General features: G+C 72.8%; 56 protein-coding genes (2 of these 56 running past the window's edge). 28 read left to right on the top strand and 28 right to left on the bottom strand.

The annotated features are described in order from the left end of the window. Together K4G22_RS04330 and K4G22_RS04325 are read left to right on the top strand one after the other, a co-directional pair. Positions 1-159, top strand: partial view of an aldehyde dehydrogenase (NADP(+)) gene (locus K4G22_RS04330; protein WP_228078329.1) — the end only. The gene continues 1371 nt to the left of window position 1, outside the view; only the last 159 of its 1530 coding nucleotides appear in the window; its start codon lies beyond the left edge, outside the window; it ends in the stop codon at positions 157-159. 168 nt (positions 160-327) lie between these two features. Continuing rightward, entirely contained in the window at positions 328-2280 is a 1953-nt protein-coding gene (locus tag K4G22_RS04325; protein WP_228078328.1) for a PhoX family protein, read from the top strand. A 104-nt stretch (positions 2281-2384) separates the two neighbouring features. Here the strand turns inward: K4G22_RS04325 and K4G22_RS04320 are convergent, their stop codons facing one another. The 4 genes from K4G22_RS04320 to K4G22_RS04305 all read right to left on the bottom strand — a co-directional run bounded on the left by K4G22_RS04320 (position 2385) and on the right by K4G22_RS04305 (position 5651). After that, entirely contained in the window at positions 2385-3380 is a 996-nt protein-coding gene (locus tag K4G22_RS04320; RefSeq protein ID WP_228078327.1) for a zinc-binding dehydrogenase, read from the bottom strand. A gap of 35 nt (positions 3381-3415) precedes the next feature. Continuing rightward, positions 3416-3760, bottom strand: a complete 345-nt coding sequence (locus K4G22_RS04315) for a MerR family transcriptional regulator (RefSeq protein ID WP_228078326.1) — start codon at positions 3758-3760, stop codon at positions 3416-3418. A gap of 6 nt (positions 3761-3766) precedes the next feature. Continuing rightward, positions 3767-4981: a hypothetical protein gene (locus tag K4G22_RS04310; protein WP_425336600.1), complete on the bottom strand. Its 1215-nt coding sequence runs from the start codon at positions 4979-4981 to the stop codon at positions 3767-3769. A gap of 331 nt (positions 4982-5312) precedes the next feature. After that, on the bottom strand, positions 5313-5651 hold the full coding sequence (locus K4G22_RS04305; protein WP_228078325.1) for an HAD family hydrolase: 339 nt from the start codon (positions 5649-5651) through the stop codon (positions 5313-5315). Positions 5652-5744: 93 nt separating this feature from the next. On the opposite strand from K4G22_RS04305, the gene K4G22_RS04300 reads away from it, so the two are divergent. Continuing rightward, on the top strand, positions 5745-6347 hold the full coding sequence (locus K4G22_RS04300) for a TetR/AcrR family transcriptional regulator (RefSeq protein WP_228078324.1): 603 nt from the start codon (positions 5745-5747) through the stop codon (positions 6345-6347). Next, entirely contained in the window at positions 6344-7213 is an 870-nt protein-coding gene (locus K4G22_RS04295) for an SDR family oxidoreductase (protein ID WP_228078323.1), read from the top strand. The genes K4G22_RS04300 and K4G22_RS04295 overlap by 4 nt, the downstream gene beginning before the upstream one ends. Here the strand turns inward: K4G22_RS04295 and K4G22_RS04290 are convergent. From K4G22_RS04290 to K4G22_RS04265, 6 genes are all read right to left on the bottom strand, one after another. Then, positions 7170-9884, bottom strand: coding sequence for a hypothetical protein (locus tag K4G22_RS04290; RefSeq protein ID WP_228078322.1), 2715 nt, complete (start codon positions 9882-9884; stop codon positions 7170-7172). The genes K4G22_RS04295 and K4G22_RS04290 overlap by 44 nt on opposite strands. A gap of 166 nt (positions 9885-10050) precedes the next feature. Beyond that, on the bottom strand, positions 10051-10500 hold the full coding sequence (locus tag K4G22_RS04285) for a PPOX class F420-dependent oxidoreductase (protein ID WP_228078321.1): 450 nt from the start codon (positions 10498-10500) through the stop codon (positions 10051-10053). A gap of 45 nt (positions 10501-10545) precedes the next feature. Continuing rightward, on the bottom strand, positions 10546-11577 hold the full coding sequence (locus tag K4G22_RS04280; RefSeq protein ID WP_228078320.1) for a LacI family DNA-binding transcriptional regulator: 1032 nt from the start codon (positions 11575-11577) through the stop codon (positions 10546-10548). 51 nt (positions 11578-11628) lie between these two features. Next, on the bottom strand, positions 11629-12534 hold the full coding sequence (locus K4G22_RS04275; protein ID WP_228078319.1) for a carbohydrate ABC transporter permease: 906 nt from the start codon (positions 12532-12534) through the stop codon (positions 11629-11631). Further along, entirely contained in the window at positions 12531-13478 is a 948-nt protein-coding gene (locus tag K4G22_RS04270) for a carbohydrate ABC transporter permease (protein ID WP_228078318.1), read from the bottom strand. Before K4G22_RS04270 ends, K4G22_RS04275 begins: the two co-directional genes overlap by 4 nt. After that, complete coding sequence (locus K4G22_RS04265; RefSeq protein WP_228078317.1) at positions 13475-14755, bottom strand: extracellular solute-binding protein; 1281 nt, start codon at positions 14753-14755, stop codon at positions 13475-13477. Before K4G22_RS04265 ends, K4G22_RS04270 begins: the two co-directional genes overlap by 4 nt. A 140-nt stretch (positions 14756-14895) precedes the next feature. Here K4G22_RS04265 and K4G22_RS04260 point away from each other — a divergent pair, with 140 nt between their 5' ends. Both K4G22_RS04260 and K4G22_RS04255 read left to right on the top strand, forming a co-directional pair. Next, the gene (locus K4G22_RS04260; RefSeq protein ID WP_228078316.1) at positions 14896-16935 is read left to right on the top strand and encodes a beta-galactosidase; all 2040 of its coding nucleotides are present in this window, start codon (positions 14896-14898) and stop codon (positions 16933-16935) included. Between the two features lie 204 nt (positions 16936-17139). Beyond that, positions 17140-18264: a glycoside hydrolase family 53 protein gene (locus tag K4G22_RS04255; RefSeq protein ID WP_228078315.1), complete on the top strand. Its 1125-nt coding sequence runs from the start codon at positions 17140-17142 to the stop codon at positions 18262-18264. Positions 18265-18337: 73 nt separating this feature from the next. Here the strand turns inward: K4G22_RS04255 and K4G22_RS04250 are convergent, their stop codons facing one another. Next, complete coding sequence (locus tag K4G22_RS04250) at positions 18338-19414, bottom strand: DUF6745 domain-containing protein (RefSeq protein ID WP_228078314.1); 1077 nt, start codon at positions 19412-19414, stop codon at positions 18338-18340. A 149-nt stretch (positions 19415-19563) separates the two neighbouring features. Next, positions 19564-19890 (bottom strand): hypothetical protein, encoded by a 327-nt coding sequence (locus K4G22_RS04245; RefSeq protein ID WP_228078313.1) that lies wholly within the window; start codon positions 19888-19890, stop codon positions 19564-19566. A gap of 169 nt (positions 19891-20059) precedes the next feature. Here K4G22_RS04245 and K4G22_RS04240 point away from each other — a divergent pair, with 169 nt between their 5' ends. The 7 genes from K4G22_RS04240 to K4G22_RS31605 all read left to right on the top strand — a co-directional run bounded on the left by K4G22_RS04240 (position 20060) and on the right by K4G22_RS31605 (position 26509). Further along, positions 20060-21037: an STM4015 family protein gene (locus K4G22_RS04240; RefSeq protein ID WP_228078312.1), complete on the top strand. Its 978-nt coding sequence runs from the start codon at positions 20060-20062 to the stop codon at positions 21035-21037. Further along, on the top strand, positions 20994-22163 hold the full coding sequence (locus tag K4G22_RS04235) for an STM4014 family protein (protein WP_228078311.1): 1170 nt from the start codon (positions 20994-20996) through the stop codon (positions 22161-22163). Before K4G22_RS04240 ends, K4G22_RS04235 begins: the two co-directional genes overlap by 44 nt. 64 nt (positions 22164-22227) lie before the next feature. Beyond that, the gene (locus tag K4G22_RS04230; protein ID WP_228078310.1) at positions 22228-23034 is read left to right on the top strand and encodes an STM4013/SEN3800 family hydrolase; all 807 of its coding nucleotides are present in this window, start codon (positions 22228-22230) and stop codon (positions 23032-23034) included. Next, on the top strand, positions 23031-24389 hold the full coding sequence (locus K4G22_RS04225; protein WP_228078309.1) for an STM4012 family radical SAM protein: 1359 nt from the start codon (positions 23031-23033) through the stop codon (positions 24387-24389). Before K4G22_RS04230 ends, K4G22_RS04225 begins: the two co-directional genes overlap by 4 nt. Positions 24390-24393: 4 nt before the next feature. After that, positions 24394-25293, top strand: a complete 900-nt coding sequence (locus K4G22_RS04220) for an STM4011 family radical SAM protein (RefSeq protein WP_228078308.1) — start codon at positions 24394-24396, stop codon at positions 25291-25293. 5 nt (positions 25294-25298) lie between these two features. Beyond that, positions 25299-26018 carry a RibD family protein gene (locus K4G22_RS31610; protein WP_265590212.1) on the top strand — a complete coding sequence of 240 codons (720 nt, stop codon included), beginning with the start codon at positions 25299-25301 and terminating at the stop codon, positions 26016-26018. A gap of 2 nt (positions 26019-26020) precedes the next feature. Then, positions 26021-26509 carry a deaminase gene (locus tag K4G22_RS31605; RefSeq protein WP_265590211.1) on the top strand — a complete coding sequence of 163 codons (489 nt, stop codon included), beginning with the start codon at positions 26021-26023 and terminating at the stop codon, positions 26507-26509. Positions 26510-26629: 120 nt separating this feature from the next. Here the strand turns inward: K4G22_RS31605 and thpD are convergent, their stop codons facing one another. From thpD to K4G22_RS04185, 6 genes are all read right to left on the bottom strand, one after another. Further along, positions 26630-27529: an ectoine hydroxylase gene (thpD, locus tag K4G22_RS04210; RefSeq protein WP_228078307.1), complete on the bottom strand. Its 900-nt coding sequence runs from the start codon at positions 27527-27529 to the stop codon at positions 26630-26632. 19 nt (positions 27530-27548) lie between these two features. Then, positions 27549-27944 (bottom strand): ectoine synthase, encoded by a 396-nt coding sequence (locus K4G22_RS04205; RefSeq protein WP_228083942.1) that lies wholly within the window; start codon positions 27942-27944, stop codon positions 27549-27551. A 105-nt stretch (positions 27945-28049) separates the two neighbouring features. Then, complete coding sequence (ectB, locus tag K4G22_RS04200) at positions 28050-29318, bottom strand: diaminobutyrate--2-oxoglutarate transaminase (RefSeq protein ID WP_228078306.1); 1269 nt, start codon at positions 29316-29318, stop codon at positions 28050-28052. A 37-nt stretch (positions 29319-29355) separates the two neighbouring features. After that, positions 29356-29952: a diaminobutyrate acetyltransferase gene (gene ectA, locus K4G22_RS04195; RefSeq protein ID WP_228078305.1), complete on the bottom strand. Its 597-nt coding sequence runs from the start codon at positions 29950-29952 to the stop codon at positions 29356-29358. Between the two features lie 419 nt (positions 29953-30371). Beyond that, on the bottom strand, positions 30372-31010 hold the full coding sequence (locus K4G22_RS04190; protein ID WP_228078304.1) for a hypothetical protein: 639 nt from the start codon (positions 31008-31010) through the stop codon (positions 30372-30374). Between the two features lie 79 nt (positions 31011-31089). Further along, positions 31090-31668: a SigE family RNA polymerase sigma factor gene (locus K4G22_RS04185; RefSeq protein ID WP_228078303.1), complete on the bottom strand. Its 579-nt coding sequence runs from the start codon at positions 31666-31668 to the stop codon at positions 31090-31092. 204 nt (positions 31669-31872) lie between these two features. On the opposite strand from K4G22_RS04185, the gene K4G22_RS04180 reads away from it, so the two are divergent. Together K4G22_RS04180 and K4G22_RS04175 are read left to right on the top strand one after the other, a co-directional pair. Continuing rightward, positions 31873-32982, top strand: coding sequence for an amidohydrolase family protein (locus K4G22_RS04180; RefSeq protein WP_228078302.1), 1110 nt, complete (start codon positions 31873-31875; stop codon positions 32980-32982). Between the two features lie 193 nt (positions 32983-33175). Then, positions 33176-34111, top strand: a complete 936-nt coding sequence (locus tag K4G22_RS04175; protein WP_228078301.1) for an SCO1860 family LAETG-anchored protein — start codon at positions 33176-33178, stop codon at positions 34109-34111. A 112-nt stretch (positions 34112-34223) separates the two neighbouring features. Here the strand turns inward: K4G22_RS04175 and K4G22_RS04170 are convergent, their stop codons facing one another. Together K4G22_RS04170 and K4G22_RS04165 are read right to left on the bottom strand one after the other, a co-directional pair. Beyond that, positions 34224-34418, bottom strand: a complete 195-nt coding sequence (locus K4G22_RS04170) for a hypothetical protein (protein WP_228078300.1) — start codon at positions 34416-34418, stop codon at positions 34224-34226. Positions 34419-34466: 48 nt separating this feature from the next. Then, positions 34467-35804 carry an inorganic phosphate transporter gene (locus K4G22_RS04165; protein ID WP_228078299.1) on the bottom strand — a complete coding sequence of 446 codons (1338 nt, stop codon included), beginning with the start codon at positions 35802-35804 and terminating at the stop codon, positions 34467-34469. Between the two features lie 69 nt (positions 35805-35873). Between K4G22_RS04165 and K4G22_RS04160 the strand changes: the two genes are divergently transcribed. The 6 genes from K4G22_RS04160 to K4G22_RS04135 all read left to right on the top strand — a co-directional run bounded on the left by K4G22_RS04160 (position 35874) and on the right by K4G22_RS04135 (position 42514). Next, positions 35874-36647, top strand: coding sequence for a class II aldolase/adducin family protein (locus K4G22_RS04160; protein ID WP_425336598.1), 774 nt, complete (start codon positions 35874-35876; stop codon positions 36645-36647). A 74-nt stretch (positions 36648-36721) separates the two neighbouring features. Continuing rightward, positions 36722-37855 (top strand): alpha/beta hydrolase, encoded by a 1134-nt coding sequence (locus tag K4G22_RS04155; RefSeq protein WP_228078297.1) that lies wholly within the window; start codon positions 36722-36724, stop codon positions 37853-37855. 100 nt (positions 37856-37955) lie between these two features. Beyond that, the gene (locus tag K4G22_RS04150) at positions 37956-39356 is read left to right on the top strand and encodes a hypothetical protein (protein ID WP_228078296.1); all 1401 of its coding nucleotides are present in this window, start codon (positions 37956-37958) and stop codon (positions 39354-39356) included. Positions 39357-39516: 160 nt separating this feature from the next. Next, entirely contained in the window at positions 39517-41115 is a 1599-nt protein-coding gene (locus tag K4G22_RS04145; protein ID WP_228078295.1) for an ABC-F family ATP-binding cassette domain-containing protein, read from the top strand. Between the two features lie 312 nt (positions 41116-41427). Continuing rightward, positions 41428-41649, top strand: coding sequence for a helix-turn-helix domain-containing protein (locus K4G22_RS04140; protein ID WP_062211015.1), 222 nt, complete (start codon positions 41428-41430; stop codon positions 41647-41649). An 88-nt stretch (positions 41650-41737) separates the two neighbouring features. Continuing rightward, the gene (locus tag K4G22_RS04135; RefSeq protein ID WP_228078294.1) at positions 41738-42514 is read left to right on the top strand and encodes an enoyl-CoA hydratase/isomerase family protein; all 777 of its coding nucleotides are present in this window, start codon (positions 41738-41740) and stop codon (positions 42512-42514) included. Between the two features lie 9 nt (positions 42515-42523). Here the strand turns inward: K4G22_RS04135 and K4G22_RS04130 are convergent, their stop codons facing one another. After that, a complete protein-coding gene (locus K4G22_RS04130) occupies positions 42524-43288 on the bottom strand; it encodes a nucleopolyhedrovirus P10 family protein (RefSeq protein ID WP_228078293.1) in 765 nt (254 codons plus the stop codon). Positions 43289-43484: 196 nt separating this feature from the next. On the opposite strand from K4G22_RS04130, the gene K4G22_RS04125 reads away from it, so the two are divergent. From K4G22_RS04125 to amaP, 5 genes are all read left to right on the top strand, one after another. Continuing rightward, on the top strand, positions 43485-43961 hold the full coding sequence (locus K4G22_RS04125; RefSeq protein ID WP_228078292.1) for an Asp23/Gls24 family envelope stress response protein: 477 nt from the start codon (positions 43485-43487) through the stop codon (positions 43959-43961). 48 nt (positions 43962-44009) lie between these two features. After that, positions 44010-44204 carry a hypothetical protein gene (locus K4G22_RS04120; RefSeq protein ID WP_228078291.1) on the top strand — a complete coding sequence of 65 codons (195 nt, stop codon included), beginning with the start codon at positions 44010-44012 and terminating at the stop codon, positions 44202-44204. Then, positions 44201-44593 carry an Asp23/Gls24 family envelope stress response protein gene (locus K4G22_RS04115; RefSeq protein WP_228078290.1) on the top strand — a complete coding sequence of 131 codons (393 nt, stop codon included), beginning with the start codon at positions 44201-44203 and terminating at the stop codon, positions 44591-44593. The genes K4G22_RS04120 and K4G22_RS04115 overlap by 4 nt, the downstream gene beginning before the upstream one ends. Positions 44594-44757: 164 nt before the next feature. Beyond that, the gene (locus K4G22_RS04110) at positions 44758-45351 is read left to right on the top strand and encodes a DUF6286 domain-containing protein (RefSeq protein ID WP_228083941.1); all 594 of its coding nucleotides are present in this window, start codon (positions 44758-44760) and stop codon (positions 45349-45351) included. Positions 45352-45363: 12 nt separating this feature from the next. Further along, entirely contained in the window at positions 45364-45960 is a 597-nt protein-coding gene (gene amaP / locus K4G22_RS04105; RefSeq protein ID WP_228078289.1) for an alkaline shock response membrane anchor protein AmaP, read from the top strand. 23 nt (positions 45961-45983) lie between these two features. On the opposite strand, the gene K4G22_RS04100 is transcribed toward amaP, so the two are convergent. Next, positions 45984-46877, bottom strand: coding sequence for an SURF1 family cytochrome oxidase biogenesis protein (locus tag K4G22_RS04100; protein ID WP_228078288.1), 894 nt, complete (start codon positions 46875-46877; stop codon positions 45984-45986). Positions 46878-46902: 25 nt separating this feature from the next. Beyond that, positions 46903-47892, bottom strand: coding sequence for a DEDDh family exonuclease (locus K4G22_RS04095; RefSeq protein WP_228083940.1), 990 nt, complete (start codon positions 47890-47892; stop codon positions 46903-46905). Between the two features lie 181 nt (positions 47893-48073). On the opposite strand from K4G22_RS04095, the gene moaA reads away from it, so the two are divergent. Then, a complete protein-coding gene (gene moaA / locus K4G22_RS04090; protein WP_228078287.1) occupies positions 48074-49060 on the top strand; it encodes a GTP 3',8-cyclase MoaA in 987 nt (328 codons plus the stop codon). Positions 49061-49471: 411 nt separating this feature from the next. Here the strand turns inward: moaA and K4G22_RS04085 are convergent, their stop codons facing one another. The 5 genes from K4G22_RS04085 to K4G22_RS04065 all read right to left on the bottom strand — a co-directional run bounded on the left by K4G22_RS04085 (position 49472) and on the right by K4G22_RS04065 (position 54711). Next, entirely contained in the window at positions 49472-49696 is a 225-nt protein-coding gene (locus K4G22_RS04085; protein ID WP_228083939.1) for a hypothetical protein, read from the bottom strand. A 244-nt stretch (positions 49697-49940) separates the two neighbouring features. Continuing rightward, positions 49941-50276, bottom strand: a complete 336-nt coding sequence (locus tag K4G22_RS04080; protein WP_228078286.1) for a DUF3099 domain-containing protein — start codon at positions 50274-50276, stop codon at positions 49941-49943. A 49-nt stretch (positions 50277-50325) separates the two neighbouring features. Beyond that, positions 50326-51735, bottom strand: a complete 1410-nt coding sequence (gene tyrS / locus K4G22_RS04075) for a tyrosine--tRNA ligase (protein WP_228078285.1) — start codon at positions 51733-51735, stop codon at positions 50326-50328. 55 nt (positions 51736-51790) lie between these two features. Continuing rightward, positions 51791-53191, bottom strand: coding sequence for a metallopeptidase TldD-related protein (locus K4G22_RS04070; RefSeq protein ID WP_228078284.1), 1401 nt, complete (start codon positions 53189-53191; stop codon positions 51791-51793). After that, positions 53188-54711 (bottom strand): TldD/PmbA family protein, encoded by a 1524-nt coding sequence (locus K4G22_RS04065; RefSeq protein WP_228078283.1) that lies wholly within the window; start codon positions 54709-54711, stop codon positions 53188-53190. Before K4G22_RS04065 ends, K4G22_RS04070 begins: the two co-directional genes overlap by 4 nt. Before the next feature lie 318 nt (positions 54712-55029). Between K4G22_RS04065 and fabG the strand changes: the two genes are divergently transcribed. Beyond that, positions 55030-55265, top strand: the 5' portion of a protein-coding gene (gene fabG / locus K4G22_RS04060; RefSeq protein WP_228078282.1) for a 3-oxoacyl-[acyl-carrier-protein] reductase. The gene runs 484 nt beyond the window's last position; only the first 236 of its 720 coding nucleotides appear in the window; its start codon is at positions 55030-55032; its stop codon lies off the right edge, out of view.

The raw sequence follows: 55265 nt of genomic DNA, 5'->3' as shown, positions 1-55265 counted from the left end.
TCCACCTCAAGCTCCACCTCGGTCGGCGCCACCGCCATCGAGCGCTGGCTGCGTCCGGTCAGTTACCAGAGCGCCCCACCCGCGCTGCTCCCCCCGGAGCTGCGCGACGACAACCCGCTGGGAGTCCCCCGCCGGGTGAACGGCACCCGGGAGGTCTGAACGCGTCCCCGGACGACCGGGCGCGCGCGGTTGAGTGAACCGGCACGGTGAATCAGCCGTATGTGCGGCGGTGGCCGCGCGTTCACCTTGGTGGTCAGTTTGCGCCATTGTTGACTCCTAGCCTCACCGGAACATCTGTTCCGCCACATCAGCACGTGAGGACTCGCGATGTCAGCACAGCACCCGGTCTTCCCGGAGATCGATCCGGATGACGTCAGCTCGAACCGTTCCGACAACCCGTCCTTCGGCGAGGTGGTCCAGCGCCGGGTGTCCCGCCGGGACACGCTGCTGGGCGGCACGGCTGCGGCTGCCGCCTTCCTGATCGGGCCAGGATCAGGCAGCGGCGCGGCGGCCACCGGGGCCCACCCCGCCGGCGGCGGACGGGGCCGGCCGGGGAGCCGGCCGCTGCTGGGCTTCACCCCGGTCCCCACCAGCGACGCCGACGACTTCGTGGTGCCGGAGGGCTACCGGGCGCAGGTGCTGATCCCCTGGGGCACCCCCGTCCGCCCGGACGGGCCCGCCTGGCACAAGGACGCCAGCAACACGGCCCAGGAACAGGCCCAGCAGGTCGGCATGAACCACGACGGGATGCACTTCTTCCCGCTCGGGCACGGCCGGGAGGGCAACCGCCGTGGCCTGCTGGTGCTCAACCACGAGTACATCGACCAGGAGTTGCTCTTCCCCGACGGGCCGGCCGAGATGACCCAGGAGAAGGTGGCCAAGGCGCTGGCCGCGCACGGGGTCTCCGTCGTGGAGATCGAACGGCGCTCGGACGGCAGCTGGGAGACGGTCAACTCGCGCCGCGCCCGCCGGGTCACCGGCGACACCCCCGTGGCGTTCTCCGGGCCGGTCCGCGCCGACCACCCCGAGCTGCGCGCCGAAGGCCGCCCGCGCGGCACCCTCAACAACTGCTCGCACGGGGTGACCCCCTGGGGCACCTATCTGGCCTGCGAGGAGAACTGGAACAACTACTTCGGCACCGAGGACGAGAGCTGGGAGCCGACGCCGGCGCAGGCCCGTTACGGCGTCTCCGCCGCCGGCGGCGGCTTCGACTGGCATCTGGCCGACCCGCGCTTCGACCTGGCCGCCAACCCGGGCGAGATCAACCGCTTCGGCTGGATCGTGGAGATCGACCCCAACCGGCCCGACGCCACGCCGGTCAAGCGCACCGCGCTCGGCCGCTTCAAGCACGAGGGCTGCACCGTCACCGAGTCCTGGGGCCGCGTCGTCGCCTACAGCGGCGACGACCAGGACGGCGACTACATCTACAAGTTCGTCGGCACGGGCAACTGGCGCCTCCAGCGGGCCCTGGGCCGCAGCCCGCTGGACCACGGCACCCTCTATGTCGCCAGCTTCAAGGACGACGGCAAGGGGGAGTGGCTGCCGCTGACCCACGGCCGGGGCCCGCTGACCCGCGCCAACGGCTGGCAGGACCAGGCCGATGTGCTGCTGCGCACCCGCGAGGCCGCCGACGCGGTCGGCGCCACCAAGATGGACCGCCCCGAGTGGATCACCATCAACCCCAAGAACAACGACGTCTACTGCACGTTGACCAACGGCAGCGGCTGGGACGCGGCGGTCAACCCGCGCAACCCCAACCCCTACGGTCATATCGTCCGGTGGACGGAGAAGCGCCGCGACCACACCTCGACCACGTTCACCTGGGACATCTTCGTCCTGGCCGGCGACCCGGCCTACGACGACCAGGTCGACCTGGACGAGACCAACATCTTCGGCTCGCCCGACGGCGTATGGTTCGACGACGACGGCCGGCTGTGGATCCAGACCGACATCTCCAACAGCTCCCAGCACCTGGCCGAAAAGGGCTACGACAACATCGGCAACAACCAGATGCTCGCCGCCGATCCGGAGACCGGCGAGATCCGTCGCTTCCTGACGGGCCCCCGGGGTTCCGAGATCACCGGCGCCACGGCCAGCCCCGACCAGCGCACCCTCTTTGTCAACGTCCAACACCCGGGCGAGGCCACGGTCGCCTGGGGTGAGCCGAGCCCCGAGAACCCCCGCGCCGTCAGCAACTGGCCGGACTTCGACCCCGAGGGCCGCCCCCGCTCCGCCACCGTCGCCATCACCCGCCTCGACGGCGGCGTGATCGGCGCGTAGCGCCCGCCGCGCGGGCCCCGGGGGCCGGACGGCCCCCGGGGCCCGCGCCGTGGCGGCCTCCCGGTCAGCGGACGCCTTCCCCGGAAGGGCACCGCGTGGCCCGTTCAGAGCCAGGGGGCGAGGGCGTGCTTGCCCCGGGTGCGGCCGGCTTCCAACTCCCCCAGGACGGCCGGGCCTTCGGCGAGGGGGTGCAGGGTGGGGGTGCCGGGCGGATAGACGCCCTGGGCGATGAGGGACTGGAGTTCGGTCAGCAGGGACAGGTAGAGCGCCGGCGCGGACCGGGCGAGGGTGCCGATATGGAGGCCCTTGATCTGGATCGGGTGGCGGAAGACCAGGTCGTGGGTGGTCAGTCCGGCGTCGCCCGAGGCGGCGCCGAAGACGACGACGCGGCCGAGCAAGGGCTTGGCGACGGAGAGACTCGCCGCGAACGTGGTCCGTCCCACGGACTCCAGGACCAGATCGACGCCGCCCGTCAGCCGGACGATCGTCTCGGCCAGATCGGGGCGGGCGCCGTCGAGGACCTCCTCGACGCCGAGGGCGCGAACCGTCTCGTGCTTGCCCGGCGAGGCCGTGGCGATCACCCGCGCACCGTAGTGCCGGGCGAGGCGGACCGCGGCCTGCCCGACTCCGCCCGCGGCGGCGTGCACGAGCACCGTCTCGCCCGGCGCGAGGGCGCCCAACGGCCGGAGCGCGGCCAGGGCCGTCGCCCAGTTCAGCACCAGGCCGAGGGCCTGGGCGTCCGTCCACCCGTCCGGGACGGGCAGCGCCCCGGCCGCCGGCATCGTCATGTACTGCCCGAAGGCGCCGGCGCCGGCCCCGACGACCAACGTGCCGGCCGGCAACGGGGAGGCGATGTCCGTCCCCGCGCCCACGATCTCGCCCGCGGCCTCGAAGCCCGCGACATAGGGCGCTCGCGGCCCGCCGCCGTACGTTCCCCTGGTCTGCATCACATCGGCGAAGTTGACGCCGGCCGCGCCGACGCGGATCAGGTACTCGGCCGGGCCCGGCGCGGGCCGGGGGTGGTCGGGGACGAGGGCGAGGTCCTTCGGCCCTCCGGTGGACCGTTGGACCAGGGCCCGCATCCGTGTGTCGTTCTCCATGGGCGCACTGTAGAAGCCTCACGCAGGCGTCAGGGTCAACTCCCGTTCTGGCGGAGGAAGGCGTCGAGCGCGGCCTGCCTGGCCTGGAGTTCGGTGATCCTGGCGGCGAGCCGATCGCGGTAGCCCGCCACCTCCGCCAGGAACTCGGCCTCCAGCGCGGCCTGCCCGTCGTCGACGACGGGCAGCGCCTCCCTGATCAGCCGCACCGGCAGCCCGGACTCCAACAGCGCGCGGACGGCGAGGACCCGGTCGATGGTCGGCCGGCAGTAGTCGCGGTACCCGTTGTCGCGGCGCCCCGGGACGATCAGTCCCTCGTCCTCGTAGTACCGCAACGCCCGTACGCTCACGCCGCTGACCCGAGCGGCCTCGCCGATCCGCATGGTCCGCTAGCCGGCCTCGCCCGAGCCGGCGACCGGGGTGAACGGGTTCGGCGGCTGGCCGCTCCAGCGGTAGAGGTGGACCTCGCCCTCCTGGTCGCCGCCCGGGACGGCGCGGCCCTCAGCTCCGTAGTAGTAGCCGTCGCCCAGCGACTCCAGGCCGTAGGAGGCGTCGAAGTCCCAACCCCAGGTGTCGGTGGCCTCGTCGTGCAGCCCGCGCGGCAGGAGGCTCAGCAACTGGCCCTCCTCATACTCCGGTTGGCCGACGATCTCACCCCGCTCCGGCTGCCTGGCGCCCTCCACCATGAAGAGCGGGTAGTTGGGGAACTCCTCCTTGACGCCCGGGTAGACGGCCAGCAGCCAGTTCCCCGTGTGCTGGTCGTATTCGAGGTTCTGCACGCCGTAGGTGGTGTTGCCGGTGTGGAGGAAGTACTTCTCGTCCACGGCGTCGGGCCCGCTGCGGTGCGGGTCAGCCTGGGAGAGCGGGCGCTCGTACGCGTGCCAGTCGTCGATGTCGTACTCCAGGACGACCTGGTGGTCGTTGTCGGTGCGCTCCACGTTGGAGTAGACGCCGTAGGCCACCATCAGGTTCTGTTCCGCCCCCCAACGGGCCCCGAACGAGGGGCCGAACGAGACGCCGTCGATGCCGCTGCACCCGTAACGGTGGTCGGCCGTGTCGCCGGTGTCGCCGTCGAAGACGCCGTCACCGTCCATGTCGGCGGTGAAGTCCTCGACGACCTCCTCCAGATGGACGGCGGTGAGCACGCCGTCCGTCTCCGCGTCCATGCCGATCCGGTCAATGGCGTCCACGTCGAAGATGGCGATGTAGAACGCCTCCTCGGCCTTGTACTCCAGCGAGCCGTAGACCCGCCCGTCCTCGCGGTTGAGGTCGATATCGCCGAGGTGACCGGTGAGGCCCTCGACGGTGCCGATGACGTTCCCTTCGAGATCGGTCTTGACCAACATCTGGGTGAACGACCAGTAGACGAGGTCGTTCTCGGTGTCCACCACGACGCCCTGGACGTGACTCGTCGGCCATGAACCGCCGTTGACGTACTCCGGCCAGCGGGGCTGGGGCGGCGGATCGACGGCGACCGACGTTTCCGCCCCCACCGGCGGCGCGCTGGGGGCGGGGTTCGGGGCGGCCTGTGCGATGGGCACCGCCGCGACGGCCACCCCGGCGGCGGCGAGGGCGGCGACAAGGATCAACCTGGCCTGAGACACGCGCTTCTCCCAAGGTGTGACGGCATAACGAGCCACGGGAACGGTAGGAAGCACGCGTTATCGGCTCCCCCGACCCGGGCGACCACCGGATAACGACGTCGTGAACTCGCGAACAGCGAAGCGGCCCCCGGCCGGCCCGTCTCGCCGAACTGCGCCTTATCGTAACCGATTCGTTGTACAACTGGAACCGTCGAGGCGTCAGGTGTCTCGGGAGTAGGCACCGGACGGCTGTGGTCGCTGGGGCGAGGGGCCGATCGCGGCGCGGGGCGTCGGGATCTCAGGCGTTGGGGCGGACGTCGGCACCCCCGCCCCCACGGAGGGGCCGTGACGCCTACGTGAGGAGCGTGGGGAGTTGGCTCATGTCGTCGAAGACCGTGGTGTCCGGCCCTTCGAGCCAGTGCGCCGGGGTGAGTTCGGCTTCGACGGCCGCGCGATGACGTTCCGCGAACCGTTCCAGCCAGAGTGCGGCCCGCCTCCGGCCTATTCGGTCGGCGATCTGCTCGCCGTTGGAGACGATCGATCGGCCGATGAACTTCTCGATCACCTCGGCCTCGGTCAACGGCCAGCCCATTTCGGCGCCCAAGGCGGCGTGGAGGCGCACGGCCAGGCGCTCGCTGTCGATGAGCACGCCGTCGCAGTCGAAGATGACGAGTTCCACCGGACTGACCATGCGGACAGGGTACGGGCGAGAGAACGGGGCACCGGTGCCCCAGAACGGGTAGCTGGTTGCCGGGTGACGGGTGTTGCCGCCTAGGGTGCGGCCATGACCGAGACCCCGCCCGTGGTCGGCGTCCGGGGGCGCACCCGACGGGCCATCCTGGATGCCGCCGTCACCGAACTCTCCCGCCGCCACGACGCCACGCTGGCCGTGATCGCGGCGGCGGCCGGCGTCGGGCGCAGCACGCTCCAGCGGTACTTCCCCGACCGGGAGTTGCTGATCTCGGCCGTCGTCCAGGACTCGCTGCGGCGCCTCGACGTGGCGTTGACCGAGGCGCGGATCGAGGAGGACCCGCCGCTGGCCGCGCTGCGCCGGCTGGTGAGCGCCATGGTGGACGTCGGCGACGCGGTGCTGTTCCTCTACGGCGATCCGAGGGTCACCGACGCGATCACGGTGCCGGAGGGCCCCGACCCGGCGGCCGACCGGATCGGTGCCCTGATCCGGCGGGGCCAGGAGGCGGGAGTGCTGGATCGCGAGGTGAGCGCCGAGTGGATCGAACATGTGCTGTGGGCGGGGATCTCCGCCGGCTGCACGGCGGTGGGCAGTGGGCTGCTGCCGCGTCCTGGCGCCTCGGCGTCGGTGATCCGGACCCTGGAGAACGGCGTCGGGACCGCCCCGCGCCCCAGCCGAGAGGACGACCGCGGATGACCGTTCTGGTGACCGGTGCGACCGGCAACGTGGGGCGGGGTGTCGTCCGTCGGCTTCTCGAAGCGGGGCGGGACGTCCGGGCGTTGAGCCGCAGGCCGGCCCCGGGGCTGCCGGCCGGGGTGGCGGTGTACGAGGGGGACCTCGGCAGTCCCGAGACGCTGCGGCCGGCGCTGGCCGGGGTCTCCGAGGTGTTTCTCTTTCCCGTTCCGCACACCGCGGGGGCGGTGGCCGAGCTGGCGCGGCGGGCGGGGGTGCGGCGGGTGGTGGTGCTGTCGTCGGGCGCGGTGACCGACGGCTATGACACGGACTACCATCTGCCGGTCGAACGCGCGGTGGAGGCGGCCGGGTTGGCGTGGACGCATGTCCGCCCCGGGGAGTTCGCGATGAACAAGCTGGCCCTCTGGGGCCCGCCGATCCGCGCCGAGCGGGTGGTGCGCGAGCCGCTGCCGGACGCCGCCTGGTATCCGGTGCACGAGGAGGACATCGCGGAGGTTGCCGCGCTGGCCCTGACCGAACCGGGCCACGAGGGGCGCGCCTACACGCTCAACGGGCCGGAACTCCTCACCCACCGCCGACAGGTGGAGCTGATCGCCGAGGCGATGGGCGAGGAGATCCGGCTGGAGACGGTGACCCTGGAGGAGGCCAGGGAGATCTACCGGGCGCAGGGCGGGTTCGCCGCCGAGAACGCCGATTTCCTGCTGGGGTTCGAGGACTACGGCGGCGCGGAGGCCGACCCCGCCGAGGCGGCGGACTTCGCCCCCGCGCCGGGCGCCGTGCCGCCCCCGACGGCGAGCGACGTCACGGGCCGGCCGGCCCGCACGTTCAGGCGCTGGGCCAGGGACCACGCGGAAGCGTTCCGCGCCTGATGAGGAGCGCCGTCCCGCCACCGAGGACGAGCAGCGCGGCGAGGGCGGCGACCACGAGGATCGTCCCGGCGCCGGTCCCGGCGAGGTCGCCGTCGCCGCCCGCTGCCTCGCTCTCCTGGTCGTCGGTCCCGGCGGCGTTCTCGTCGTCGTCCGGCCGGTTGTCGTCGCCCGGGCCTTCGGGGCCGCCGGGGCGCGGCGACTCCTCGGCCGGCTCGCCGGGGAAGGCGCCGCCGAAGTCGAGGCGGTACTCCAGGGTCAGGAACTTCCGCAGTTCGGCGGCCGGCAGGTCCTCGCCCGGGGTGCCGTCGCCGTAGATGTCGACATTGCCGGCGTCCTGCACCAGGCGCACCGTCGTGCCGTCGGCCAGACCCGAGGTGTCCAGGAGCGCCTCGAAGGAGCCGCCCTCCCAACCGGCGGGCGGGGTCGGCGAGGTGGCGGACCGGACGGGGGCGTCCTCCGGCCGGCCCGTCCAGCCGTAGAGGTCGAAGTCCCCGCCGTCGTCGGTGGATCCGCCGATGATCAGATAGCCGCCGTCGTCGGTCTCCTGGAGGTCGCGGATGGCGTGGCCGTCGAGGTCCAGCCGCACCACGTCGCCGAAGCGGGGCTCGGTGGTGCCCGCGACCACACCGGCGATGTCGGGGATGCCGACCACCAGCGCTTTGTCGCCGTCGCTGTCCCCGTCGCCGTCCCCGCCGCTGTTCAGGGCGACAAGTGGTGAACGGAAGCCCAGCCAGAGGGTGGTGCCGTCGGGCGCGATGGTCGCGCCCTCCACGTTCAGGGAGTTCGGTCCCCGCGCTGACACCCCGTCCTGGGTCGCGGCCCGGAAGCCGAAGTGGTCGGCGCCCAGGCCGTGGACGTCGGCCATGTCGCCGTCGACGAGCGCCTGCCGCAGGCCACGGGCGTGGCCGACGTACTCCAGGGTGGTGTCCGCGCCGCTGCCGTGCACGGCGGTGGCGATGACGAGATCCCGGTCCAGGCGGATGTTGCCGCTGTTGGTGTTGCCGAGGGAACCCACCCAGTAGATGGTGTTCCCCGCCCGGGCGGCGCCCTCGATGTCCCAGGTGTCGCCCGAGCGGACGGCCGGTACCCGCTCGGTGAGGTCGAACGTGGCGATCGGCTCGGCGAAGCCCCCGCCATAGAGCCGGAACTGGTTCGAGTCGTCGTCGGCGACCACGAAGTGGCCGTCCCCGACGGCGTAGGACGCCGAGGCGTCCGACATCCCCGGGTGGGCGCGGACACCGGCGTCGGGCAACGCCGCCGACACCCGGTAGTCAAGCCGCGCCGTGCCCTGCCGGCCGTCCGCCGCCGTCGCCGTGACGGTGATGACGGACGCGCCGGCGGAGCGCGGGGTGGCGGAGAGGGCGAACGTGCCGTCCTCTTCGACCCGGACGGTGAGGCCGTCGTCGGCGACGACCGAGGGGTCGGCCGAGGTGGCGGTCACGGTCAGCTCCGCGCCGGCCGGGTCGGCGACCCGGCCGCGGGCGACGGGGTTGCCGGCGGCGTCGAGCACCGCGGACAGGGCGTTGCCCGTGCCGCCGGCGACGCGCGGCGTCCAACCGACGGCGGGCGTGGGCCCCTCCGACTCGATCGGGTCGGTGCCGGGCGCGAAACCCGCGGCGAACGCGATGCCACGGAAGGCGGTGCCGGCGTCGGCGGTGGCCAACGTCCGCTCCTCTACCACCTCCCACGTGTCGGCGCCTTCGTCCAGGAGCCGGACCACCTCGTTGCCCTGGCCGCCGCCGCGCACCGCGTAGAGGACGGTCCGCTCGCCGGCCACCCGCCCGGTGAGGCCCCAGAACACGCCGGGGTGGCTGCCGACATACGCCCAGGAGCCGTCCCGCCGCACGTACTTCGCCAGCCCGGGCGCGCTGCCCTCGGTGTAGCCGACATAGAGGGTGTCGCCGACGAAGACGAAGTCGTGCGGCACGCTCGCCCCGTCGGGCGCCGAAGCGACCGGGGTGAGGTCGGCGGCCGTGGTCGGCAGGCCGGAGCCGACCTGGTTGACGCCGTGGAACCCGGTGCGGTCGCTGGAGACGTACAACTGGCCGTCGTGGATCAGCGGCACCCGCGCGTTGTTCAGCTCCGAGGAGCCAGCGACGACCGGCGTCGGCGCCGCACCGCCGTGTTCGACGCTCAGCACGCCGGCGCGGGTGGCCGGCGCGTCGTGGCCGTGCCCGCCGGTCCAGTGGCGTGTGCCGTCGTCGCTGGCCACGCCACGGAGATGGCGCAGCGAGTAGCCGTCCGCCAGGGATGTCGACGTGTCGACGGCGCCGGCCGCGTCGATCCGCGCCACCACCCGGAGGGTGTCGGGAGCCGCCGTGTCGTTGAGCGCCAGATCGCCCGGCTCGGCGTCGTAGCCGCCGATCGTCAGGAACCGGTGGTCGGCCGACTGCCGCAGCGCGCCCTGCTGGTCGCGGTCGGCGCCCAGGGTGAACGCGTGCTGGTCGCCGTCGGCGGCCGTGGGCAGGGTGCGGACATCGCCCCTGGTCCCGTCGCCGCCGAGGGAGAGGATCGAGACGGGGACGGCGCGGTTCCCGCCCGTCTCCCCGTCGCCGACCACGGAGACGGCGAGTCGGTCGACGGCCGGCGCCGCGCCGGCGGGAGAGGCGCCGAGGCCACTGCCCAGGGCGGCGAGTGACACGGCGAGCAGGGCGACGACACGCTGACGCATCGACATAGGGGTGCGAACTCCTAGGTTGGGGCAAACAGGTTCCTTACCTGACATCGGCCCCGGGAACGGAACCTCCCCACCGGGTGAACGTCATGGCGCGCCACCCTGGCCGCGACGTGAACTCACCGGCCGGCGGCGCCCGGTGTCACCCGCCCCGCCGCGCCCCTCACCCAGCGTCGCCGGCCGCCGGGGAGTCGGAGCCGGCGTCGGAGTCGGTGTCGGGGGCGGTGAAGGTGACCGCCACGGCGACGCCGCGACGGGTGATCCTCGGCACCACCCGGGCGAGCAGGTCGGTGAGACGCATCAGCCGGTACCGGCGGGACAACACGGCGCGCGCCGCCCTGCCCTCATCGGCGTCCAGGACCCGCGCGGTGGCGGCGTGTTCGGGGGTGCCGGGGCGGACCCGTCCCCTGAGATCGCAGACGGTCACGGTGACCCGCGCGGTGTGCCGCAGGCGTTTCACCTTGCCGCTGTCGTCGTTGGTCCAGATCACCACCCGCTCGCCGTCCGGGGCGTGCCACACGGGGGTGGCGACCGGGACGCCGGTGCGGCGGAAGGTGGTGAGGTTGACGTAGCGAGCCGCGGCCACGTCGTCGGGAATGCGCACAGTGCTCACGGTGGACTCCGTCCATGGAAGGCCACGGCATCCTACGCGGGAGCGCTACGCGGAGTCCCGAATCACCAGCTCGGTGGGGAGGATCACCGCCGAGGTGTCCTCGCCGGCGATCCGCGCCAGCAGGACCCGCACCATCTCCTGGCTGATCCGGTCCCACGGCTGACGGATGGTGGTCAGCGCGGGCCTGGCGGCCAGAGCGGCGGACGAGTCGTCGAAGCCGCCGACCGCCACATCCCCCGGCACACTGCGCCCGGCGCGCTCCAGGGCCTCCAAAGCGCCCCGAGCCATCAGATCGGAGGCGACGAACAGGGCGTCCAGATCCGGGTGTTCGGCCAGCAGCCGCTCGGCGGCGACCGCGCCGCTCTCCCGGCCGTAGTCCCCCGTGGCCACCAGCGTCTCCTCGAACGGGAGGCCGGCCTCGGCCAGCACCTCGCGGTAGCCCTCCAACCGCTGCACACCGCCGGAGGTGTCCTGCGGGCCCGTGACCGTGCCGATCCGGCGCCGGCCGCCGGCCACCAGATGCCGCACCATCGACCGGGCGCCGTCCCGGTCGTCGGCCGCCACATGCGCGAGGCGGCCGGCGCGCGGATCCATCGGCTTGCCGGAGGCGACCACCGGGATGCCGGCGCGGGTGAGCTGGGCGGCCACCGGATCGCCCGTGTGGCTGGAGACCAGCAGCACGCCGTCCACATGGCCGGCCGTGACATAGCGGGTGATCCGCCGCTGCTCGTCCCGCGAGCCGGCGATCATCAGCAGCAGCGGGATGTCGTGCGCGGCCAGCGCCTGGGTGCAGCCGCGCAGCAGCACATTGAAGTTGGGGTCCTCGAAGAACCGCTCCTGCGGCTCGGTGAGCAGAAAGGCCACCGACCCCGACCGGCCGGTGATCAGGCTGCGGGCATGCCGGTTGACCACATAGCCCGTCCTGCGGATCGCCGCGTTGACCGCCTCGGTGGCCGCCGGGCTGACGTGGTGGCCGCCGTTGAGCACCCGCGAGACCGTGCCACGCGAGACGCCCGCCTCACGCGCCACATCGTGGATCGTCGGCCGCTGACGTCTCACCGGATTGCCCATGGTCACGACCTTACGGTGACACGCTGACAATCGTCGTCCCAGGTCCGGCGGGGGCCGTCAGGACTTCACCGCGCCGGAGAGGAGATCGAGGCTCCAGAACCGCTGGATGACGAGGAAGAGCAGGATCAGCGGGAGCACCGCCAGCAGGGCGCCGGTGATCACCAGGGTGTAGAGGGCCGGCGTGGTCGAGCCCTGGTTGAGGAGGGTGAACAGACCGAGGGTGATGGGGAACTTCTCGTCGTCGCTGAGCATGATGTACGGCAGCAGGAAGTTGTTCCAGATGGCGACGAACTGGAACAGGAAGACCGTCACCAGACCCGGCAGCATCATCGGCAGGGCGATCGCCCGGAAGATCCGCCACTCGCCCGTCCCGTCCATCCGGGCGGCTTCGACGACGTCCTGGGGGACCGCCGCCGCCGTGTAGATCCGCGCCAGATAGATGCCGAAGGGGGAGAGCAGCACCGGCAGCAGCACGGCCGCGTGGCTGTCGGTCAGATGGACCTCGGCCAGCAGCAGGTACTGCGGAACCGCCAGGATCACCGGCGGCATCAGCACGCCGGCGAGCAGCACGTTGAAGATGGTCTCCCGGCCGGGGAAGCGGTAGAGCGCCAGCGCGTAGCCGCCCAGCGCGGAGACCGCGCAGGACAGCAGCGCGCCGATGCCCGCGTAGAGCGCGGAGTTGGCCATCCAGCGCCAGTAGATCCCGTCCCGGTAGCCGTTCAGGTCCGAGACGTTGTCCAGCAGCCCGCCGCCGGGCGCGAAGGTGAACGTCGAGAACAGCTCGTTGCCCGCCTTGGTGGCGGCGATCGCGACCCAGGCCACCGGCAGCAGGCAGTAGACCGCGCCCAACAGCAGCGCGGCGGTGGGCAGCAGCGCGATCCGGCGCGGGCGGCGGGCGTCCGCCGTGGCGTTGGCGGCGTTGGCGGTGTTGGCAGTGTTGGCCGAGGTGGTCGGGGCGCTCATCGGGCGTTCTCCTCGCGGCGGTTACGGGCGGTGGCCAGCCGCAGGAAGCCGAACGACAGGGTCAGCGTGACCAGCGCGATCACCACGGCGGTCGCCGCGGCGGCATGGATGTCACCGCCGGTGAACGCGTCCTGGTAGACCTTCATCAGCGGGGACCAGGTGGTGGAGAGGTTGTTGGTCAGCGGGCGCAGGGTCGTCGGCTCGTTGAAGACCTGGAGCGTGGCGATGATCGAGAAGAAGAAGGTGAGCACCAGCGAGGGCAGCACCATCGGGATCTTGATCCGCAGCGCGGTCTGGAACGGGGTGCAGCCGTCCAGCCGCGCCGCCTCGTGGACCTCGGCCGGGATGGCGCGCAGCGCGGTGTAGATCACGATCATGTTGAAGCCGGTGCCGCCCCAGATCGCGATGTTGGCCAACGCGCCGTAGAGCGAAGCCCCCTGGAGCAGGTCGGGGGCGGGCAGCCCGACCGCCTCCAGCGCGTCGGTGAGCGGGCTGACCGAGGGGAGGTAGAGAAAGCCCCACAGCAGCGCGGCGATCACCCCGGGCACGGCGTACGGCAGGAAGATCGCCAGCCGGCCGAAGCGGCGCCCGCGCACCCGTTCGTCGTCCAGCAGCAGGGCGAAGAACAGCGCCAGGCCCATCATCACCGGCACCACGATCGCGCCGTAGCCCAGCACCCGCAGCGCGCCGTCCAACAGCTCGGAGTCGGTCAGCGCCCGGCGGTAGTTGTCCAGCCCGGCCCACACCTCGGCGCGCCCGTCCGGGCCGAGGCCCAGGCCCCTGATCTCGACCTTGCGCACACTGAGATAGAGCGCGTAGCCGATCGGCAGCGCGAAGAACAGGACGAACAGCACGGCCGTCGGGGCGAGGAAGCCGTAGGGGGCGGCCCTGGCCGAGGTGCTCCGCCGGCGCCGGGCACTCGACGAACCGCGCGGGGCGCTCACTGGACGACCTCGAAGCCGAGCCGGTCCATGTCCTCGAACGTGGTCTCTTGCATGACGGCCAGGGCCTCCTCGAACCCGGCGCGGCGGCCGGCCGCCGCGCCGAAGGCGTTGTTGAACGCGCTGTAGGCGACGGTGACGTTGGGGCCCCAGGCGGCGGGGGCCGCGCCCTCGGCCACCTCGGCGACCGTGTCGTAGAAGTCGGGCTGGTTGGCGAAGAACGGGGGCGGCTCCGCCAGGGCGCCGCCGGACTGGGCGTCGCTGGCGGCCGGGTAGATCCCGCAGATCTGCACGAGGGCGGTCAGCGCCTCGGGGTCGGTGTTGAGCCAGACCGCGAACTCGGCCGCCTCGGCTCGGTGGTCGGAGTCCGTGGTCACCGCCGTGGTGGAACCGCCCCAGCTGCCGGTGACGTTCGCCCCGGCCTCCCACTGGGGCAGCGGTGCCGCAGCCCAGGAGCCCTCGGTGTCGGGGGCGGCCGTGGCCAGCGTGCCGGGCGCCCACACGCCGCTGATCCAGGCGATCTGGTCGCCCTCGTTGAGCGCCTGGTTCCACGCGGGCGTGTACATGGGCTGGTTGTCGACCAGTTCCTCGGCGACAAGACCCTCCCAGAACGCGCTGACCCGGCGGCCGGCGTCGTCGTCGATCCCCACCCGCCAGCGGTCCGTCTCTGTGGTCCACCACTGGGCGCCGGCCTGCTGGGTCAACCCGGCGAAGAGGCCGGCGTCGTTGGCGGAGAACGTGGTCAGCCGGCGGTCGGGGTCGATCTCGCGCAGGTCTCGGGCGGTCCGCTCGAACTCGTCCCAGGTCTCGGGGACGGTCAGGCCGAACTCCTCGAATAGGTCGGCCCGGTAGAAGAACAGCAGCGGGCCCGAGTCCTGGGGGAGCGCGTACACCGCGTCGGTGCCGAGGGTGACCTGCTGCCACACGGCGGGGGTGAACGCGGCCTCGGCGTCGGCCACCTCCTCGGAGATGTCGGCGGTGACATTGTTGCTGGCCAGGGTCGGCAGCGCCTGGTACTCGGCCTGGACGAGGTCGGGCGCGGTGCCGGCCTGGGCGGCGGTCACCGTCTTGGTGACCAACTCGTCGCCGCTGGCCTGCTTCTTGACCGTGACCTGGATGTCCGGGTTGGCCTCGTTCCAGAGTTCGACGACCTCCTCCATGCCGGGCGCCCACGCCCAGTAGTCCAGGCGGACGGTGCCGTCGTCGGACGCGCCGCAGCCGGCGAGCGCCGTGGCCGCCAACAGCGTCGCGGTGACGGCGGCGATCGCGCGGTGACGCATGTTCCCTCCCGGGATATGACTGTGAACGTGCACAGTGAAGAAATGTTTCAGCCACTTGTCAACCGTTGGGTCTCTGTTGTTTCGTGGTTGAGCACGGTCATGGATGCTGTGCACGTTCACATGGATCTGGAGAGAAGCCCATGCCGCACGGCACCCCCAGGGGTCTGCGCCGACTCGCCTTCGGCGGCGACTACAACCCGGAGCAATGGCCGGAGGAGGTGTGGGCCGAGGACGTCGCGCTGATGCGCGAGGCGGGGGTGAACCTGGTCAGCCTCGGCATCTTCAGCTGGGCCCGGCTGGAGCCGCGCGAGGGCGAGTACGACTTCGGCTGGCTGGACCGCGTCATCGAGCTGCTGCACGAAGGCGGCATCCGCGTCGACCTGGCCACCCCGACCGTCGTCCCGCCGGCCTGGTTCTACCGGGCGCACCCGGAGGCACTGCCCGTCAGCCGCGACGGCACCCGCTGGGCCTTCGGCTCACGCGGCGCCATCTGCCACAGCTCGCCCGCCTATCAGGAGGCGGCCCTCCGCATCACCCGCGCGCTGGCCGAACGCTATGGCGCGCACCCGGCGGTGGTCATGTGGCACGTGCACAACGAGTACGGGGTGCCGGTCCTGGAGTGCTACTGCGACATCTCCGCCGCCGACTTCCGCCGCTGGCTGGCCGAGCGCTACGGCACCGTCGACGCGCTCAACACCGCCTGGGGAACGGCCTTCTGGGGCCAGCTCTACGGCGACTGGGAGGAGATCCAACCGCCCAGGCTCACCCCGACCGTGGCCAACCCGGCGCAGCGTCTCGACTTCGCCAGATTCGCCAGCGACAGCGCGCTGGCCAACTTCAGGCGCGAGCGCGACCTGCTGTGGGAGCTGTCCCCTGACGCGCCCGTGACCACCAACTTCATGGTGTCGCCGACCCAGTGCGACACCATCGACTACTGGGCCTGGGGCCGCGAGGTGGACCTGGTCACCAACGACCACTACCTGGTGGCCGAGGAGCCGCGCAACCACGTCAACCTCTCGATGGCGGCCGACCTCAGCCGCTCCGTCGGCGACGGGCGGCCCTGGCTGCTGCTGGAGCACTCCACCAGTGGCCTCAACTGGCAGCCGCGCGGCATCGCGAAGCGGCCGGGCGAGATGGCCCGCAACACCCTGGCGCACGTGGCGCGCGGCTCCGAGGGCGGGATGTTCTTCCAGTGGCGCGCCTCCCGGGCGGGCGCGGAGAAGTTCCACTCGGCGATGCTGCCGCACGCCGGGACCGACAGCCGGATCTGGCGCGAGGTGGTGCGCCTGGGCGCCGACCTCGACCGGCTGGCCGAGGTGTGGGGCAGCCGCACGGTGGCGGACGCGGCCGTGGTCTGGGACTGGCAGTCCTGGTGGGCGCAGGGCCTCGAATGGCGTCCCAGCGAGGAGCTGGACACCAGGGAGCGCGCCGAGGCGTACTACGCCGCGCTCTTCGACCGACACCTCACCGTCGACTTCGTCAGGCCGGAGGGGGAGCTGGCCCCGTACCCGCTGGTCGTGGTGCCCGCGCTCTACCTCGCGACCGCCGGGGCCGGCGAGAACCTGCGCCGGTATGTGGCGGGCGGCGGCACCCTGGTGGTGTCCTACTTCTCCGGCATCGTGGACGAGCACGACGCCGTGCACCCCGGGCCGCACCCGGGCGCGCTGCGCGATGTGCTGGGGCTGACCGTGGAGGAGTTCCAGCCGCTGCACGCCGGCCGCGCCGTGCGGCTCACCGGGCGGGACCGCGCCGAACTCACCGCCGAGCGCTGGGCGGAGACCGTGGTGTGCGACGGCGCCGAGGCGGTGTGGCGCTACGCGGACGGGCCGGCCGCCGGCGGGCCCGCCGTCACCCGGCACCGGCTGGGCGAGGGCAGCGCCTGGTATGTCTCGGCCCACCTCGGGCGGGACGATCTGGACGCGGTGCTCGCCGCCGCCTCGGCCGACGCGGGGCTGCCGGAGCACGACCCGCTGCCGCGCGACCTTGAGGTGGTGCGCCGCCGGGGCGAGCGGGACGACTACCTGTTCGCCATCAACCATGCCGACGCTGAGGCGCTGCTGCCGTTGACGAAGGCCGGCGGGGAGCGGCTCACGGGCGAGGAACTGCTCACGGGCGAGCGCGTCACCGACAAGCTCACCATCCCGGCGGGGGAGGTACGCGTGCTGCGCGTCCAGCGCTGACGGCGACCGCCGGGGCGCCGGCCGGGTGCCGGGGCGACTGCCCGCCGGGCGACCGGGCGGTTCGCCGGGCGGGAGACAGATCGACAGAACCGGCGGCCCCGGCAGCCGCCATGACGCCCGCGGGGCCCGCGGGCCCGGCACGTTCGGCATGTTCGGCAACTCAGTCAACTCAGGTACATCCGGTATCGGACAGAGGAGTTCGAGATGAGCACCAGCAGGCGAACCGTCCTTCGCGCATCGGGCGCCGCCCTCGCAGCACCGCTGGCCTGGCCGCTGCTCCAGGGCGGGGCCGCGCACGCGGCACCGGCCGCCGACGGCCCGATCAGGGGCGTGGACGTCTCCTCGCTGCCCAAGGGCGAGGAGTTGGGCGCGGTCTTCCGGCACGCGGACGGAACGGCGGACGACGCGCTGCGCATCCTCCAGGGGAACGGCGCCAACTGGGTGCGGCTGAAGGTGTGGGTGAACTCCCCGGACGGCTACCACGACACCGCGCGGGTCGCGGGCCTCGCCGCCCGGGCCCACGCCCTGGGGATGCGGACGCTGGTGGACTTCCACTACTCCGACAGCTGGGCCGACCCCGGGCAGCAGCACAAGCCCGCGGCCTGGGCCGGTCTGGACGCGGCCGGGCTCGACCAGGCCGTCCGCGACCACACCCGCGCCGTGCTGGGCGCGCTCGTCGACCAGGGCACCCCGGCCGACATGGCCCAGATCGGCAACGAGATCAACGCCGGGATGCTCTGGCCCGACGGCTCCAGCGAGAACTTCGACCGGCTCGCCGAACTGCTCACCGTCGGCGCCGAGGCCGCCAGGGAGGTGTCCCCGAGCACCACCCTGGCGCTGCACCTGGCGGAGGGCGGCGACAACGGCGGCACCCGCTGGTGGTTCGACAACGCGGTGGCCAGGAACGTGCCGTTCGACGTGGTCGCGCTCTCCTTCTACGGGTACTGGCACGGCACCCTGGCCGAGCTGGACCACAACCTCCGCGACGTGGTGGCCCGCTACGACCGGGATGTGCTGGTGGCCGAGACCGCCTACCCGTTCCGGCTGGGCAGCCACGACGACCACGCGGACATCATCGGCGAGGAGTCCCAACTGGTCGCCGGCTACCCCGCCACCCCCGAAGGACAGCAACGCTGGCTGCGCGACATCAGCGCCGTGGTCGCCGGGGTGCCCGGCGGAAGGGGCCTGGGCGTCTTCTACTGGGAGCCGGCCTGGACCGCCGTGGCCGGCAACGGCTGGGACCCGGCCGACCCGTCCTCCGGCAACGCCTGGGAGAACCAGGCCGTCTTCGACTACGACGGCCGGGTGCTGCCGGCGGCCGGCTGGTAGCAGGACGCGGCACAGGCGGCGGAGCCACCCCAGGACCGGGCCCCCGGGCGGCCCGCCGCCCCCGCGCCCCCGATCAGGTCTGCCGCAGCGGCGCATAGGTATCCGCCTCCAGGCCGAACGTCCAGGCCACGCCCTCGCGCGCGGTCCTCGTGCGCGGGGGCACCCGCAGCCAGTAGGTGCGGTTGGTGCCGTCGGGCTCCGGCGTGGAGTTGACCACCTCGACCATCGCCACGTCCTCGTCGCCCGGCAGCGCTATGCGCCAGAGGACCCCCGTCTCGTCGCGGTGGACCGGCTCGGCGCCCGACTCCGTCAAATAGCGGTCGTAGCCGTAGTGTTCGAGCATCACACGGCGCAGCTCCGCGTTCTCCTCCTCCCGGATCAGCGCGGGAGTCAACGTGTCCAGCCGCTTGAGGAACTCGCCCGGCACCGGCAGCCCGCGCCAGGCGTGCAGCGCGAAGCCGTCCGGGTACGCCAGCGCCGGCCCGTCCGAGCGGTCCAGCCGGCCGGCCTCGTCCCGCCACAGCTCGACGGGCCGCTCGCTGAGCACCACCACGTTCTCGTAGGGCCACCACCAGCCCGCCGAGTTGGCCACCACCGCGAGACCGTCGAGCCCGGAGCCCGGGCCCGGGTCCAACGCGCTCAGCCAGGCCGCCTCGTGCTGGCCGAGCACCGCGTCCAACAGCAGGACGCGGATCGCCGCCTCGTCCCTGGGCCGGGGCGCCGACGCCGCGATCACCGCCGACCTGATCCGCTCCACCAGCGGGGCCGTCGTCTCCCACAGATCGGCGCCCGTGGCCCGCCAGTGCGTGCTCCAGCCCGTCGGGCCCAACCGGTCGTGCATCAGCTCACGTTGGGCCGCAAGGGGCTCGTCGCGGAGGGCGCGCCGCACGCTGGCGCCGGTGCGCCCGGCCTCCTCCCGCAGCAGCCGGACCGCCGCCAGCGGCGAATCCACCCACCGCAGCCGCTCGGGCTCCGCCAGCCCCGCCCGCCGATACGCGAGCCTGACCCCCGCCTCGGCGGCGTCCCGCGCCCCGGGCCCGGTGGCCGCCGCCACCGAGCGCCAGCCCGTCGGCTCGCCCCCGGCCTCGGCGCCTGGCCGTCCCCGCGACGCGTCCCCGCCCAGCAGGTCGCCGTGATCCCCGTGTCGCATGACCGCGTGTCCCATGTGCCCCGTGCCTCCGTGTTCCCGAAATCCCGTGCCGATGTGCCGATGTGCTGTGCTGCTGGGTTGCCGTGCTGCGGTGTCGCGCGGTGTCTTCTGGCGTTGCCCGGTGTCCGTCCTGACGCCGGATCGTCCGGTCAGTCCGCGACCACGCGGACCGAGCCCGGCACGTACTCGCGCTGCCGCACCACCCGGTACCAGCCCCGGGGCAGCGGGATGACCGCGTGCTCCTCGTGCACCACCCGGGCGCCGTCCGGCACATGGAGCAGCGCCGGCCCGAAGGCGCCGCCCTCCCGGATCAACCGCCCGGGGCCCACCACCGCGTGCGCGTGGCCCGTCACCTCGCCGAGGGCCAACACCAGCCGGCCGCGCCCGTCCCTCGGCTCCGACTCCGCCTCCAGCGCGTCGGCCGGCACCGCCTCCGCCGCCAACGGCACGATCAGCACATCTCCCTGTCGATACATGGATCTCCCTCCCCGCGGCACCCGATGTGCCACGCCACGGACAGTAGGCGGAGGCACTGACAATCGACCGTCCCCGGCCGCCGGACACGGGGTCACCGACGGCGCTGTCAGTGGCACTTGGTAGAACTCCCGTACTGTCCGACGACCGACGACGAGGAACGGGCGCAGCATGACCATCGGGAACCACTTGCAGGACTTTCACGGCCTGCCCGCCTTCGACTTCCCGGCCGAACCCCGGGAGCCGAAGGACGTGGCCCAACTGCCCGCCGCCGACGCGGTGGCCTGGCGGATCGCGGTCGAGCCGTACGGCGACGACGACGAGGAGTGGACGGCCAGGTTCGCCAGGTTCGCGGACACCGTCGACCTCAGCCAGGTGCGGGCGCTGATCGTCGGCGTCTGGGGCGAGGCGTACGAGAACGGCCCTGAACGCGTGATCGAGGCCCTGGTCGGGGTGCGCGACCGACTCACCGCGCTGCGCGCCGTGTTCCTCGGCGACATCGTGATGGAGGAGGCCGAGATCTCCTGGATCTACCAGGGCCGGGTCACGGATGTGCTGGAGGCGTTCCCCGCGCTGGAGGAGTTCGGCGTGCGCGGCGGTACGGACCTGTCGTTCTCCCCGATCCGGCACGAGGCGCTCCGCCGGCTCGTCATCGAGACGGGCGGGATGCCGGCCGCGGCGGTGCGCGGCGTCGCCGCCAGCGACCTGCCCGCCCTGGTCCACCTCGATCTGTGGCTCGGCACCCCGGAGTACGGCGGCGACGCCGACATCGACGATCTCGCGCCGATCTTCTCCGGCGTCCGGCTTCCGGCGTTGAGGCATCTGAGCCTGTGCAACAGCGTGTTGCAGGACGCGATCTGTGCCGCCGTGGCCGCCGCGCCCGTGGTGGCCAGGCTCGACTCGCTGGACCTGTCGATGGGTGTGCTCACCGACGAGGGGGCGTCCGCGCTGCTCACCGGCCAGCCGCTGACCCATCTCAGCTCGCTCGACCTGTCGCACAACTACATCAGCGGCAAGCTCCTCACCCGGCTGCGCGAGACACTGGAGCCGGCGGGTGTCCAGCTCGATCTCGACCATGGCGGCGCCGAATTCGACGAGGACGAGGATGCCGACGGCAACCAGTGGCGCTTCGTCGCGGTGGGTGAGTAGCGCCCGGCCGGCGCCCCAGCCGCGCGCGTGGGCGGTCGTCGGCAACCCGGAGAACCGGCGGGTGACGCGGTTCCTGGCGGCGGCCGGGGCCGCCGGCGCCGCGCCGCCCCGCGTCGTCCCCTGGCAGGACGTCCTGCGCGAGGGCGGGCACGCCTTCGCCGACCACGAGATCGTGCGGCTGGACTCGCCGGGCGAGAACGCCGAGGTCGACCGCGCGCTGCGGGGCGCCGCCGACCCGACGCGGGTGGAGGGCTCCGCGCTCTGGTACGCCCGCTTCCTGGCCGCCGTCCGCTCGCTGCGCGGCGGGCGGCGCCTCGACGATCCGGACGAGCTGGCCGTCCTGTTCGACAAGCGGCGCTGCCACGCGAGGCTGGCGGCGGCCGGCGTGCCCGTCCCGCCGTCCCCCACCTCGGGGCTGGCCCGGCCGGTGCGCGGCTGGGACGACATCAGGACGATCACCGGGGAGCCCGGCTTCGCGCGGGTCTTCGTCAAACCCGCCCATGGCTCGTCCGGATCCGGCGTGCTGGCCCTGGAGACCAGCCGATCCGGCCGGCTCAAGGCCACCACCCCGATCGAGGTCACCCCCGAGGGGCGGCTCCACAACTCCCTGCGGATGCGCCGGCTCGTCGACGAGCGGACCATCGCCGGCATCGTCGACGCCCTGGCGCCCGAAGGGCTGCACGTCGAGCGCTGGCTGCCCAAGGCCGCCCTCCGGGGCGGATCGGCCGATCTGCGCCTGGTGGTGGTCGCCGGCCGGGCCACCCACGCCGTGGTCCGCACCAGCCGGCACCCGCTCACCAACCTCCATCTGGGCGGCTCCCGAGGGGATATGACGGAGGTCGTCGCACGGGCCGGCGCCGCGTGGGCGCGGGCCCTGGAGATCTGCGAGCGGGCCGCCGCCTGCTTCCCCGGCACGCTCTGCGTCGGCGTCGACCTGCTGCCGGCCGCCGGCTGGCGGCGGTTCGCCGTCGGCGAGGTCAACGCCTTCGGCGATCTGCTGCCCGGGCTGACGGGCCTGCCGGGCAGTGGGGCCGAGACGTTGGACACCTACGCCGCCCAGGTCGCCGCCGTCCACCGGGGCGCCCCGTTCCAGGACCGACGAAGGAGCGACCATGCGGCCCGTTGATCCCGCTCGTCTCGCTGACCCCGTTGATCCCGTTCATCCCGTTCATCCCGCTGATGATCCGGACATGAACGAGGTGGTCGGCCGTGACGACCTGCTGCTGCTCACGCTCGACACGCTCCGGTACGACGTGGCCCGGGAGTTGGCCGCCGAGGGGCGCCTGCCGCACCTGGCCGCCCATCTGCCGGGCGGCGTCTGGGAGGAGCGGCACGCGCCCGGCAACTTCACCTACGCCTCGCACCAGGCCATCTTCGCCGGCTTCCTGCCCACGCCGGCCGCTCCCGGACGCCACGCGCGCCTCTTCGCCGCCAGGTTCGGCGGCAGCGAGACCACCGCCGGCCGCACCTTCGTCTTCGACGCCCCCGACCTGGTGACGGCGCTCGCCGACCGGGGCTACCACACCGTCTGTGTCGGCGGCGTCGGCTTCTTCAACAAGCGGGGTGCCCTCGGCAGCGTCCTGCCCGGACTGTTCCGGGAGAGCCACTGGGAGCCGGAGTTCTCCGTCGCTTCCCCCACCTCCTTCGAGGCGCAGATCGCCCGCGTCGAGCGGATCGTCGCCGAACTGCCGGCCGAGCGGCGGCTGTTCCTCTTCCTCAACGTCTCGGCGCTGCATCAGCCCAACTGGTTCCACCTGCCGGGCGCCACCCGGGAGGCGGGCGACAGCCTGGCCAGCCACGCGGCGGCCCTGGAGTACGTCGACCGCCAGGTGGGCCGCCTCTTCGACGCGATGCGCTCCCGTCGCCGCTGCTTCGCCATCGTCTGCTCCGACCACGGCACCGCCTACGGGGACGACGGCTACACCGGGCACCGCCTCGGCCACCCCTCGGTGTGGACCGTCCCCTACCGCCACTTCTTCCTGGAGCCACCCGCATGACCGTCGCCGCCGCGCCCACCCACCAGCTCCCCCGGCAACGCCCCTATCAGCACTACGTGTACGCCTACCCGCACAAGACCGCCTACCGGGCGCTCCCCGACCGGCCCCGGCTCGCCGACCTGTGGGCCGGGGAGTCCAGGCGGGCGCTCTCGCTGTACGCGCACATACCGTTCTGCGAGGTGCGCTGCGGCTTCTGCAACCTGTTCACCCGGGTCGGCGCGCCCGACGGGCTGACCGGCCGCTACCTCGACGCCCTGGAGCGGCAGGCCGTCGCGGTGCGCGAGGCGCTCGGCGACGGCGAGCCGCTCCGGTTCTCCAACGCCGCGTTCGGCGGCGGCACCCCCACCTTCCTGACGGCCGACGAACTGTCCCGGCTCTGCGACATCGCCGAACAGCGCATGGGCGCCGATCTGCGGACGATCCCGCTGTCGGTCGAGGCGTCCCCGGCCACCGCGACGGCCGACCGGCTCGCCGTCCTCGCCGAGCGCGGCGCCACCCGGCTCAGCCTCGGCGTGCAGAGCTTTGTCGACAGCGAGGCGCGGGCCGCCGTCCGCCCACAGCGGCGGGCCGACGTCGAGTCGGCCATCGGCCGGATCCGCGACGCCCGCATCCCCGTCCTGAACATCGACCTGATCTACGGCATCGACGGTCAGACGGCGGCCAGTTGGCGCCACTCCCTGGACGCCGCCCTGGCCTGGCGGCCCGAGGAGATCTACCTCTACCCGCTCTATGTCCGCCCGTTGACCGGCCTCGGCCGCCACCCCGACCGGCTCGCCGCCGACCTCGCCTGGGACGAGACCCGGCTGCGCCGTTACTGCGAGGGCCGGGACCATCTGCTGGCCCACGGCTACCAACAGGCGTCGATGCGGATGTTCCGTCGCGTCGACGCGCCCGCCCAGGGCCCCGACGACTACGCCTGCCAGACCGACGGCATGATCGGTCTCGGCTGCGGCGCCCGCTCCTACACCTCCACGCTGCACTACTCCTTCGACTACGCGGTCGACATGCGGGAGATCCGAGGCATCATCGACGCCTACACCGCCACCGAGGACTTCAGCCGCGCCGAGCACGGCCGCGCCGTCGACGCCGGCGAGGCCAGACGCCGCCATCTGCTCCAGTCCCTGCTCCAGGCCGAAGGACTCGCCGTCGACGACTACCGCGCCCGGTTCGGCTCCGACCCGCACCAGGACTTCCCCGCCGAGCTGGCGGCGGTGGCCGCCCTGGGCTGGCTGGCCGGCGACGCCCCGGGGCTGCTGCGCCTCTCGCCCGAAGGGCTGGCCCACTCGGACGCCGTCGGCCCCGTCTTCTTCTCGCCCGAAGTGCGCGCGGCGATGGCCGCCCACGAGCCGAGGTGACGCCGTGCACCTGACCATCCTCTACCGGGGCCCGCTCGCCTCCTGCGATCTCGACTGCCCCTACTGCCCGTTCGCCAAGCGGCGGGACAGCGCCGAGCAGCTCCGCACGGACCGGGCCGCCCTGGAGCGGTTCACCAGCTGGGTCGCCACCGAGCCCGAGGAACGCCTCTCGCTCCTCTTCACCCCCTGGGGCGAGGGCCTGACCCGATCCTGGTACCGCCGCGCCCTCGTCGACCTCTCGCACCAGCCGCATGTGGCGCGGGTCGCCATCCAGACCAACCTCAGCTGCCGCACCGACTGGCTGGCCGACGCCGACCCCGACACCCTCGCCCTGTGGTGCACCTACCACCCGGGACAGACGCCCTACGACCGCTTCCTCACCAAGACCCGCCGCCTGGCCGAGCTGGGCATCCGGTTCAGCGTCGGCGTCGTCGGCCTCCCCGAACACCTCGCCCCCGCACGCCGGTTGCGCGCCGAACTGCCGCCGCCGGTCTACCTCTGGGTGAACGCGGCCGAGGGCCACCGCTACGCCGACGACGAGGCCGACGCGTGGACGGCGCTCGATCCGCTCTTCCCGTTCAGCCGCAACCCGCACCGCTCCGCCGGCCGCGCCTGCCGCACCGGCGACACCGTGATCTCCGTGGACGGCGAAGGCACGGTCCGCCGCTGCCACTTCGTCCCCGCCGAGCTCGGCAACCTCTACGACGGCTCCTACCGCGCCGCCCTCGCGCCCAGGGCCTGCCCGCTGGCCGTCTGCGACTGCCACATCGGCTATGTCCATCTGGAGACCCTGCCGCTGTACGACGCGTTCGCCGGCGGGGTGCTGGAACGCGTCCCCACGCCCGCCGCCCGCGCCGCGCCGCCCCCCGTCCCCGACCCGCTCGCGATCCGGCGACTACCGTGAGTGCGATGGAACGCCCTGACCCGCGCGAGGCGGGACCGTCCCGGCCCTGGGTGCTGCTCTCCTGCGCGGCCTCCCTCGACGGCTTCATCGACGACGCCACGGACCGGCGGCTGATCCTCTCCCACGCCGCCGATCTGGACCGGGTGGACGCCGAACGGGCCGCGTCCGACGCGATCCTGGTCGGCGCCGGCACCGTGCGCGCCGACAACCCCCGGCTGCTGGTGCGGGCCGCCGAACGGCGCGCCGCGCGGGTCGCCGCCGGCCGGCCGGCCGACCCGCTCCGCGTCGTCCTCACCACCGGCGGCCGGCTCGACCCCGCCGCCCGGATCTTCACCGAGGGCGAGCGCCCCCCGCTGGTGTACTGCCCGCCCGCCCGCGCCGCCGCCACGGCGGCCCGCCTCGGCGAAGCGGCCACGGTGATCCCCGCGGGGGATCCGCTCCACCCGCGCGAGATCGTGGCCGATCTGGCGCGGCGCGGGGTGCGCCGGCTCATGGTGGAGGGCGGCGGCGCGATCCACGGCGCCTTCCTGGCCGCCGATCTGGTCGACGAACTCCAGCTGGTCATCGCCCCGTTCCTGCTGGGCACCACGGGCGCCGCCCGCTTCCCCAGGCCCGCCGCGTTCCCCCAGGGCCCCGCGCGGCCGATGCGGTTGGCCGAGGCCAGGCCCATGGGCGATCATGTCCTGTTGCGCTACCTCCCGGATGCCCAGGACGGAAGGGACTGACGATGCCGGAACGCCCGGAACGCCGTGCACAGCCCGGCGCGAGCGAACGGTCGCACTGGCTGCGGGAGGCCATCGCGCTCGCCGGCCGCTGCCCGCCCAGCGCCACCGCCTTCGCCGTCGGCGCCGTGATCGTCGGCGTCGACGGGCAGCCGCTCGCCACCGGGTACTCCCGGGAGGCCGATCCGAAGGAGCACGCCGAGGAGGCCGCGCTGCGCAAGCTGCCCCCGGCCGATCCCAGGCTGCGCACCGCCACGCTCTACAGCTCGCTCGAACCCTGCGGGGAACGCGCCTCCCGCCCCACGACCTGCGCCGAGCTGATCATCGCCGCCGGCATCCCCCAGGTGGTGTACGCCTGGCGCGAGCCACCGCTCTTCGTCGAACGCGCGGGCGCGGCGCGGCTGACCGCCGCCGGCGTCCACGTCGTCGAACACCCCGAACTCGCCGCACCTGCCCGGGAGATCAACCGCGCACTGCTGGACGGCCGGGGCTGAGCGAAGCGGGCGCCACGCGCCCCTACCGCGCCCGGGAGCGCGGAACGCCCCGGTGCGGCACCCGAGACGGGTGGCGCACCGGGGCGCCGTGGCGGTCGCCCGGCCAGGGCCCGGCAGCGGTCAGCGGACGGGGGTGAAGTCCCTGGCGCCGATGAACTCCGGTCGGGGAACGGGCGCGGCGAACGGCTCGACCGCCGCGTTCTCCACACTGTTGAACACGATGAACACGTTGCTGCGCGGGTACGGGGTGATGTTGTCGCCCGAGCCGTGCATGCAGTTGCAGTCGAACCAGGTGGCCGAACCGGCCCTGCCGGTGAACAGCCTGATGCCGTGCCGATCGGCGAAACCGGTCAGCGCCTCGTCCGATGGGGTGCCCGCGTCCTGCATCTGGAGGGACTTCTTGTAGTTGTCCCTGGGCGTCTCACCCGCGCAGCCCAGGAACGTCAGATGCGAACCCGGCATGATCATCAACCCGCCGTTGGTGTCCAGGTTCTCGGTGAGCGCGATGGAGACCGAGACCGTCCGCATCCGGGGCAGCCCGTCCTCCGCGTGCCAGGTCTCGAAGTCCGAGTGCCAGTAGAACCCGGTGGCGCCGAAGCCCGGCTTGACGTTGATCCGGCTCTGGTGGACATAGACGTCCGAGCCCAGGATCTGTCGGGCGCGGCCCACCACCCGTGGGTCGCGGACGAGTTCGGCGAAGACCTGGCTGATCTTGTGCACCTCGAACACCGACCTGGTCTCACCGGAAGCCGGTTCCACGATGGAACGCGCGTCCGCGCGCACCTGCGGGTCGGTGACCAGCCGATCCAGTTCGGACCGGTAGCGCGCGACCTCGTCGTCGGTGATCAACTGATCGATGGTGGCGAAGCCGTCCCGTTCGAAGCCCCCCAGCTGCTCGCCGGTGAACGGGCCCTCCGCGCCCGGCTCGGACCACACCACCGGGTCCTGCCGGGGGGTGGCCACCTCGGTGGTGCCGCGGGTGGGGTAGAGGTCGGCGGTGCGTTCGGGTGCGGTGGTCATTTTGCTCCCTTCTTCTCGGTCACGCCTCGGTCAGCAGCGGGTAGACGCCGTTCTCGTCGTGGTCCTCCCGCCCGGTGACCGGGGGATTGAAGACGCACATCACGCGAAAGTCCGTCCTGGGACGCACGGTGTGCTTCTCGTGTCCGTTCAGCAGGTACATCGTTCCGGGCTTGATCAGATGCTTCTCACCGGTCTCGTCGTTGGTGAGCTCGGCCTCACCCTCGACGCAGAACACCGCCTCGATGTGGTTGGCGTACCACATCGAGGTCTCGGTACCGGCGTAGAGCACGGTCTCGTGCAACGAGAAGCCGACGCCTTCCTTGGCGAGCACGATGCGCTTGCTGCGCCAGGTGCCGGAGGCTGACTCCACGTCCCGGTCGGTTCCCTCGATGTCGCTGAGCGATCGGACGATCACGTCGGTGTGTTTCCTCTCCATGCGTACGCCAAGGCGCACTTCACTGTCTACTGCTCTGCCAACTCATCTTTTGTTGTCGGACCGAAGGGGTGGCTCGGCTGGGTGTCAGTCGGTCTCCCGGACGGCCCGGGTCAGTACCCGCAGCCCCTCGTCCAGCTCCTCGGGCGTGGCGGTCAGCGCGGGGAGCAGCTTCACGACCTCGCTCTGCGGACCCGAGGTCTCGACCAACATGCCCAGTTCGAAGGCGCGCTGGCAGACCCGGCGGGCGCGGTCGGCCTCCTCGAAGGAGAGACCCCAGACCAGGCCACGGCCCCGGTAGCTGGCGCCGGCGTGGGCGTGCTCGACGGTCAGCGCGCGCAGCGCCGTCTCGATCTGCTCGCCCCGGCTCAGGGTCTGCTTCTCCATCTGCCCGTCCGCCCAGTAGGTGTTGAGCGTGGCCGACGCGGTGACGAAGGCGGGGTTGTTGCCGCGGAAGGTCCCGTTGTGCTCGCCCGGCTCCCACACGTCCAGCTCGGGCCGGAACAGCGTGAGGGAGAGCGGCAGGCCGTAGCCGCTGATGGACTTGGAGACCGTGATGATGTCCGGGGTGATCCCGGAGTCCTCGAACGAGAAGAACGCGCCGGTCCGGCCGCAGCCCATCTGGATGTCGTCGACGATCAGCAGCATGTCGTGGCGCTCGCAGAGGTCGGCGAGGCCGCGCAGCCACTCGGGCCTGGCCACGTTGACGCCGCCCTCGCCCTGGACCGTCTCCACGATCACGGCGGCCGGCTGGTTGAGCCCCGAGCCCGCGTCCTCCAGCAGCCGCTCGAACCAGATGAAGTCGGGCGTCCGGCCGTCCAGGTAGTCGTCGAACGGCATCGGCGTGCCGTGCACCAGCGGGATGCCGGCGCCGGCCCGCTTGAACGCGTTGCCGGTGACGGCCAGCGCGCCGAGCGACATGCCGTGGAACCCGTTGGTGAACGAGACGATGGACTCGCGGCCCTTGACCTTGCGGGCCAGCTTGAGGGCGGCCTCCACCGCGTTGGCGCCGGTCGGGCCGGGGAACATCACCTTGTGGTCCATGTCCCTGGGCACCAGCACCACATCGCGGAAGGTCTCCAGGAACGCCCGCTTGGCGGTGGTGGACATGTCCAGACCGTGGGTGATCCCGTCGCGCTCCAGGTAGTCGATCAGGGCGCGTTTCAGTACGGGGTTGTTGTGGCCGTAGTTGAGGGAGCCGGCGCCCATGAAGAAGTCGAGGTAGGTGTGGCCGTCCTCGTCGTAGAGGTAGCTGCCCCGCGAGCGGTCGAAGATGGTCGGCCAGTTGCGGCAGTAGCTGCGCACCTCGGACTCCAGGGTCTCGAAGATGCTCAGGTCGGGCTGGGTGATGGTCACAGCGGATCTCCAGGTTTCGCGAAGAGAGGTCGTCGGGTCAGCGCGCGGTGGCGGCGACTTCGGGGACGGCGGGAAGGGCCACGGGGCCGATCCGGTACAGCACTTCGGGCTGGTGGCCGCTCTCGGGGAACACCTCGGTGTCGAAGAGCACCTCACGGCGCACATCGGCGCCGTGCCGTGCGGCGAAGGCGGCGAACAGCCGGTTGGAGGCGGTGTTGTCCGGTGTGACGGTGGTTTCGATGGTGGTCACCCCCAGCTCCTCGCCCGTCCGGTGGACGAGGGCGTTCAGCATCGCGGCGGCGAGGCCGCGTCCCCGCTGCGCGTGGTCGACGGCGACCTGCCAGATCAGCAGGGTCGTCGGGGCGTCGGGGCGGAGATATCCCGTGATGAAACCGACCGGCTCGCCCGACGTGTCTCTGGCCACGATAGAGGTGCTCGCGTAGTCGCGGCACCACAGTAGGTAACTGTACGAAGAGTTCAGGTCAAGTGCGCGGGAGTCCTTCGCGATCCGCCAGAGGGATCCGCCGTCGGACAGTCGCGGCGTGTCGAGTCCAAGCCCTTCCGGTACTTCCACTGTTCCAGGTATTTCCACGTTATCGACGGCACGTGCATGGTCTGCTTGTGCGGGGGTCATGCGAATCGAATTTACCCAGCATGGGTTGAAATTGCATCGCCGAGAGGGCTTAACAGGGGCCGGTGGGGTGTGTTATCGCGCGCGCAGGGGCCTGCGCGCTGAGCGCCGGCGAAAAGCGGGAGTTTGTCCGTTAGTTACCGGACAAAAAGGGCACACCCATGACCTTGGTCACATGTTAGTAACGACGATGTGACCCGACTGACCCGGTGGTGTGACGTTGCTGCGACTGCGGCATGAAGCGGTTTAGGGATCGGAAAAGCGGGCAGAAGCGGCCTGTGTTCCCGCTCCGATAAAGCCTCGGAAACGCCACCCGGAATTCTCGTCGAAGATTCCGGAACGTATGTGGCGCGAGTGCGCGGAGAGAAGGGGAAAAGGATTATCGGGCCCGCTGTGGACGAGCACCAGCCGTGCTGCTCCGATCAGTTGAATCCACCACGCGCCGTGACGGGTCCCGCCGGCCCCTCGCCCGTCACGCGGTAGCGGTCCAGTTCCGGATCCCGCGGCCCGCCGTCGTGGTCGTACTGCCCGGCGAAGACGTGCCGCCCCGGCGGCACCTCGGCCCCGGTCCGCAGTTCCCAACGGAAGACCAGGTCGCCGCCCTCGTTGGCGGCGGAGAGCGTGAAGTCGTTCCCCGGCAGGGTGCGCCACCCCCCGGTGGGCCGCATCCCCTCGTCGGCCACCACCCGCAGCTCCACCGTCAGTGAGGTCAGTGCCTGGCTGGTTTCCACCGTGACATTGCTCTGCGACCAGTAGGGGTTGCTGCCCGGGTCCACCTCGCCCGACGAGGCGAGCGCCGGCTCTCCCGCGCCCGCCGGATCGGCGCCCCGCCCGTCGTCGCGCAGCCAGCCGGCCGTCAACAGCGCGAGGCCGAGCACGCACCCCAGCGCCAGCACGGCGCCGGCCACCCGCAGCCGGGGGCGGCGCGCCGGCCGTGGCGGCTCGTCCGCCGGGTGGGCGGCCATCCCGTGCTGCACGCGTGCCAGCATCCGCGCCCGGTCGGGACGGTGCTCGACGGAGGCGGCGCGCAGCAGCTCCCTGGTGTCGGGGCGGTTGGCCATCGGATTCCTCTTCGTGGTCGGGCTTCTCCGCGGTCCTCGCGCCGCGTCGAGGCCGGGTGCGGACGCCGGCGGGCCTCGTTCACCAACCGCGACGCCCGGGTGGGCCGTTGGACAGCGCGCGCAGCATCTCCCCGGTGCCCCCCTCGGTGCGGGCCTGGGTCTCGCTCAGCAGCCGTTGCAGTTCGGCCAGCCCGCGCGAGGTCTGACTCTTCACGGTACCGACCGAGATGGCCAGGGCCCGTGCGGTCTCCCGCTCGGAGAGGTCGAAGGCGTGCCGCAGCACCACACAGGCGCGCTTGCGGTAGGGCAGCCTGGCCAGCGCCGCTCGCACGTCGAGCACCGCCGGCACGTCGGGTCCCTGGGTGGTGCCGGTCTCCGCCGCGCGCGCCCAGAACAGCGCCACCCGCCGTCGTTCCCGCACCCGCGACCGGATCTGGGATCTGGCCAGATTGGCCACCACGCCCCGGGCGTAGGCCAGCGGATGATCGGCCGCCGCGACCCGGTCCCAGCGGTGCCAGATGGCCAGCAGCGCGTCCGCGGCCAGATCGTCCGCGCCCTCGCTGCCGCCGTCGCCTCCCAGCAACAGGTAGGCCAGTCGGGACAGTTCGGCATGGTGGCGCTCGAAGAAGGCGTGGAAGTCTTCGCTGGGGCTGGCCACGCCGGCCTCCTCGGGTTGCGGCTCTCCTGAAGTGGCTGTCGGCAGCGCTGTCTCGCCATGCGGTTCCGCAGTGCTGTCCCTCAGCGCTGTTCGACAGGTCGTGCGATGTTCGTATCCACGTTCAGCCCCGGCGGTTGGGAGCGTAGCAGGCGATCGGTAGGCTGCCGAGGCTCACGAACCGACCGGCTGCGGGAGTTTGCCACCATGACCGAAGGCCAGGTGTTCCATGTGGCGGGCCGGGTGCTGGCCGGCCGGGGAGCGGCGCTGGACGAGGGCGAGGTCCTGGACGGGATCTGGGTGATCGACGGACGGATCAGCCTCAGCCCGCCCGCCTCGACGCGCGAGGTGACCACCGTGCGCGGCTACGCGCTGCCCGGCCTGGTGGACGCCCACTGCCATGTCGGCCTCGGCCCCACCGGCGCCGTGGACGACGCGACCTCCGAGGCGCAGGCCGTCACCGAACGCGACGCCGGCGTCCTGCTGCTGCGCGACGCGGGCTCGGCCGCCGACACCCGCTGGATCGACGACCGCGACGATCTGCCCCGGATCATCAGGGCCGGCCGGCACATCGCCCGCCCGCGCCGCTACATCCGCAACTACGCGCACGAGGTCGAACCCGACCAACTCCCCGCGCTCGTCCGGCAGGAGGCCCGACGCGGCGACGGCTGGGTGAAGCTGGTCGGGGACTGGATCGACCGCGAACGCGGCGATCTGGCGCCCTGTTGGCCCGCCGACGCGCTGCGCGCCGCCATCGCCGCCGCCCACCGGGAGGGCGCGCGGGTCACCGCGCACTGCTTCGCCGAGGACTCGCTGCGCGATCTCGTCGAGGCCGGCGTCGACTGCGTCGAGCACGCCACCGGGCTCACCGAGGACACCATCCCGCTCTTCGCCGAGCGCGGCGTCGCCATCGTGCCGACGCTCGTCAACATCGACACCTTTCCGGCCCTCGCCGACGGCGGGGAGCGGCGCTATCCGGACTGGGCCGCGCACATGCGCCGGCTGCACGAGCGCCGCCACGCCACGGTCGGCGCCGCCTGGGACGCGGGCATCCCGGTCTTCGCCGGCACGGACGCCGGCGGCTCGCTGCCGCACGGGCTGATCGCCCGCGAGGTGGTCGAGTTGACCCGGGCCGGCCTCCCGCCGTCCGCCGCGCTCTCGGCCGCCACCTGGGCGGCCAGGGAGTGGCTCGGCCGCCCTGGGCTGACCGAGGGCGCCCCCGCCGACCTGGTCGTCTACGCCGCCGACCCACGCGCCGACCTCACCGAACTCGCCCGCCCTCGCGTGGTGTTGCTGCGTGGACGCCCGGTGGCCTGAGGCGCCAGCGCCCGGCTGGCTGTCCGTGCGCTGAACGCCTGTGCGGGCCCGCCTCCCCCGTATGGGTGAAGGAAGACGGGATCACCCCCGGGCACCCGTTTCAGCACCAAAGATGGCGTCGTCCCGGTCGCCGCCGTGCCGATGTCCCTTCCGCACGGCGGCGGCGTTCACCATCTCGTGGGGGTTCTCACCCGTGTACAACTCTGCCTTCCGGCGGCCCGTCTCCGCTGCCCTGGCGATCGCCGGCAGCGCCCTGCTGGCCGCCGCCGGCACCGTCCCTGCCAGCGCCGACGACGGCGCCGACCAGGAGCGATCGGGCTCGGCGAGCGCCACCGTGCTGCGCACGGCGCTGGATGTCTCGCTGTTGAACGGAGGCGTCTCCCTGCCGCTCTCCGTGGTGCTCAACGAGGTCGACGCGACCGCCGACGGCGAGAGCGCCGACGAGACGCTGCTCACCGCCACCCTCGACGGCGTCGACGGCGGCCAGCCGTTCGAGGTGCTGCGCGCCGACGTCGCCAGCTCGACCGCCGAGGTCGCGGACACGGCGGCGCACGCCGAGTCCTCCCTCACCAACGCCGCCGTCCAACTCCCGGGCCTGAGCGCCCTCCCGCTGCTCGAAGTGGACGTGGTCAGCGCCAGGGCGCACTGCGCCGTGGGCGAGGAGCCGGTCGCGGAGACCACCATGCCGGCGGTCGTCAGCGTTCTGGGCCGGGACGTGACCCTGGCGTCCGAGGGGACCACCGAGGTCGACGTGCCCGGCGTCGGCCAGGTCACCCTCAGCCTCTCGCAGCGCGACACGGACGCCACCTCGGCGGCGGCCACCGCCCTGGATCTGAGCGTCGAGGTCAACCCGCTCGACCTCAACGTGGCCACCGTCTCCGGGCAGGTGACGCTGGCCGAGGCGGCCTGTGTGACCCCGGCGGCCGAGGAGACCGCCGAGGAGCCGGAGCCCGAGGGCCCCGAGCCGCAGAGCTGGGACGAGCGGGACGAGCCCGCCACCGATCTGGCCGAGACCGGCGGCGGCTCCCAGACGCCCTATGTGATCGGCGGCGCGGCCGTGCTGCTGGGCCTGGGCGTCGGCACCGTGCTGATCGCCCGCCGCCGGATGGCCGCCGGCCGGAACGTCTGACGGGCCCTCACGGGGCCGCCGCCCCCTGAACCACCGGGCCCCTGAACCATCGGCCCCGGACCCGCGCTGGGCGGGTCCGGGGCCGATGCTGTCGGTGCCGGGGCGGCCGTGGTCAGACGGCGATGATCCAGATGCCGTAGCCGACGGCGGCGGCGCAGAGCGCGAAGGACAGGTAGCCGGCCGGCCGGGAGGAGCGCGTGCCGGCGCTGCTCGCCCGGATGCCCAGCGAGAACAGGCCGACCAACGCCAGGGTCAGCAGCACCGACACCAGAATGACCTGGCCCAGCACATCCCATTCGATGTTCATTGGGTTCCTCAGATTCCTCGGTTCCTCGGGTTCCTCCGCGCGCTTCGGCTAGGAGACGGTCGGCGTGGACCGGTCGGGGGCGGGCGCCGGAGCGGCCGTCGCCGAGGGTTCGGCCGGCGGATCGTCATCGGCCGGGGCGCCGGGCGCCGGGGCGCGGACGGAGATGATCACCGGCTCCGGCTCCCCGTTCGCTCCGGACGCCGAGCCGTTCACCTCGTTCGACACATCGGTGTCGTTCACGTCGTTCACGTCGTTCACCCGATCGGCGTCGGAGGCGGGGGCGCCGTCGTCGTTCACATTGGAGTGGTCGACGGGCTTGCGGCGCGACAGCATCCAGATCAGCGCGCTCGACGCCACCAGGAGCACCGCCACCACGGCCACGCCCCAGTCGCCGCGCTCGGCGATCACCGCGCCCAGCGCGCCGACCAGGGCGGCGGCCGGCAGCGTCAGCAGCCAGGCGGCCACCATCCGGGAGACCGTGTTCCAGCGCACCACACCGCCGCGCCGGCCGAGCCCCGAGCCGGTCACGGCGCCCGAGCAGACCTGGGTGGTGGAGAGCGCGAAGCCCATGTGGGAGGAGGCCAGGATGGTGGTCGCGGCGCTGGTCTGGGCGGCGAAGCCCTGGGGCGGCCTGATGTCGGTGAGGCCCTTGCCCATGGTGCGGATGATCCGCCAGCCGCCCAGGTAGGTGCCGAGCGCGATCGCCACGCCGGCCGAGGTGATCACCCACAGCGGCGGGTCGGAGTTGGGGGCCAGCGAACCGCCCGCGATCAGCGCCAGGGTCATCACGCCCATGGTCTTCTGCGCGTCGTTGGTGCCGTGTGCCAGCGAGACCAGGGCCGCGGACGCGATCTGTCCGGTCCTGTACCCCTTGGACATGGACTTCTCGTCGGTGCCTCTGGTGATCCGATACGTCAGCTTGGTCGCCAGCACCGCCGCGAAGCCGGCCACCAGCGGAGCGGCCACCGCGGGTATGACCACCTTGGTGATCACCGCGTCCCCGTTGATCCCGCCGAAGCCGACCGAGGCGGCGGTGGCCCCGATCAGGCCGCCGAAGAGCGCGTGGGACGAGCTGGAGGGGAGGCCGGCGAGCCAGGTGAGCAGGTTCCACAGGATGGCGCCGACCAGTCCGGCGAAGATCACTTCGGGCTTGATGCCCGCCTCCTCGTCGATGATGCCGCCGGAGATGGTTCTGGCCACCTCGACGGAGAGAAAGGCGCCGACGAGGTTGAGTATCGCCGACATCGCCACCGCGGGCTTGGGTTTCATCGCCCCGGTCGAGATGGTGGTGGCCATCGCGTTGGCCGTGTCGTGGAAGCCGTTGGTGAAGTCGAACGCCAAAGCCGTGACGATCACGATCGCGATCAACAGCGTGAAGTGTTCCATGTACCGGACAATCGTTCGGCGGGGTGGGGATCAAGCGCCGTTAACGTAGGGTGAATAGGTGAACGGAAGATGAATGAACGGCGGCGTAACGCTGTTGCTTCGCTCCTTTTTTGGACAGGTCGTCGGACACGTCTCCGCACAGGCCGTCGGGCAGGTTCCCGGGCGGCTCTCCCGGCCGGCGCCGCCCGGCACCCCGCCCCCTGGCGCGCCGCCTGGCGCGCGTTGGTGGCCGCCGCACGGCAGACGGTGGCCGACGGCCTGGTCGTCGGCACCTCGGGCAACCTCTCGGTCCGCGTCGGGGACGCGATCCTCGTCACCCCCAGCGGGGTGCCCTACGACCGGCTCCGCCCGGCCGATCTGCTGGCCGTCGACCTCCACGGCCGCCGGCTGGCCGGCGCCCTCGAACCCACCAGCGAACTGCCGCTGCACCTCGCGGTCTACCGCTCGACCGGGGCCCGCGCCGTGGTGCACACCCACGCCACCCACGCCACCGCGGTCTCCACGCTGGTGGACGAGGTGCCGCTGATCCACTACATGGCCGCCGCCATGGGCGGTCCGATCCGGGTCGCCGACTACGCCACCTACGGCTCACCCGAGTTGGCGGACGCGGCGCTGGCCGCGCTCGCCGACCGCAGCGCCTGCCTGCTGCGCAACCACGGCACCCTGGTCCACGGACGCGACCTGCGGCAGGCGATGGACCACACGGCGCAGCTGGAGTGGATGTGCCGGGTCTGGCTGGCCGCTGCGGCCATACCCGGGCGCGAGCCCACCCTGCTCACCCGGGACCAACTCGCCGAGGTGGCCGAACGCCTCCGCGACTACGGCAACCCCGGCAGGACCTGACGCCTCCCGGGCGACCCACCCGTTCCGGCGCGGTGCGGTGGCCGTCGCCCGTCTCCGCGCCCATGCTGGGGACCATGCGGCGGCGGATCACGGCGGCGGTGGCCGCCAGCACGGTGTTGGCGGTCGGTACCGGCCTGGCCACGGCCCTGGCGGGCCGTTGGGCCAGCGGCACGGCGCTGGGCGCGGCCAGGGGCGGCCGGCCGGCCGGCTTCGCCGGCATCCGGTTCGCGGTGCACGCCAGCACCGCCGACACCCTCACCCTCACCCGGTCCGCCCACGCGCTGCGGCCCGGCACCTACCGGCTCACCGGCCGCTCGGGCAGCGCGGTGATCGGACCACCGCTGGATGTGGCCAGCACCCCCGACACCGTGGTGCGGCAGCTGATCAGCGTCGGTCCCGGCCGGCTCCCGCCCGGCAGCTCCGTGGGGCTCACCCCGCAGCTGCACACCGGCACCCCGCGCTCCGCGCTCGGCATCGAGTACACCGACGTCGAACTGCCGCACGGCTCCGTCCGGCTGCCGGCCTGGCTGGTGCCGGGCCCCCGCGACACCTGGGTCATCGCGCTGCACGGCCTGGGCGCCACCCGCGAACTGCCGTTGAACGTGCTGCCCTTCCTCCAGGAGCTCCGCTTCCCCGTGCTGCTGCCCGGCTACCGGGGCGATCCCGGCGCACCCCGGCGCGCGGAACGGGCGTACCGGCTCGGCGCGGGGGAGTGGCGCGACGCCGAGGCCGCGCTGCGCTTCGCCGTGCGCGCCGGCGCGCGCCGGGTGGTGCTCTACGGCTGGTCCACCGGCGCGACCATGGCGCTGCACACCGCCACCCACTCGCCGCTGCACCAGCGTGTCGCCGGTCTTGTGCTGGACTCCCCGGTGCTGTGGCCCACCGCCACGCTGCGCGCCATGGCCGTGCGGCGCGGCGTGCCGGCCGTGCTCAGGCCCTGGGCCGTGGCCGCGGCCCAGCGCGGCGCCCCGGCCGGCCCGCCGCCGGTGCCACCGCCCGGCGAACGGGGCACACCGCCGCCGATGTTGCTGGTGCACGGTCCCGACGACACCATCGCGCCGTTCGCCGCCTCCCGCGAACTCGCCGGTCGGCACGAGCGGAACGTCGTCCTCCACACCGTCGCCCAGGCGCAGCACGCCGCGATGTGGAACGCCGATCCGGACGGCTACCAGGAGGCGCTGCGGCGTTTCCTCACGCCCCTGATGTGAGCCACCACCACCGCCGCGCGCGCCCCTCGGGCGCCCCCCTCATCTAGGCCGCTGTACGCGGGGTTTGGGCTTTGACGGTCCGAGCGGTGAAACTGCTCGGGTGACGTCCCGAACTCCGCGTGAGCCCCGGTTGCGACTCGTCCCGCAGACTCCCGCGCAACGAACGCAGGTTCAGCGCCGAACGGCCGAGCGCAGACGTAACCCCAGACCGCCCAAAGGCGTGTTGCCACCCGACCAGCTGGCCCGCCGGGCGAGGGGCCTGCTGGCCGACGCGGTCCGGGTGGCGCACTGGGCGCGCGGCGCCGGCGTCTCGCCCGAACAGGCCGGTGCCCCGGCGGCCGAGGAGCTCGGCATGAGCCCCGCCGAACTCCGCGAGAACTGGAGCCGCGCGCGCCTCGCTGGCCTGCTGGAGATCGACGGCGAGGTCGACGGCCGCCCCGGCGCCGTCCGCGCCGGCTGGCGGCTGCGCGCCTGGGAGCGCGACGACACGGCTGCGCTGCGCGGCTGGGTCGCGCTCTTCGACGCCTGGTGCCTGGCCAGGCCCGCCCCTTCGGACGCGGACCCGTCCCTGGTCACCGACATCGTGGCGGCCATGCCCCAACTGCTGTCCGTGATGCGGCTCTCCGAGGGGCCCGTCACCGCGGCCGGGCTGATCGACCTGATGCGCCGCCGGGTGGCCGAACTGCGCTCCGAACGCCCGGACGGCACCCCCGGCGAGACGCCGGTGCCGGAGGAGGACCAGGAGACCACGGCGGAACGGGTGCGGCTGCTGGGCTGGGCGCTGGACGCGCTCTCCGCCGTCGGCGCGCTCACCCTGCACGCCAAGGGCGACCGGCCGGCCCGCGCCCGGCTCACCGACCTGGGCAGCTGGGCGATGTGGACCAAGCTGGAACAGATCTGCGTCGCCGCGCAGAGCCCGGCGGGCAACATCGAGCAGTCCGCGGTGGCCATGCTGCGCGGCTGCGCGAACCTGACGCCTGGACCGGCCAGGGCCGAATACCGCGCCTGGCTGGCCGTGCGCCCCACCGCGCCCGCCGTCGACGAGCTGCTCGCCGCGGCCCGGGGGGAGGACGCGCTGATCAGGGGCCACGCCTTCCAGGCGCTGCGGGTGGTCGGCGCCCCGGCGCTGGACGCGGTGCGCGCGGTGGCCGACGAGCCGGTGCTCCGTCCCTACGTGCTGCTCTGGCTCGCCGACCACGAGGGGGGCGATCCCAGGGACGCCGCCGAGTCGCCGCTCGGCGTGCTCACCCGCGCCGAGGCCACCTGGCTCTGGGTCGACACCGCCTCGGCGGCCCAGGAGCACGGCGCCGAACGGCTGTTGCTCGACCATCTGGACACCGCTCCACAGCCGACCGTCGCCGAACTGGTGGACGAGATCCGAACCTGTGGCCATCCCCGCACGGTGCAGGTGCTGCTGGCGCTCTCGGCGGTCCACCCGGACCAGACCGTCGCGAAACGGGTGCGGCGCGCCGCGTTCCAGGTGCACACGGGAGGGGCGTGACGGCGGCGGTCCTGACGCTGTGCCCGGCCGCTCGGCCGGACGAAAACCCGTTGCCGCGCGCGGCTAGAATGGCCCGCATGGACATTCTGTTCCTCGTGCATTAGCGGGCGTAAGCGCTGATCCGACCCCTGCCCACACATTCCGCACCTGGAGTCTGTCCATGATCACCGCCACCGGCATCGAGTTGCGCGCCGGAGCCCGCGTCCTCATCGAACACGCGTCGTTCCGCATCGCCAGAGGCGACCGCATCGGCCTGGTCGGCCGCAACGGCGCCGGCAAGACCACCCTCACCAAGTGTCTGGCCGGCGAGGGCACCCCGGCCGGCGGCACCGTCACCAGCTCGGGCGAGGTCGGCTACCTCCCCCAGGACCCGCGCACCGGCGACCTCGACGTGCTGGCCCGTGACCGCATCCTCTCCGCCCGCGGCCTGGACACTGTCCTGCGCGGCATGCGGGAGAACGAGAACCGCATGGCCGGCGGCCAGGGCGCCACCCGCGAGCGGGCGATGCGCAAGTACGAGCGGCTGGAGACGGAGTTCCTCACCAAGGGCGGCTACGCCGCCGAGGCCGAGGCCGCCACCATCGCGGCCAGCCTCGGCCTCCCCGACCGGGTGCTCGGCCAGCCGCTGCACACCCTCTCCGGCGGCCAGCGGCGCCGGGTCGAGCTGGCCAGGATCCTCTTCTCCGACGCCGACGTGCTGCTCCTCGACGAGCCGACCAACCACCTCGACGCCGACTCGGTCGCCTGGCTGCGGGACTTCCTGAAGACCTACCGGGGCGGCCTGGTGGTCATCTCCCACGACATCGAGCTGGTCGAGACCGTCGTCAACAAGGTCTTCTACCTCGACGCCAACCGCGCCCAGATCGATGTCTACAACATGGGCTGGAAGCGGTACCAGGTGCAGCGCGAGGCCGACGAGAAGCGGCGCAAGCGGGAGCGCGCCAACGCCGAGAAGAAGGCCGCGGCGCTCAACTCCCAGGCGGACAAGATGCGCGCCAAGGCCACCAAGGCCGTCGCCGCGCAGAACATGGCCCGCCGCGCCGAACGCCTGCTCGCCGGCCTTGAGGAGCAGCGGCAGGACGACAAGGTCGCCAAGCTCCGCTTCCCCGATCCGGCGCCCTGCGGCAAGACCCCGCTCACCGCCGAGGGGCTGTCCAAGTCCTATGGCTCGCTGGAGATCTTCACGGATGTCTCGCTGGCCATCGACAAGGGTTCCCGCGTGGTGATCCTGGGCCTCAACGGCGCCGGCAAGACCACGCTCCTGCGGCTGCTCTCCGGCGTCGAGAAGCCCGACACCGGCCAGGTCACCCCGGGACACGGGCTCAAGCTCGGCTACTACGCGCAGGAGCACGAGACGCTCGACCCGAGCCGCACCGTGCTGGAGAACATGCGCAGCGCCGCCCCCGATCTCGATCTGGTGCAGGTGCGCAAGACGCTTGGCTCGTTCCTCTTCTCCGGCGACGACGTGGACAAGCCGGCCGGGGTGCTCTCCGGCGGCGAGAAGACCCGGCTGGCGCTGGCCACGCTCGTGGTGTCGTCGGCCAACGTGCTGCTCCTGGACGAGCCCACCAACAACCTCGACCCGGCCAGCCGCGAGGAGATCCTCGGCGCGCTGCGCAACTTCACCGGGGCCGTGGTGCTGGTCACCCACGACGAGGGCGCGGTCGACGCGCTCCAGCCGGAGCGGATCATCCTGCTCCCCGACGGCGTCGAGGACCTCTGGAGCGCCGACTACGCGGATCTGGTGGCGCTCGCCTGAGCGCGGCGGATCCACCGAATGTGATCACTCCCGGTGGATCATTCGGCCCATGGTTGATCATTCATCTGAGTGAGTGCGGTCGTAGCCCGGCGTGTCGAAGCGCCGGGCTCACCCTTGCCACCACCGACCTCCAGCGCCCGGCGGCGACCCGCGCTGACCTGCGCCTTCGCGCTCCGGTCCGGTGCCGGCCCACCCACCTCGCGGGAGCCCCGCCGATCCGTTTGTCGTACGGACCGCTACGAATGGGTGGCCAGGAAGCCGGATAGGGGTGATCATGAGAGTCCAGAGCGCACTTCGCATGAGGAGGCACGAGTGGCCGAGACTCTGAAGAAGGGCAGCCGGGTGACCGGCACCGCGCGCGAGAAGCTCGCGGCAGACCTGAAGCGGAAGTACGAGTCGGGTGCCAGCATCCGCGCGCTGGCCGAGGAGACCGGCAGGTCGTACGGCTTTGTGCATCGGATGCTGAGCGAGGCGGACGTCACCCTGCGCGGTCGTGGCGGCGCCACCCGAGGCAAGAAGTCCACCACCGCCTGACCACCACACCCCACCCGCATGGTCGGGCACCGGGGCCGGTCGTTACCCTGCGAGGCGGAACTACTGCCGAGTAACGAGCGGAGGCCCGATGAGCCTGCTCGACCGGGACGGTGTGCGTGTCACCGTCCACAACGCCGTGGCGACCGTCACGCTCACCAACGCCGAACGGCGCAACGCGCAGACCCCCGCGATGTGGCGGGCCCTCGCCGAAACCGGGCGAAGGCTGACCGGCGACATCAGGGTCGTCGTGCTGCGCGCCGAGGGAGTCTCCTTCTCCGCCGGCCTCGACCGACGTGCCCTCACCCCGGAGGGCATCGAAGGACAGCTCTCCCTCTTCGACCTGGCTCGCTACCCCGAAGCCGAGCTGGACGCCACCATCGCCGGCTACCAGGAGGCGTTCACCTGGTGGCGCCGCCCCGACCTGCTCTCCGTCGCCGAGGTGCGAGGCCATGCCATCGGCGCCGGCTTCCAGCTGGCCCTCGCCTGCGATCTGCGCGTCTGCGCCGAGGACGCGCAGTTCGCCATGCGCGAGACCAGCCTGGGCCTGGTCCCCGACCTGACCGGCACCCACCCGCTGGTCGAACTGGTCGGCTACGCCAGGGCCCTGGAGATCTGCGCCACCGGCCGCGCCGTGCGCGCCGCCGAGGCGGAGCGCATCGGGCTGGCCAACCTGGTCGTCCCCGGCGAGGAGCTGGCCGCGGCGACCGACGACCTGGCCGCCGCCCTGCTGGCCGCGCCCCGCGACGCGGTGATCGAGACCAAGGCCCTGCTGCGCGCCGCCACCCGCAACGACTACGACACCCAGCGCGCCGCCGAACGCGCCGCGCAGGGCCGCCGGCTGGCCGATCTGGTGGCCGAGAGCTGACCCGGCCGGTCAGGCGATCCCGGTGACCAGCACGGCCACCCGGGCGGGCCCCGGCGCCGGCCCGCCCGAGGAGGCCGCCGCCCTGGCCGCCGCGTCGCCGACCTCGGCCAGCACCGCCGGCAGCGCCCGCTCCCCTTCCACCACCAGCTGGAGCCGCACCAGTCGGGACGGCGGCTCGGCCTCGTCGGTCACCCGCACGGCGCCCAACCACCCGTCCAGGGCCGAGGACAGCTCCCGCACCCCGGCCACCCCCACCACCGCGTCGGTCACCGCGTCCGCGCCGGGGCCGCCCGAGCCGAACGCGTCGGGGGGCGAGGGCGGCTCGCGTCCGGGCGCCGTCGGCTCGGGCGCCGCCCCCAACAGCTCGGTCACCTCCACGTCCACGGCCACCAGATCGAGCCCCAGCCGCTCCCGCGCCACCCCGGCGAGGGTGGCACGCAGCCGTCGGACGAGCTCGGGCAGCGGCAGCGCGGGGTAGGCGGCGACGGCGGCGGTCATCCGCAGCGGCCCGGACGGCAGCGCGCCCGGCGGGCCCGGCACCGGCTCCGCGGGCTCCTGGGACTCCTGGGACTCCTGTGCGGCGGGGTCGGCCGGCGCCAGCCTCAGCTCGTCGAGCCGCGCCATCGGCAGCGCGACGTCGACCGCGCGGAGCAACGCCGCCCGCGCCGCCCGTTCCGTCAGCCAGTAGCCCCGGCCGGCCGTTCCGCCCAGCGGCAGCAGCCTGCCCAGGCCCAGCTGCCGCCGCACCGCGTCCAACACCCCGTCGCCGCCCATGCGTTCCCGCCTTCCGTCTAACCTGTCCGTACTCAACCGGCCGTGGGTGGGTACAGCATCCCCTAGGAGTCGGCGTCAGCCGGCCCAGGCGTGCCACCCGTTCGGGGGGCGCGCGAGAGGGCCGGAAGGGCGGCCGAGCATAGTGTGGCGAAGGAGCAGCGGGCGTGACTGCGGCTCGGAAAGGGGCGAAGGCACAGTGACCGACACCACCGCGGAGCACGGTACGGAGCAGGGCACCGAGACATCGGAGAAGGCGCTCGGCACCCGCCGAGGCACCGGAGACCCAGCCACCAGAGGACGTACCACCATCGCCGACGGGGTGGTCGCCAAGATCGCCGGCATGGCCACCCGCGACGTGGTCGGCGTACACGCCATGGGCAGCGGGCTGGCCCGCACCTTCGGCGCCGTCAGGGACCGCGTGCCGGGCGGCGGCAAGTCCGTCACCCGGGGCGTCAAGGCCGAGGTCGGCGAGGTGCAGACCGCGTTGGACCTGGAGATCGTGGTCGAGTACGGCGTCTCCATCGCCGAGGTATCCCGTACCGTACGGGAGAACGTCATCGTCGCCGTCGAGCGGATGACCGGCCTGGAGGTCGTCGAGGTCAACATCAACGTCGTCGACGTGAAGTTGCCCGATGACGAGGAAGACGACGAGGAACGGCCCCCGTTGCAGTAGGCACCGGGCGGCCGGCGTCACCAGGCCGCTGAGGCGAAGGAGTACGAGATGAGCATGGCCATGATCGGCATGATCGCCGGCATGGGCCTGGGCTTCGCCGGGTATTTCGGCGGGTTCGCGGCCTTCCTGCTGGTGGCGGCGCTGGGCGCGATCGGCTTCGTCGCCGGGCGCTTCCTGGACGGCGATCTGGAGCCCGGGGACATCTTCCGGGTCCGGGAGCGCGGCGGCGACCGGCGGCGATGACGGTGGATCAGGTGGTTCCCGCCAGGGAACGCGGCGTGACGCGGATCGCCGAGCGGGTGGTGGCCAAGCTGGCCACCCAGGCCGCCAGGGAGGCCCTGCGCGCCGAGTCGAAGGCCCAGCCACCGCGCCGCAAGAACGGGGGCCCGCACGCCTCGGCCGTGGTGCGTCGCCCCTCGGGCGGCGACGGCAGCGGGGGGATCGCCAGCGTCCGCGTCGCCGTGGAGCTGGCCTACCCCTCCGACATCGGCTCCCAGTGCGGCGCGGTACGCCGCCAGGTGGCCAGGCGCATCGGGGAGTTGGCGAGCATGGAGGTCGGGGACGTGGCGGTGGCCGTCGAGCGGCTGCACTCGACCGCCCTGGACGGCGAGGGCTCGGGGAGGCTCCGATGAGCCCCCGCCACGCCGACCGCCGGCCCAGGAACGAACGGAAGGCCACCCTGGTGGGCGAGCCGGAGCCGGGCGACGAGCAGCGCGTCTCCCTCGACAAAGGCCTCGACAAGGACGGAACGGACCAGCCGCCGGACCCGCCGGAGCCGGACGACGAGACCGGGGGCATGCGCCAGTCCACCTCCACCGCCCGCTACGAGCCGCGCGCCGAGGAGGACGGCCCGGCCGACCGCTTCTGGTCGGAGCGACGGCTGCCGGCCGCGCTGGTCGCCGCCGTCGTGCTGGCCGCCGCCGGGCTGCTGCTCTACGACATCGCCTCGGTGCGCGCCGACCGTCCCGCCGCCGGCTGGCGGCGGGACCTGGCCGACCAGCTGGCCACCAGGCAGCTCGACGACGCCTGGATCGTCGCCGGCGCCGTGGCGGCGCTGCTGCTGGGCGTCTGGCTGGTCGTGCTCGCGGTCACCCCCGGGCTGCGCCGGCTGCTGCCGATGCGCCAGGACGGACCCGAGATGCGCGCCGGCATCGAACGCGCGGCTGCCGCGGTGGTGTTGCGCGACCGGGCGTTGAACGTCTCCGGCGTGCGCACCGTCCGGGTGATCGTGGGACGCCGCAGGATCAGGGTGTGGGCCCAGGCGCACTTCCGCGAACTCGACGTGGTCAGGTCCGATCTGGACGCGGTGCTCGACGACGGCATAAGGGACCTCGGGCTGGCGCGCCGACCGGCGCTGGCCGTCTTCGTCCGCCGTCCCACCAAACGCTGAGATGGGGCAGTGATGTTGCGCATCGTCAATCGGGTGCTGCTGGCCGCCGCCGGCTGCACGCTGTTCTGCCTCGGTCTCGCGGTGCTCGTCGGCACCCTCGACCTGCCGAGCCGCTGGGGCTTCACCCCACCCTCCTGGTGGACCTGGCGGACCCCCGAGTCCGTGCTGCTCAGCGCCGCCGACCGGGTCCGGCACCGGGACGCCGGCTGGTGGTGGCCGGTGGTGATCGGCGTCCTCGCGCTGCTGGTCCTGCTGGCGCTGTGCTGGCTGCTCGCGCAGCTGCGCAGGCAGCGGCTCTCCGAGGTGTTGGTCGACAGCGGCGACGGCGTCGGCGCGCTGCTGCGCGGGCGCGCGCTGGAGGAGGTGGTGGCCGCCGAGGCGGAGGCCCTGCCGGGCGTGGACCGGGCCCGGGTGGCCCTGGTCGGCCGCCGCGACCAGCCGCGCGCCGAGGTGGGGCTCTCGCTGGCGCCCCAGGCGCGGCCCGACGAGGCCGTCCGCCGGCTGCGCGCCGAGGCGGTCGAGCACGCCCGCGTCTCCTCCGGGCTCTCGGCGCTGCCGGCCGAGGCACGGCTGCGGGCCGCCAAGCACGGGCCCGAACGCGTCAGTTGACGGCCCGGCCGGGCGTGTGGCGCTCAGGCGGAGGTGGACACGTTGTCCCTGGGACCGCTGGGCTGCTTCTCCTCGGCGGCCGGCTCCTCCCGGCCGTCCCGGCCGTCCTTGCCGCCCGGGCCCGGCTTCGGCCCCGCGGCGGCCCTGGCCTCCTTGGCGGCCTGCTCGGCGGCGTCGTTGCGATCGCGCCTCAGCAGCAGGAACCAGCCGACGGGAACGCCGGCCGTGAAGAGCCACCACTGGATGGCATAGGCGAAGTGCGCCCCGATGCCCGTGTGGTCCGGCTCCGGGAGCAGCTCCAGCGCCGGCTCGGCCTCGTCCGGCGGGGCGGTCTCCGTCAGCTCCAGATAGCCGCCCAGCATCGGCTGGCCGAGATCGGCCTCCCGCTGGTCGCTGTTGATCAGCATCACCATGCCGTCGGGCAGCCCGGACTTGTCCTTGATGCCGCTGTTGCCCGTGGTCTCGTCGGCCATCAGCCGACCCGTCACGGTGATCTGCCCGCTCGGCGGCTCGGGCACCTCGGGCGCCCGCGTCGGATCGTTGCCGGCCGGGATCCAGCCCCGGTTCACCAGCACCGCCGGCGCGTCGTCCTGGAGCAGCGGGGTCAGCACGTGGTACCCCATGGCGCCGTCGTCGTTGGTGCGCTGCCGCACCAGCACCTGGAACGCCGGATCGTAGGAGCCCGTCGCGGTCACCCGGCGGTAGCGGTCGTCGGCCGCGGGGCCGGCGTCCAGGGAGGTCAGCTCCGCCATGGGCACCGGATCGGCCGACAGACTGGCGGCGATCAGATCGTTGCGCGCCACTCTCTGGTCATGGCGATCCATCTGCCAGAACCCGAGCCAGATCATGGACGGGATCAGGAGCAGCGCGATCAGGGTGAGGGACACCCACTGCCGGGACAGCAGAAACCGGTACACAGCCGCTGACGCTACCCGAAGGCGGTCACCCCTCCTTCGCCGGGGCCACATCGCGCAGCAGGTGGGTGAACGCCGCCTCGTCCAGGACCGGCGTGCCATGGGCGCGGGCCCTGGCCACCTTGCTGGTCGCGACCTCGGGGGTGTTGGTGACCAGCAGGCTGGTCAGCCGGGAGACGCTCGTCGCCACATGCAGACCGGCCTCCTGCGCCTGGTCCTCCAGCAGCTCCCGATCCACCGAGGTGTCCCCCGAGAAGGCCACCCGCATGCCCTGCCGCAGCCGCCCGCCCGGCTCGTACCGCCCCGGGTTGGGATAGGGGCAGACCGGCCGCCTGCGGCTCGGCCGCCAGCCGCCACGCCACGCCTCGCCCGAGCGGACGGGACCGGAACGGGACGCCGGCTGGCCGGTGGCCCACTCGGTGATCGGGCGGCACACATGCAGCGGCAGCGGCAGGCCGAGGCCGGCGGCCCGCTCAAGGCTGGGCCGGAACGCCTCGGCCAACACCCGGGCGTCGTCCAGCGCGTGGTGCGCCCGGCGCTGCGTCACCCCGAAGTACCCGACGAGCGTCTCCAGCTTGTGGTTGGGCAGCGGCAGGGCCAACTCCTTGGCCAGCCGGATCGTGCACAGCCGCTGCCGGACCGGCGGCGTCCGCTCCACCCTGGCGAACTCCCTGGCCAGCATCGCCCAGTCGAAGACCGCGTTGTGCGCCACCAGCACCCGGCCGGCCAGCCGCTCGGCCAGCTCCTCCGCGACCTCCCCGAAGAGCGGCGCGTCGGCGAGCATCTCGGACGTCAGCCCGTGGATCCAGGTGGGCCCTGGATCGCGCTGCGGATTGACCGGGCTGTACCAGCTGTCCTCCACCTCACCCCTGGCGGTCAGCCGGTAGACGGCGGCGGACACGATCCGGTCGTGGCTGGCGAGACCCGTGGTCTCGACGTCCACCACGGCGTACCCCGACGGGTAGCCCTCGGGCCATGACCCCTCGTCGGAGGTCCTGGGGAGGGGGAGGTCGACCATGGGCGCCTGGTGGTGGTCTTCGAGCATGGTCCCAGAGGATACGGGCCGGCACCGACAGTGCCCTTCGTCCGCCCCGGAGTTGGGACGTCCCACGGTCCGTCGGGACGCTGGGGCCGACCCGCTGTCACAGCTGTGACGTACGCTGCCAGACATCTGCTCCCCACCAGGCGGAGGCGCCGCGATGTTGCTCGACACCCATGGCCGAGTGGCCACCGATCTCCGGGTCTCGCTCACCGATCGGTGCAACCTGCGGTGTACCTACTGCATGCCGGAGGAGGGCCTCGCCTGGCTGGCCAAGCCGGAGTTGCTCACCGACGACGAGATCGTCCGGCTGGTGGGTGTCGCGGTGGGGGAGTTGGGCGTCACGGAGGTCCGCTTCACCGGCGGGGAGCCGATGCTGCGGCCCGGTCTCGTCTCGGTGGTGGAGCGCATCGCCGCGTTGACGCCCCGGCCCCGGCTCTCCCTCACCACCAACGGCATCGGCTTGGAGCGCACGGCCGACGCGTTGCGCGAGGCGGGGCTCGATCGGGTCAACGTCTCCCTGGACACGCTCAGTTCGGAGGTCTTCCAGCGGATCACCCGCCGCCGGCGCCACGGCGACGTGCTGCGCGGCCTCGCCGCCGCGAAGGCCGCCGGGCTCACCCCCGTCAAGGTCAACAGCGTGCTCCTGCCCGGCGTCAACGACACCGAGGCGCCCGAGCTGCTGGCCTGGGCCCTTGAGCACGAGTACGAGCTGCGCTTCATCGAGCAGATGCCGCTGGACGCCCAACACGGTTGGCAGCGGGACAAGATGATCACGGCGGACGAGGTGCTGCGCTCGCTGCGGACCAGGTTCACCCTCACCCCCGAGGACGGCCGGGGCTCCGCACCGGCCGAGCGGTGGCTGGTGGACGGCGGCCCGGGGCGGGTCGGCGTGATCGGTTCGGTCACCAGGCCGTTCTGCTCGGCCTGCGACCGCACCCGGCTGACCGCCGACGGTCAGGTGCGCAACTGCCTGTTCGCGCACGAGGAGTCCGATCTGCGCGGGCCGCTGCGCGAGGGCGCGGACGACGCGGAGCTGGCGGAGCTGTGGCGCCGCGCGATGTGGGGCAAGAAGGCCGGCTCCGGCCTGGACGCCCCCACCACCTTCGCCCAACCCCCCCGCCCCATGTCCGCCATCGGCGGCTGACCGTTGTGCGGGTCGCTTCGCTGTGCGCCTAGCGGCGCGCCGGCCGGACGCCGCCCCAAGCCGCCAGCGCTCCGCGCGGCGGTCTAGCGGCGGTCTACGGGCCTTGTTCTTGCCCGCGTTCGTCCTGCGGGTGGCCGACGCCGTGGCGGTGGTCGCGCTCCGCGCGGCGGCCTACGGGCCCTGTTCCTGCCCCGCGGGCAGCGTCAAGTGCTGCCCGCACCCCGCGCGCAGCGAGGGCGGGTTCCCGCCCCGTGGCTGACGCTGCCGCGCGCAGCGGCCAGCGCGGCCGGGCCGCGGCCCGCACTCCCGACGTGCTGCCAATGCCGCCCCGCGCGCAGCGCGGGCCTGGGCCCTGCCTCCGTGGCTGACGCCGTCGCGCGCAGCGGCCAGCGCGGGCGGCGGGCGCCGTGGCTAACGGCCGGTGGCTTGCCAGTCGGTCAGGGGGACGACGGCCTTGAGGAAGTCGCGGAGGCTGAGGAAGCGCGAGAGGTATTCGCGGTGCTCGTCGCAGGCGAGCCAGGTCTTGCGGCGGTCGGGGGTGTGGAGTTTGGGGTTGTTCCACGCGAGGACCCAGACGGCCGGCAGGCGGCACCCCTTGGCCGAGCAGATCAGCTCCGTTGCGGCCGGCTCGTTCATCGCGTTCGTCACGGAAACCACCCAAGTCCTTCAGATACGGTGATACCGCCCACGCGATCAAGACGCTGACTGGTGTCGGAACATGATCGACGCCGGGCAGCCACGGGGGGAGCCGCCCGGCGTCGTTCTGTCGCTCCGACGGGGGATACGGAGCGCCCTTGAAGTATGACACGCGTGCGGGTGGTCATTGCAGGGGAATGACCCAATTGATCTGAGCCGACTTCCAGATCGCCGTCCGGAAGCATCAACTCCGCTTCTGCGCTTCCTGTTGCGAGGGCGGCAACGCCCTCGTCGCGGAGGGGGCGGCGAGCGCGGAGGGCAGCGACGGCACGTTCTCCCGGCCCGCGTTGGCGATCACCACGGCGATATAGGGAAGGGTGACGCCCAGCGCCAGCGTGACGACCGCCAGCGGAAGGCTGACGTTCCACAGCAGCGCGGTCAGCAGCACCGCGATGGTGCGGATCACCATGGCCACGAGATAGCGACGCTGTCGCCCCCGTACGTCCTCGTCCAGACTCTGCCGGGCACCGGTGATCCGGTAGACCGTGGAGTTTTCCTCGTCATCGCGTCGGCGCGCCATCTCACATCACCCCGCCCCAACGTACGCCACCACCGTGGCGTGGCCGGACTCACCCCAGCAGCTGGGCGAGCTTCCTGCCGGCCTTGAGATAGAGGTTCCCGGGCGTCTCGGCGAGGGCGCCGGTCCGCTCGGCGACCACCTCGGCCAGCGGGCGCAGCGCGTCCGCCTCGGGCAGCACCTCGGTCCGCTGCCCGTCGGCGCCCTCAAGGACCAGCCGCAGCCCGTTCTGCTTCGCCAGCCGGCGGGCGGCGGAGGCACTCGGGGTGAACTCCAGCACCTTGGTGAGGACGGTGGCGACCGTCTCCGCGCCGTGCTCGGCGAGCGACAGCTCGGGCAGGCTCGCCACGTCGGCGAAGCTCCGGCGGGAGAACTGCGCGGTGAACGCGTCGCGGGCCGCCATCGCCGCTTCCACCCCGTGGAGCGCGGCGACCACCTCGGCGGCCAGCAGCTTCTTCAGATCCATCGGATGCAGCGAGTTGTCCGCCAACCGGCCGTTGACCAGGGCCAGCTCCGCGTCCGTCCACTCCGTCCAGGCCCGCAGGTAGGGGTCCATCAGCCGGTCGGGAATGGACATGATCTTGCCGAAGACCTCGCCGGCCGGCGAGGCCAGGCCCACGTAGTTGTCCTTGGACTTCGACATCTTGGCGCCCGAGCCGTCGGTGCCCTCGATCAGCGGCATGCCGACGACCAGCTGCGGGGTGAGGCCGTGGACCTCCATCAGCCGGCGGCCCATCTGCATGTTGAGCAGCTGGTCCACGCCGCCCAGCTCGACATCGGCGTCGATCTCGACGGAGTCGATCGCCATCGCCACCGGGTAGATCAGCTCCGACATGGTCAGCCCGTGGCCGCCCTCCAGGCGGGTCCTGAAGTCGTCGCGCTGGAGCAGCGAGGACGCCGGCACCTGGGCCAGCATCCCGATCAGCCGGGGGAGCGTCACCCCCGCCAGCCACTCGCTGTTGTGCCGGACCCGCACCTCGTCGAAGTTGAAGAACGGGCGCACCTGGTCGCCGTAGCTGGCCAGGTTGCGCGCGATGTCCTCGTCGGTCAGCGGGGGGCGCTCGGCCGAACGCCCCGAGGGGTCGCCGATCTTGGCCGTGATGTCGCCGATGAGCAGCGTCACCTCGTGGCCCATCCGCTGGAACCGGCTGAGCACCGTCATCGGCACCGCGTGGCCCAGGTGCACGTCGGAGCCGGTCGGGTCGATGCCCAGCTTGACGCGCAGCCCGCGCCCCGCCGCCCGCGCGGTCTCGATCCGCTTCGCCAGCGCTTCCGCCGACGGCAGCACCTCGACCGCGCGGGCCGCGATCAGCTCCGCCTGCTCCCCGGACGACAGATCGGTCAGGTCCAGATAACGCCGCGTCCCCGCCTCCTCCAGCAGCTGCCGGACGGTGGAGTCGGAGGAGAGGTCCTGTGCCAGCAGCGCACTGGCGCGCTGAACGGAATCGCCGAGGCGTGTCACTTCGTAGTCCTGCCAGTCGTGTGTCGTCGAGGGACGGGAGCCGATTCTACGAGGGTCAGACTCCCGGGCTCACGGAGCTCATGTGGAACTCGGGCACCCGCAGTGCCGGCGTCGCCACGCGCGGGAAGTAGTCGCCCCACTCGCGCGAGGTGGTCCGCTCGGTGCGGCCGGCCTCGGTGGCCCGGGCGAGGACGTCGACCGGCGACTCGTTGAAGCGGAAGTTGTTCACCTGCCCGACCACCTCGCCCTTCTCGACCAGGAGGACACCGTCCCTGGTCAGGCCGGTGAGCAGCAGGTTCTTCGGGTCCACCTCGCGGATGTACCAGAGCGAGGTGACCAGCAGGCCGCGCTCGGTGTCGGCGACCAGCTCGGGCAGCGTCCGGGTGCCGCCGGCGTCCAGCGTCAGGTTGTCGATCACCGGGGCCAGCGGCAGCCCCGTCAGCTCGGCGGTGTGCCGGGTGGTGGGCAGCGAGCGCAGCACCCCTTCGGCGATCCAGTCGGTGCGCTCCAGCGGCAGGCCGTTGTCGAAGACGGAGTTGCCCACGAAGAAGGAGTCGGTCGACGAGCGGGAGAGCACGAACGGCGTGGCCGTCAGGCCCTCGGCCCTCGGGTCGCTGGAGAGGGTGAACGGCAGCTGGGTCAGCCGCTCCCCGACCCGGGTGCCGCCGCCGGGCCGGCTGAAGACGGTGCGGCCCTCGTGGCTGCGGCGTGCCTCGGTGGTCATGTGCTGGTAGATGGTGAGGTCCGCCACCGAGGTGGGCGGCAGCAGCGTCTCGTACCGGCCCGGCGGCAGGTCGATGGTGCGCTCGGCCCAGGCGAGCCGCTGCGCCAGCGCGGCGTCCAGCGCGGCGATGTCGACATCGGAGAAGTCACGGGTCGGCGCGTTGCCGTAGGAGGAACGCCTGCGTCCGTCCGACTTGGCGTTCAGCTCCAGATGCCCGGTCGGCTGGTCGTACCGCAGCCGCAGCCCCGTCGAACTCCCCAGGTAGCTGGAGACCACCTGGTGTTCGGCGAAGCCGAACAGCTCCCTGCCCTCGCTCGCCGCGCGCGCGAAGGTCTCGCCCAACGCGGGGGCGAACTCCCGGAACACCTCGGACGAGGTCTCGGCCGGCGGCGCGGCGAAGTCCGGGCTCGGCTCGCCGCCCTCGACCAGCGGACGGGCGTCCTCGGCCGACGGGGACTGGCGGGCCGCGTGCTCGGCGGCCCGGACCAGCTCCGCCAACTCCTCGTCCCTGACCGCCGAACGGGACAGCACCCCGGCGGCCACGCCGGTCGCCCCCTGGACGGTGGCGATCACCGTCAGCTGACTGCCCCGGGTGACGCCGTTGGTGGTGAGGGTGTTGCCGGCCCACCGCAGATTGGTCGAACTGTGCTCGTCGGCGATCACCACCATCCCGTCGGCCTCGGACAGCGCCAGCGCGCGCTCGATGATCTCCTGCGGTCTGCTGACGGTCATCGGCCGGCCTCCTGCGTGGTGTTGAGAACGTTGACGGAGCGGAACAGCGCCGAGGGGCAGCCGTGCGAGACGGCCGCGGTCTGGCCGGGTTGGGCCTTGCCGCACATGAAGGAGCCGCCCAGGAGATAGGTGTCGGGGCCGCCCACGGCCTCCATCGAGCCCCAGAAGTCCGTGGTGGTGGCCTGATAGGCGACATCCCGCAGCTGGCCTGCCAGTTGCCCGTTCGCGATCCGGAAGAAGCGTTGTCCGGTGAATTGAAAGTTATAGCGCTGCATATCGATCGACCAGGAGCCGTCGCCCACCACGTAGACGCCCTCTTCGACCCGGGAGATCAGCTCCTCCGTGCTCGGCCCCGCCGGGTCGGGCTGGAGCGACACGTTCGCCATACGTTGCAGCGGCACATGCGAGGGTGAGTCGGCGAAGGCGCATCCGGTGGACCGGTCGGCGCCGGTGAGCGCCGCGGTGCGCCGGTCCGTCTGGTACCCGACCAGGACGCCGTCCCTGACCAGGTCCCACGACTGGGCGGCGACCCCCTCGTCGTCGAAGCCCGTGGTCGCCAGGCCGTGTTCGACGGTGCGGTCGCCGGTGACCCGCATCACCTCGGAGCCGTAGCGCAGCGTGTTCAGCTGGTCGGGGGTGGCGAACGAGGTGCCGGCGTAGGCCGCCTCGTAGCCCAGCGCGCGGTCCAACTCGGTGGCGTGACCGATCGACTCGTGGATGGTGAGCCACAGGTTGGTCGGGTCGATCACCAGGTCGAGCGGCCCCGGGGTCACCGAGGGCGCGGCCATCTTCTCGGCCAACAGCTCGGGCATCCTGGCCAGTTCGTCGTCCCAGTCCCAGCCGGTGCCCGTCAGGTACTCCCAGCCGCGCCCCACCGGCGGCGCCAGCGTGGACATGGTGTCGAACCGGCCCGTCGCCCCGTCCACCGACGTGGCGGTGAGCCCGGGGTTGAGGCGCACCCGCTGCTGGGTGGTGACCGTGCCGGCGGTGTCCGCGTAGAACTTGTTCTCCTGGACGGCCCAGAGCTGGGCGTCCACATGGCTGATGCCGTCCCCGGCCAGCAGCCGCCCGCTGAAGTCCGCGAGCAGCTCGATCTTCTCCGCGTCCGGAACGTCGAACGGGTTGGTCTCGTAGGAGGAGATCCACGTCCGCTCGCCGTGCGACGGCTCGTCGGCCAGCTCCACCCGCTCGGCGGACCCGGACGCCGCCGTGACCCGCGCCGAGAGCTTCGCCATGGCGACGGCCCGCGCCGCCACCCGCGCCGCGCCGTCCATCGTCAGATCCACCCCGGCGGCGAACCCCCAACTCCCGCCGTGCACCACGCGCACCGCGTACCCCGTGGTCGTGGCGGACGCCGCCCCGGAAGGACGGGCGTCCCGCAGCGACCAACGGGCGCTGCGCACCGACTCAAGACGGAAGTCCGCGTGATCGGCGCCCAACGCCCGCGCCCTCGCCAGGGCGGCGTCGGCCAACGGACGTAGTGGTAGCGCGAGAAACGCTGGATCGATGGTTCTGGTCACGGTGTCTCCTGTCCTGGCCCGATGCCGGGCCCGTCCGGGCGGGCCTCGTCGGCCCGCCCGCCCCGAGGGGGTCACCCCCGAGCCCTACCCGGCGCGTTGGTGAGCGGACGCACCAACAGGGTGATCATTGTCGTCAACGTGGCCTGGGCCAAGGTGTTTCCACCGCCGGTGCGGTGCGGAGTCGCCGACGGGGGAGCCGGGCCGGCTGTTGGGATCCCACAGCCGGACGGGGCCCCGGCTGTCATGCCTCGGTTGTCGCGCGAGGTGGCCGAGGGTCTAGCGTTGTCGAAAGCACACGAACACGAAAGAGGTGGTCCCTTGAGCCGCTCGGTACTGGTGACCGGAGGCAACCGCGGTCTTGGCCTTGCCATCGCGCGCGCCCTGGCCGAGGCGGGTGACAAGGTCGCGATCACCTACCGCTCCGGCGAACCGCCGAAGGAGCTGGTGGACCTGGGGTGTCTGCCGGTGAGGTGCGACATCACCGAGCCTGAGCAGGTGGAGCAGGCCTACAAGGAGGTGGAGACGGCGCACGGCAAGGTCGAGGTGCTGGTGGC

It is taken from the genome of Streptomyces profundus, from assembly GCF_020740535.1.
Classification (GTDB): Bacteria; Actinomycetota; Actinomycetes; order Streptomycetales; family Streptomycetaceae; genus Streptomyces; species Streptomyces profundus.
Note: the sequence above shows the minus strand (reverse complement) of the source record. Positions and strands in the feature narration are given on the sequence as shown.

Coding starts and splice junctions, on each gene's coding strand:
- K4G22_RS04155 (WP_228078297.1), top strand. CDS start 36,722: ATGCGGCGGCGGATCACGGCGGCGGTGGCCGCCAGCACGGTGTTGGCG.
- K4G22_RS04320 (WP_228078327.1), bottom strand. CDS start 3,380: ATGGAGAACGACACACGGATGCGGGCCCTGGTCCAACGGTCCACCGGA.
- K4G22_RS04240 (WP_228078312.1), top strand. CDS start 20,060: ATGACCATCGGGAACCACTTGCAGGACTTTCACGGCCTGCCCGCCTTC.
- K4G22_RS04145 (WP_228078295.1), top strand. CDS start 39,517: ATGATCACCGCCACCGGCATCGAGTTGCGCGCCGGAGCCCGCGTCCTC.
- moaA (WP_228078287.1), top strand. CDS start 48,074: ATGTTGCTCGACACCCATGGCCGAGTGGCCACCGATCTCCGGGTCTCG.
- K4G22_RS04295 (WP_228078323.1), top strand. CDS start 6,344: ATGACCGTTCTGGTGACCGGTGCGACCGGCAACGTGGGGCGGGGTGTC.
- amaP (WP_228078289.1), top strand. CDS start 45,364: ATGTTGCGCATCGTCAATCGGGTGCTGCTGGCCGCCGCCGGCTGCACG.
- K4G22_RS04170 (WP_228078300.1), bottom strand. CDS start 34,418: ATGAACATCGAATGGGATGTGCTGGGCCAGGTCATTCTGGTGTCGGTG.
- K4G22_RS04225 (WP_228078309.1), top strand. CDS start 23,031: ATGACCGTCGCCGCCGCGCCCACCCACCAGCTCCCCCGGCAACGCCCC.
- K4G22_RS04290 (WP_228078322.1), bottom strand. CDS start 9,884: ATGCGTCAGCGTGTCGTCGCCCTGCTCGCCGTGTCACTCGCCGCCCTG.
- K4G22_RS04110 (WP_228083941.1), top strand. CDS start 44,758: ATGCGCCAGTCCACCTCCACCGCCCGCTACGAGCCGCGCGCCGAGGAG.
- K4G22_RS04315 (WP_228078326.1), bottom strand. CDS start 3,760: ATGCGGATCGGCGAGGCCGCTCGGGTCAGCGGCGTGAGCGTACGGGCG.
- ectA (WP_228078305.1), bottom strand. CDS start 29,952: ATGACCCCCGCACAAGCAGACCATGCACGTGCCGTCGATAACGTGGAA.
- K4G22_RS04250 (WP_228078314.1), bottom strand. CDS start 19,414: ATGCGACACGGGGATCACGGCGACCTGCTGGGCGGGGACGCGTCGCGG.
- K4G22_RS04160 (WP_425336598.1), top strand. CDS start 35,874: ATGAATGAACGGCGGCGTAACGCTGTTGCTTCGCTCCTTTTTTGGACA.
- K4G22_RS04230 (WP_228078310.1), top strand. CDS start 22,228: ATGAACGAGGTGGTCGGCCGTGACGACCTGCTGCTGCTCACGCTCGAC.
- K4G22_RS04085 (WP_228083939.1), bottom strand. CDS start 49,696: ATGAACGAGCCGGCCGCAACGGAGCTGATCTGCTCGGCCAAGGGGTGC.
- K4G22_RS04265 (WP_228078317.1), bottom strand. CDS start 14,755: ATGCGTCACCGCGCGATCGCCGCCGTCACCGCGACGCTGTTGGCGGCC.
- K4G22_RS04135 (WP_228078294.1), top strand. CDS start 41,738: ATGAGCCTGCTCGACCGGGACGGTGTGCGTGTCACCGTCCACAACGCC.
- K4G22_RS04275 (WP_228078319.1), bottom strand. CDS start 12,534: ATGAGCGCCCCGACCACCTCGGCCAACACTGCCAACACCGCCAACGCC.
- K4G22_RS04245 (WP_228078313.1), bottom strand. CDS start 19,890: ATGTATCGACAGGGAGATGTGCTGATCGTGCCGTTGGCGGCGGAGGCG.
- K4G22_RS04260 (WP_228078316.1), top strand. CDS start 14,896: ATGCCGCACGGCACCCCCAGGGGTCTGCGCCGACTCGCCTTCGGCGGC.
- K4G22_RS04115 (WP_228078290.1), top strand. CDS start 44,201: ATGACGGTGGATCAGGTGGTTCCCGCCAGGGAACGCGGCGTGACGCGG.
- K4G22_RS04180 (WP_228078302.1), top strand. CDS start 31,873: ATGACCGAAGGCCAGGTGTTCCATGTGGCGGGCCGGGTGCTGGCCGGC.
- K4G22_RS04300 (WP_228078324.1), top strand. CDS start 5,745: ATGACCGAGACCCCGCCCGTGGTCGGCGTCCGGGGGCGCACCCGACGG.
- thpD (WP_228078307.1), bottom strand. CDS start 27,529: ATGACCACCGCACCCGAACGCACCGCCGACCTCTACCCCACCCGCGGC.
- K4G22_RS04130 (WP_228078293.1), bottom strand. CDS start 43,288: ATGGGCGGCGACGGGGTGTTGGACGCGGTGCGGCGGCAGCTGGGCCTG.
- K4G22_RS04120 (WP_228078291.1), top strand. CDS start 44,010: ATGAGCATGGCCATGATCGGCATGATCGCCGGCATGGGCCTGGGCTTC.
- K4G22_RS04305 (WP_228078325.1), bottom strand. CDS start 5,651: ATGGTCAGTCCGGTGGAACTCGTCATCTTCGACTGCGACGGCGTGCTC.
- K4G22_RS04190 (WP_228078304.1), bottom strand. CDS start 31,010: ATGGCCAACCGCCCCGACACCAGGGAGCTGCTGCGCGCCGCCTCCGTC.
- K4G22_RS04235 (WP_228078311.1), top strand. CDS start 20,994: ATGCCGACGGCAACCAGTGGCGCTTCGTCGCGGTGGGTGAGTAGCGCC.
- K4G22_RS04095 (WP_228083940.1), bottom strand. CDS start 47,892: ATGGTCGACCTCCCCCTCCCCAGGACCTCCGACGAGGGGTCATGGCCC.
- K4G22_RS04070 (WP_228078284.1), bottom strand. CDS start 53,191: ATGACCGTCAGCAGACCGCAGGAGATCATCGAGCGCGCGCTGGCGCTG.
- K4G22_RS31610 (WP_265590212.1), top strand. CDS start 25,299: ATGGAACGCCCTGACCCGCGCGAGGCGGGACCGTCCCGGCCCTGGGTG.
- K4G22_RS31605 (WP_265590211.1), top strand. CDS start 26,021: ATGCCGGAACGCCCGGAACGCCGTGCACAGCCCGGCGCGAGCGAACGG.
- K4G22_RS04325 (WP_228078328.1), top strand. CDS start 328: ATGTCAGCACAGCACCCGGTCTTCCCGGAGATCGATCCGGATGACGTC.
- K4G22_RS04080 (WP_228078286.1), bottom strand. CDS start 50,276: ATGGCGCGCCGACGCGATGACGAGGAAAACTCCACGGTCTACCGGATC.
- K4G22_RS04255 (WP_228078315.1), top strand. CDS start 17,140: ATGAGCACCAGCAGGCGAACCGTCCTTCGCGCATCGGGCGCCGCCCTC.
- K4G22_RS04165 (WP_228078299.1), bottom strand. CDS start 35,804: ATGGAACACTTCACGCTGTTGATCGCGATCGTGATCGTCACGGCTTTG.